Origin of the sequence: Dechloromonas denitrificans, assembly GCF_001551835.1 — a bacterium.
Lineage (GTDB): Bacteria > Pseudomonadota > Gammaproteobacteria > Burkholderiales > Rhodocyclaceae > Azonexus > Azonexus denitrificans.
Genome location: NZ_LODL01000005.1, coordinates 1 through 56,203, shown reverse-complemented (window position 1 = coordinate 56,203; position 56,203 = coordinate 1). Strand labels below are relative to the sequence as shown.

The window sequence follows — 56,203 nt, the reverse complement described above, 5'->3', positions numbered from 1 at the left end:
TCGCCACCGGCGCCCGCATCGTCGGCCAGTTCAAGGCCCCGGAATTTCCCGAGAGCTACCTGTTCCGCAACTCGGCCAGCGACGCCATCCAGTCGGCAATGATTGTTCGTGATGCAACCGAGCGCCGCCATTTCAGCAAGCTGGCGATCTTCCACGACACCACGGCCTATGGCGAACAGGGGCGCGAGCAGTTGCTCGAACAACTGGCCCAGCGCAACCTGAAGCCGGTTGCCATCGAGAGCTTCAAGCTCGGCACCACCGACCTGTCGGCCGCGCTGAAGCGGGCCAAGGAGGCCGGCGCCGAAGCCATCCTGACCTACGCCATCGGCCCCGAACTGGCCAGCATCGCCAACGGACGCGCCAAGCTGGGCTGGAACGTGCCGATGATCGGCAGCTGGCCGCTGTCGCTGCCCAACTTCATCGAGGCGGCCGGCAAGAACGCCGAAGGCGCCCGCATGCCGCAAACCTTTATCGAAGAGGCCAACAATTCGCGGCGCACTGGTTTCATCGTCGCCTACCACCAGGCCAACCAGACCAAGCGCATCCCGTCGGCGGTGTCCGCCGCCCAGGGCTACGACTCGGTGTATCTGCTGATCGGCGCGATGATCCAGGCCGGCGGCACCGATGGCGCCAAAATCCGGCAGGCACTGGAAAACCTCAACAAGCCGGTTTATGGGGTGATCACGACCTACGACCACCCGTTCAGCGCCGGCGACCACGAGGCGCTTTCCGAAAACATGGTGGTGATGGGCGAAGTCAAGAACGGACGCATCGCCTATGCCTATGCCGATGACGAACGGCGCAGCCTGCTGATCCAGAAGAAGCCGAAAAAATAGGCCTCAGGCGGCCAGTTGCCCGCCCTGGATGCGCAAGATACGGCCGCAACGGGCAGCAATTGCCTCGTCATGGGTAACCAGGATCAGCGTCGTGCCCTGCCGGGCATTCAAGTCGAACATCAGTTCGATGATCTGCTGCCCGGTGGCCGCATCGAGATTGCCGGTCGGCTCGTCGGCCAGCACCAGGCGCGGCGACGGCGCAAAGGCGCGGGCCAGCGCCACCCGCTGCTGCTCGCCGCCGGAAAGATGCTTGGGATAGTGCTTCAGCCGATGCGCCAGGCCGACCCGGTTCAGCCAGTCGCTGGCGGCTGCGGTGGACGCCTTGAAACCGGCCAATTCCAGCGGCAGCATGACGTTTTCCAGCGCATTGAGCGAAGGCAGCAACTGGAAAGACTGGAAAACGAAACCGAGCAACTTGCCGCGCTGCTTGGCTCGTTCATCCTCGTCGAGCGCCGCCAGCGCCACGCCGTCGAGGCGGATTTCGCCGGCGGTCGGCACATCGAGCCCAGCCAACAGGCCGAGCAGGGTCGACTTGCCGGAGCCCGAAGCACCGACAATGGCGACTGTTTCACCCGGTTGCACCGAAAAGGAAATATCCTGCAGTATCGTCAGCGGCTCGCCGCCGTTGTCGACCGTCTTGCCCAACCCCACCACTTCAACGACCGGTTTCTCTGCCATGCGGCTTTTCCTCTTGCTGTTTGCCCTGCTTTGCTCAGCCCCGGCGGCCTTCGCCGGCAAAACCATCCTGGTCATCGGCGACTCGCTGTCCGCCGGCTATGGCATTCGTCCCGAACAGGCCTGGCCGGCGCTGCTCGGCAAACGCCTGGCCGAAAAGCGTTTCGATTATAGCGTCGCCAACCTGTCGATCTCCGGCGAAACCACGGCCGGCGGCCGCAGCCGCCTGCTACCGGCCCTGAAACAGCATCAACCGGCCATCGTCATCATCGCCCTCGGCGCCAATGACGGCCTGCGCGGCCTGTCGCTGGCCCAGATGCGAGACAACCTGAAGGCGATGAACGACGCCGCCCGGACGGCCGGCGCGCGGGTCATGCTGGCCGGCATGCGCCTGCCGCCCAATTACGGCCCCTACGCCACCGAATTCCAGCGCAGCTATGCCGAACTGGCGGCGAGCGGGAAAAGCACCCTGCTGCCTTTCCTGCTCGAACCGGTCGCCGCCCAGGCCGCCTACTTTCAGGCCGACAATCTGCATCCGACTGCCGCAGCACAGCCCTTGATTCTCGATCATGTCTGGGCCAGCCTGTTGCCCTTGCTAAAATAGCCGGATGAAACAGAACCGCCCCACCGTCGCCGACCTTGCGGCCTACGATGAAATCATCGACGTCCGTTCCCCCGCCGAATTTGCCGAGGACCACATCCCCGGCGCCATCAACTGCCCGGTGCTCGACGATGCCCAGCGGGCCGAAGTCGGCACGCTGTACAAGCAGGTATCCCCGTTCGAAGCCAAGAAGATCGGCGCCGCGCTGGTCTCCGAGAACATCGCCCGCCACTTGCGCGAGCGTTTTCTCGACCGGCCAAAAACCTGGAAACCGCTGATCTACTGCTGGCGCGGTGGCGATCGCAGCGGCTCGATGACGACGATTTTTCGCGCCATCGGCTGGCCCGCCGGGCAACTGGATGGCGGCTACAAGGCCTGGCGCGGCCACGTCATCGCCGAATTGGCCCGCCTGCCGCAAAACCTCGATTTCCAGGTTGTCTGCGGCCCGACCGGCAGTGCCAAAACCCGTATCCTGCAAGCCATCGGCCAGTTGGGTGGGCAGGTCCTCGATCTCGAAACCCTGGCCTGCCACAAAGGCTCGGTGCTCGGCGTCCTGCCCGGCCAGCCGCAACCAGCCCAAAAGAGCTTTGAAACCAGCCTTCTGCAGGCAATTGCCGCCTTCGACCCGACCCGCCCGGTCTACGTCGAAGCCGAGAGCCGAAAAATTGGCCGCCTGCACCTGCCCGACGCCCTGCTCGAACGCATCCGACTCGGCAATTGCCTGAACATCGAGGCCAGCACCGAAGCCCGCGTCGCCTTCCTGCTCCATGACTACGATTATTTCCTGCACGACCCGACTTTCCTGATCGAACGGCTGGAGCCACTGCGCGGCCTGCAGAGCAAGGAAACGATGAGTCGCTGGCTGAGCCTGATCGAAAGCGGCCACTGGTCCGAACTGGTGCGCGAACTGCTCGACCTGCACTACGACCCGCACTACCGACGCTCGCAGGACCGGAATTACACCGGCATGCAGGACCCTGCCTGCTTCACGACGGATGATCTTTCAGCCGCCGGCATCGAACGGCTGGCCGCGGCCATCACTCAGGGACGCTGCGCGCACACCGCCTGACGCATGGCCGGCTTCGGCGTTGCGGTATAGCCTTCATCGAAGGCGATTTCACGCCAACCGGCCGCCACCACGCGTTCGCGCAACTCGCCGGGCTGGAGCAGGAACTTCGCGCTGGACGGCTTGCCGTAGGCTTCGTTACCGACCATGAAGGTTTCGTAGATCAGCACACCGCCCGGCGCCAGCAAGGCCAACAGATCGGCAAATCGCGGCCGCCACAGGTAGTTGGTGACGACGATGCCGGCAAACTGGCGCCCAACCAATGGCCATTCGTCGCCTTCCAGATCGGCCTGCAATGTTTCGATGCCGGGCAGCCCGTACAGGCCGGCCAGCGCCTCGGCATCGCGGTCGACCGCCAGCACCGGGTGCCCGAGGCTGGCCAGCAGGCGGCTGTGACGCCCGCTGCCGCAAGCCAGATCTAGCACCCTGGCGCCTGGCGCAAAGTAGCCGAGATGGCCGGCCACCCAGGGCGATGGAGGTATGATCCGGGCCATTTCGTTCAGGGAGTCGGTCATGTCGGAAGTCGTCGTTGCGGAAAATGGACAAGGAAGATACCAGCAGGAAGTACTTGCCGGCCAGCATCGGCTGATTGCCGACGAGCCGGCGAGCATCGGCGGCGCCGATGCCGGCCCGGCCCCTTTCGATTTCCTGATGAGCGGTCTCGGCGCCTGCACCTCGATGACGCTGCGCATGTACGCCGAGCGGAAAGGCCTGCCGCTGACCCGGATCAGCGTTGCCCTCAGGCACGACAAGATCGATATCGATGGCGTCGCTCGCGACCGCATTACGCGGGAAATCACGCTCGAGGGCGAGCTCCTGCCGGAACACCGCCGCCGCCTTCTCGAAATTGCCAACCGCTGCCCGGTACACCGCGCCCTTTCTCACTCCATGACGCTCGATTGCGCACTGAGCGAATAGTCAATAACCCCACCTCTGCAATGGCATTCACCATGTCTTTGTGCCAGAATCGTGCGATGCACAATAACAGCCTAACAAGGGGCCTGCCATGCTTGAACAGCACTATCTGACTTCATTATTCGAACCCAAATCGGTGGCTGTGATTGGCGCCTCCGACCGTGAAAACTCGGTCGGCAACGTCATTTTCAAGAACATTCTGAATCAGGGCTACAAGGGCAAGCTGTACGCCATCAACCCCAAGCATGAGACGATCCAGGGCCAGCCGGCCTACAAGTCGATCGAGGAAATCGGCGCCCGGGTCGAGACGGCGATCATCGCCACCCGGCCGCAAACCGTCCCCCATATCATCGAACAATGCGGCCGCAGCGGCGTCCGCAACGCCATCATCATTGCCGCCGGCTTTTCCGAGGCCGGCCACATCGGCGCCGCGCTCGAACGCAAGGTGATCGAGATCGCCCGTTCCTACAACGTGCGCATCCTCCGCCCCAACTGCCTCGGCATCATCCGCCCCGAACTCGGGCTGAACGCCACCTTCACCAAGATCACCGCCAACCCGGGCAACCTGGCCCTGGTCTCGCAGTCTGGCGCCATGTGCTCGGCGGTGCTCGACTGGGCCAAGGCCAATCAGGTCGGCTTTTCCTCGGTCATTTCGCTGGGCATGACGGCCGACATCGATTTCGGCGAAATTCTTGACTACCTGATTTACGACAGCCGCACGCACTACATCCTGATGTACGTCGAAGGCATCCGCAATGCCCGCCGCTTCATGAGCGCCCTGCGGTCGGCCGCCCGTATCAAGCCGATCATCCTGCTCAAGGCCGGTCGCCACGAAGCCGGCTCGGTTGCCGCCGCAGCCCACTCCGGCATGGCCGCCGTCTCCGATACCGTGTTCGATGCAGCCGTCCGCCGGGCCGGCGTCGTCCGCGTCCGTAACGTCGGCCAGTTGTTCTATGCCGCCAAGGCGCTCGCTTCCAAATTCCGCCCGCAGGGCAGCCGTCTCGCCATCATCACCAACGGCGGTGGCCCCGGTGCCATGGCCGCCGACCGCGCTGGCGACCTCGGCATTCCGCTGGCCCAGCTCTCGAACGAGACGATGGCCGCGCTCAACAAGTTCCTGCCGATCGGCTGGTCGCACGGCAATCCAATCGACATTGGCGGCGATGCGACACCGGAGCGCTACCGCGACACCATCCTCGCCGTGACCCATGACGCAAATGTCGACAGCACGCTGGTCATGCTGTCGCCGCAGGCAATGACCGAACCGATGGAAGTCGCCAAGGCGATCATCGAAGTCGCCGACAAGCTGAACCGTTCGCTGATCTGCTGCTGGATGGGCGAAGAACAGGTGGCCGGCGCCCGCAAGCTGCTCGAAGATGCCGGCATTCCGGCCTTCCGTATGCCGGAAACGGCGATCGAGCTGTTCCATCACATCTCCAAGTACTACAGCAACCAGAAGCTGCTGCTGCAGACGCCGGAACCGACCCGCCAGCAACGCCCGGAAACCGAAGGCGCCAAGATGCTGATCGAGGCGCTGCTCGCCGAACGGCGCAAGGTGCTGTCGGAAATGGAATCGAAAGCCATCCTGCGTGCCTTCAAGGTGCCGGTGGCGCAGACCATGGTTGCCCGCACCGCGACCGAAGCGCTGCTGCTGGCCGAGCAGATCGGCTTCCCGATCGCCATGAAGGTCGATTCGCCGGACCTGCCGCACAAGTCGGATGCCGGCGGCGTTCGCCTGAACATCCAGAATGCACCAGCTGTCCGCAACGCCTACCACGACATCATTGATACCGTCCAGAAGCGTCACCCAACCGCCAAGATCAACGGGGTCTCGATCGAACCGTTCCTGTCGCGCCCGAATGGTCGGGAGCTGATGATCGGCGTCTTCCGCGACCCGATTTTCGGGCCGGTCATCACCTTCGGCGCCGGCGGTTTCGACGTCGAGATCTTCAGCGACCGCTCGGTCGCCCTGCCGCCGCTCAACAAGTTCCTGGCCAAGGATCTGATCGATTCGACGCGCGCCTCGAAGATTCTCGACCAGTTCCACAACATGCCGCCGGTCGACCGCGAAGCGATCAAGGAAGTGCTGCTCTGCATCTCCGAAATGGTCTGCGAACTGCCGTGGATCGTCGAACTCGACCTCAACCCGCTGATCGTCGATGAAGAAGGCGCCATCGCCGCCGATGCCCGCATCGTCATCGACCATGCGACCGGCGCCAGCGGCGATCGTTATGCCCACATGGCGATCTACCCCTACCCGGTGCATCTGGTCCAGGAATGGCAGATGAATGACGGCAAGGTCGTCACCATCCGCCCGATCCGCCCGGAAGATGCGGAACTGGAGCAGGAGTTCGTCAAGAATATGTCCGACGAGTCGCGCTACTACCGCTTCATGGACACGCTGCGCGAGCTGACCCAGACCATGCTGGTCCGTTTCACGCAGATCGACTACGACCGCGAAATGGCCCTGGTGGCAACGATCAACGACGAGGAAGGCAAGGAGTCGCAGATCGGTGTTTCGCGCTACGTGGTCAATCCGGATGGCGAATCGGTCGAGTTCGCGCTGGCCGTCGGCGACGGCTGGCAGAAGTGCGGTGTCGGCCGCAAGCTGATGACGGCGCTGATCGACTGTGCCCGCTCCAAGGGCTACCGCGCCGTGGTCGGCGATGTGTTGTCGACCAATACCAAGATGTTCCGCCTGATGACCAGCCTCGGCTTTACCATTCACCCGCATCCGGACGACACCGCCGTCAAACGCGTCGTCAAGCCGCTGACCGGCTAGGCACCCAGGCTTGTAGCTCCTGCCCCGGCGGGAGCGAACGGCAACAAAAAAGCCGGTCGCAAGACCGGCTTTTCATTTGGACGTCCGCCGAGGAATTATTCGCCGAAGAAATTCACGTCGTAGGGGTAAGGCTTCTGCGCCACCTTGGAGGTCGCATTGCGCGTCGAGGTATCGATATCCTGCTTCTTGTCCCACCACAGGGCGCGACCGGCCTTTTGGTCTTCGCCCCAGGCCGGATTCTGTTCCAGCTGCTCGTTCATCCACTTCGTGTGATCAGACACGTAGCTCGTATTTACGTCACCCATTTGGCTGCTTTCCTCAAGCTAATCAAGACAATGCCCGCGATTCTAGCACGTCAGTGGAAGACGATGGGACGAGCGCTACCGGCACAGTAATCTTCGAGGAAGGCGTCGATGGTTTCCTCGTCGCGCTCGGCTTCCGGAATCTCTTCCATCGCGTGCTGGAAATGCCAGGCCGACGGCCCGCGCAGGAAAAGTGTGCTCAGCGCATCCTTGTCGAACAACTCAAGCCCCTGCTCGGCCGGGTAGGCCAGAATCCAGAAATGCTCACTGCTGTAGATGACATTCATCGCACCACCTCCAATCAACGAAGCCTCAAGTCTGTTAACGGCCAATCCGGCCTGGCCTGTAGCCCAAGCTGAAGGAAGGCTGGAAATATCCGGTGGTGGAACAACCAAAATATGACACCCTAGCGCTCGTCGGCTTGCATCATGCCTGCTACCCAGGCAGCCGCCCCCCAGAGATATTCATGAAAAACAACGCCCAAGGTCTTCCTTCTCCCTTCGTAGCGGTCGCCAATTCACCAGCGGCCCGGATCGATCCGCAGATTCCCGACTATCTGCGAAAAGTCTATTGGTGGGCCTATCTGCATCCGAATGCGGTTCGCTTCTTCGAGCGCGAATGGCTGGTCAACCTGATTCTCTGGGGCAATTTCAGTCGCCTGCGTGATGGCGCACTGGCCGAACTCGGCGACCCGATCGAACATCGCCTGCTGCAGGTGGCCTGTGTCTATGGTGATTTCAGCCAGCGCATCGCCGCCCGGCTGGGTGCCGCCGGCACCCTCGATGTCGTCGACGTGGCGCCGATCCAGCTCGCCAACCTACGCCGCAAACTGGCCGACGACCAACGTATCCACCTGCACCGGCAGGATGCCAGCGCCCTGCATTTCGCCGATGCCAGCTTCGACGCCAGCCTGCTTTTTTTTCTGCTCCACGAGCAGCCGGAAGCGGTCCGCCGCGCCACGCTGGCCGAAGCGCTACGGGTGACCCGGCCGGGCGGGAAAGTCGTCATCGTCGATTATCACAAGCCGAAACGCAGCAACCCGCTGCGCTATATGATGAAAGCCGTGCTCGGCCTGCTCGAGCCTTTTGCCGACGACCTCTGGCAGCAGGAAATCGCCAGCTACCTGCCGGCCACATTCAGTTCAGGCAGCGTTAGCAAGCGCACCTGTTTCGGTGATCTTTACCAGCAGGTGGTGATTACCGTCTAAGCCGGCCAGCGCCGGAATTTGCCATTTTCCGGCGGTCGACCGCAGCAATCGAGCAAAAATCAGATCTTGAAGCGCCCGACGATGGCCTGCATCTCGTGTGCCGTCCGGTCCAGCGATTCGGCGGCCTGCGAGGTTTCGTGGGCGATGGCGCTGGCCTCTTCGGACTGCGTCGCAATCTGCTCGATGCGGACGGCAACGTCGGTCGATGCCGCCGACTGTTCGCGCAGGCCGTTATTGACCTCGCGCACGACATCGGCCACCTGCTGCGCCATTTCGCGCAGATGGGCAATCGACTGCCCGGCCTGCTGGGCCAGCACGACGCTGCTGTCGGCCAGTTCGACCCCTTGCGCGACACCGCTCACCACCTGCCCGGTCGATTGCTGGATGGCATTGACCATGCCGGTGATTTCGCCGGTCGACACCGCGGTCCGCTCGGCCAGCTTGCGCACTTCATCGGCCACCACGGCAAAGCCGCGCCCGGCTTCACCGGCCCGTGCCGCCTCGATCGCGGCGTTGAGGGCGAGCAGGTTAGTCTGGTCGGCAATATCGCGAATGACCGCGACGATGCTTGAAATCTTCTCGGACTCCTGCTTCAGTTCGTTGATCTGGCCGGCCGCGTTGCGCACCACATTGGCCACCTTGTTGATCTGGCCGACCAGTTCCTCGATCGCCAGATTGCCCTGATGCGCCTGCTCATCAGAGGCATTGGCCAGCCGCGACGCCTCGTTGGTATTGTCCGAAACGTGGTTGATCGAGACGGTCAGTTCCTCGACATTGGCGGCAATGGCCGAAGCCGCGCTGCTCTGCACCGAAGACGACTGATCGATCAGTTGCACCGCATGGCTCAGCGATTTGGAAGCGGTCAGGATCTGTTCGGCACTGGTCAAGGTTTCGCCCATCGCACTGCGCAGCGACTGCTGCATGTCGCCGACGGCGCCGACCAGTTTGCCCACCTCGTCGGCATTGACCCGCGGCAACTCGCCGCGCAGGTCGCCCTGCGCGATCAGGCGGGCGGCGGCAACCGCGGCATCGAGCTGGCCGCCCATCCGGCGAGCAATCAGGTAGGAAACCAGCAAGGCGAGCACGATGCCAAGCGCCAGGGCACCGAGGCCACCGACCAGGGCGGAATTGACGTGCGCCTCGGCACTGCTCGACGCTGCTTCGGAACCGGTGCGGTTGAGCTTCATCAGTTCATCGGTCTTGTCGCGCATCCGATTGGCCACCGTCACCCACTCCGTCTTGCGCAACTGCTGTGCCTGCTCCTCGTTGCCGGCCTTGGCCTGGGCGATGCCCTTGTCGACGACGGCCCGATAATCAGTCGCTGCCTGGACGACCGATTGATAGATCACCCGCTCCGGCTCGGAAACAATCAGCTTTTCATAGCCTTTCAGGGCTTCACGCACCGACTCGTCCAGCTTGCCCAGGCTGCTTTCGATCTTGGCCTTCTCGTCGGCGCTGCCCGGCAGCATGTATTCCAGGCTGCGCACCCGATAGCGCAGCCGTAGCTGGCTGATCTCACCGACCGCCTGCACCGAGGGCAGCCAGTTTTTGGCAATTTGCTCGGTATCCTTGCCGACCGACCGGATCTGCATGACACAGAACACCACGGCGACGATCAGCACGCCGCCGCTCGCGAGAAAGTTGAGCAGCAGCTTGTAACGCAACGAAAGATTGTCGAACCAGGCCATTTTTTGTCCCTCCTTGAATGTTCTTATATTGGATATTCCGCGCCATCTTGTTGGGTGGCAGGTCTTGCAATGATGCTAAACCCCGGCAGATTGCATTTCAAGTAAAAACAACAAATTCATCAATGAATAAAACCAGGCCGCCCGGCGCTCTGCCGGGCGGCCCTGGCTCAGGCCCCGAGGGTCATCAGCGTCGTGTTGCCGCCCGCAGCGGTGGTATTCACCGTCAATACCCGCTCAACCAGCATGCGGTACAAAGGGTAGCGACCGGTACCCGTCGGCTGCAAAAGCGGGATCAACGCCCCCGGTTCGCAGGCCAGACGCAGACGCAAACGGGCCGCCTCCGCCGGCGGACCGACAAACAGCACGCCGGCCAGGCCGGCAAAGCCGGGCGCCGCCCTGACGGCAATCCCGGCCGCCAGATTCTTCGGCAGCTTGCCGAGCACGGCCCGGCAGAGCGGCGTATCCGGCAATGCCGCCTGATTGCCGGTAGCAAAAACCGCTGCCAACTGACGCAGCACGCCGTCTTCATCGGCAGCCAGGCAAAGCATCAAGCCGCGTGCTGCAAAGCGCAGCGTATTGCGCTCACCGGTCGGACCCGGCAGATCGATGCGGGCGCACCAGGGCGAGAGTTCGGCATATTCGGTACAGAGCTGGGCCAGTTCGCGCCGGCCGGCGACAAAAGCCCATTCGGCCAGTTGCCGGAAGGCGGAGTCGACCGCCAGCGGCGCATCACCCGGCTGGCAACCGATCTCGGCCGGCAGGACGCGCTCGCTGTCGACCAACCGATGCAGGTAGAGCGGCCCGCCCGCTTTCGGCCCGGTGCCGGACAAGCCTTCGCCGCCAAAGGGCTGGACGCCGACCACGGCGCCGACCATGTTGCGATTGACGTAGATGTTGCCGACATGAGCGCTGCTGCTGACCAGCTGCACCGTCTCGTCGATCCGGCTGTGCAGGCCGAGCGTCAGCCCGTAGCCGGTGGCGTTGATGGCGTCGAGCAGGCGCGGCAGTTTGTCGCCGGCGAAGCGCAGGACGTGGATGACCGGGCCGAAGACCTCGCGCTGCAGGTCGGCCAGCGAATCGATCTCGATCAGCGTCGGCGGCACGAAGCTGCCTTCGGCACACGCCGCCGGCAGCGCCAACTGGAAGACTGCCCTGCCCTTGGCCCGCATGCGTTCGATATGGGCGAGCAGGCCGGCCTGCGCCTCGTCGTCGATGACCGGGCCGATGTCGGTGGCCAGTTGCGCCGGGTTGCCAAGCTGCAGTTCCTGCATCGCCGCCTTCAGCATTTCCAGGACGTGATTGGCAATATCGGTTTGCAGGCAGAGCACGCGCAGGGCCGAACAACGCTGGCCGGCGCTGTCGAAACCGGATGCCAGCACGTCGAGCACGACCTGCTCGGGCAACGCCGAGGAATCGACGATCATCGCATTCTGGCCGCCGGTTTCGGCGATCAGCCGGACGCCATCACGGCCGGCGACGCTCTGGTTGATCAGTTGCGCCACCTCGGTCGAGCCGGTGAACACGACACCGCGTACCCGGGCATCGGCGGTCAGCGCAGCGCCTACCGTCTCGCCCGGCCCGGGCAGGAACTGCAGGACCGCACGCGGAATACCGGCGGCGTGCAGGAGTTCGACGGCGAACGCGGCGATCAGCGGCGTTTGCTCGGCCGGCTTGGCGATTACCGGGCTACCGGCAGCAAGAGCGGCGCTGACTTCGCCGATGAAGATGGCGAGCGGGAAATTCCACGGGCTGATGCAGACGACGACGCCCGGCGCCGCGGCGGCCGGTTGAAAATGGCCGTTTGCAAGCTGTTGACCGTAGTAACGGCAGAAATCGACCGCCTCGCGCACCTCCGCCAGCGCGTTGGCCCAGGTTTTGCCGGCTTCGCGGATGCACAGGCTGAGCAGTTCCGGCCGCCGGGCTTCGAGCAGATCTGCCGCCCGCGACAGCGCCGCGGCGCGTTCGGCCGGCGGCGTCTGGTGCCAGGATTCGACGCAGGCCTGGGCACTGGCCAGCGCGCTTTCGATCTGCGCCGGCCCGGCGTCGCGCACTGTCCCGACCTGCTCCAGCCGATTGGCCGGATTGAACACCGGGCGCGGCGGCGCATCGGCATTGGCCGGCGCGTCGGCCGCCAGCACGGGGCCGGCCTGCCAATGGCGATTGGCCAGACTCGCCAATTCATTTTCCAGCGAAGCCAGCGTCGGCTCATCCGCCAGGTCGAGGCCACTCGAATTGAGGCGTCCGCTGCCATACAGTTGGCGCGGCAAGGGGATCGCCGGGTGGCGCCCACCGCCTTCGCGGCGGACCTGGGTCAGCGGCTCTTCGATCAGTTCATCGATCGAGACCGCCGGATCGACAATGCGATTGACGAAAGAGCTGTTTGCCCCGTTTTCCAGCAGGCGGCGCACCAGGTAGGGCAGCAGCGTTTCATGGCTGCCGACCGGCGCGTAGATGCGGCAGGGCTTGCCGAGGTTCTCCGGACCGACGACATTGTCGTAGAGCGGCTCGCCCATGCCATGCAGGCACTGGAATTCGTAGTCGTCGATGCCGGCCGCCTTGGCCATCTGGAAGACCGCCGACAGCGTATGCGCGTTGTGCGTCGCGAACTGCGGGTAGATGGCGTCAGGCGCCGCGAGCAGGCGGCGGGCGCAGACCAGATAGGCGAGGTCGGAATGCGACTTGCGGGTATAGACCGGGTAATCGGCCAGGCCATCGACCTGGGCGCGCTTGATTTCGCTATCCCAATACGCGCCCTTGACCAGGCGTACCATCAGCCGGCGCTGGCTGCGCCGGGCCAGATCGACCAACAGGTCGATGACGAAGGGACAACGCTTCTGGTAGGCCTGGATGACGAAGCCGAGGCCATGCCAGCCGGCCAGGTCGGGGTCGCCGGCCAGCTCTTCGAGCAGGTCGAGCGACAGTTCGAGACGATCCGCCTCCTCGGCATCGATATTGAGGCCGATGTCGTAGTGCCGGGCGAGTTGCAGCAGGCGCTTCAGACGCGGCCCCAGCTCGGCCATCACCCGCTCTCGCTGGCTGCGGGCATAGCGCGGGTGCAGCGCCGACAGCTTGACCGAAATGCCTGGCCCGGCCTTGATGCCGCGCCCGGCACTGGCCTGGCCGATGGCGTGGATGGCCGCTTCGTAGGCCTGGAAATAGCGCTCGGCATCGGCCGCGGTCAGCGCCGCTTCGCCGAGCATGTCGAAGGAGTGCGTATAGCCGCGCGCCTCGTTGTGCTGGCTGCGACTGAGCGCCGCCGCGATATTCTCGCCCATGACGAACTGCTGGCCGAGCAGGCGCATCGCAAAATCGACGCCCTTGCGGATCAACGGCTCGCCGCCCTTGCTCAGCAGCCGGCTCAGTGCATTGCCGAGTGCCCCATGGTTATGGGTGGCGACCAGCTTGCCGGTCAGCATCAGGCCCCAGGTCGCGGCATTGACGAACAGCGACGGGCTGCCGCCGAGGTGCGATTTCCAGTCGCCGTGGCTGATTTTGTCGCGAATCAGGCGGTCGACCGTAGCACTGTCCGGAATCCGCAGCAGGGCTTCGGCCAGGCACATCAGGGCGACCCCTTCCTGGCTGGACAGCGAGAATTCGTGCATCAGGTGATCGACGCCGCTGGCATGGCTGCGCTGCCGGCGCACCGCCTCGACCAGCCCCCGGGCACGCTGCCCGACCGCCGCCGGATCGCCGGGCCAGTCTTCCAGTTCAGCGACCAGCGCCCGCACGCAAGCCGCTTCATCGCGCCGGTAAGCCTGGCGCATTGCATCACGCAACAGGCGGCTCATCGGGCAACTCCCTGGTCGAGGTGGCCAAGGGCGATGGCGGCCGAGTCCTTGACCTCCTCCATCACCGGATAACTGTGCGTTTCGCGAATGCCGGGAATGCCCGACAGCACCGCGCCGAGGAAATTGCGGTAGGCCAGCATGTCCGGCACCCGCACCTTGAGTAGATAGTCGTAGCCGCCGGCCACCATGTGGCACTCCTGGATTTCCGGAATGGCCTGCACCGCGGCGCGAAAGTCCGTGAAGAGCTGCTGCGAGGTGCGCTCGATGCTGATCTGGACAAAGACAGTCAGCCCGAGACCGAGCGCCGCCGGCGCCAGACGGGCCGAGTAACCGGCGATGAAGCCTTCCGCCTCCAGCGACTTGACGCGCTCTAGACAAGGCGTCGGGCTCAGCCCGACCTGTTTGGCCAGCGCCACGTTGGTAGTCCGGCCATCGGCCTGCAAGGCGGCCAGGATATCGAGATCGATTTGATCGAGTTTATGCATGTTGGTCTCCGGGATTTGATCAGGCATCGGCCAGTTCGACGGCGCGTTGATGGGCGGCGCGGACGCTGGCGGCGACGGCGCGCGGCAGGGCATCCGGCTGTTCCAGCACGGCCAGGCCGGCTTCGGTCGTACCTCGCGGGCTGCACACCGCCGCCTTCAGCGTGGCCGCCGGCCGGCCATCCTGCTGCAACAGGCTGGCCGCGCCGATGAAAGTCCGGCTGGCCAGATGCTGCGCCAACTCGGCCGGCAGCCCCTCGGCTTCGCCGGCCTTGGCCAGTTGCTCGACCAGCGCCAGGAAATAGGCCGGGCCGCTGCCGGCAATCGCCGTCGCCGCATCGATCTGGCCCTCGCTGGCGACCCAGGCGCTTTGGCCGACGGCATCGAAAACCGCCGTGCAGGCAGCGACATCGGCCGCGGCGGGGGAGTCGGCATAGAGCGTGGTCATCCCCTGGCCGACGACGACCGGCAAATTGGGCATGGCGCGGACCAGGCGGCGATGGCCGCCAAGCAGTTCGCCCAGACGGCTCAGCCCGACGCCGGCAGCGACCGAGATGACCAGCGCGCCGCGCAGCAAGGGAATGAACTCGGCCAGTGCCGCGCCGAGCACCTGCGGCTTCAAGGCGAGAATGACCAGATCCGGCTGCCAGCCAGCCAGTTCGGCCGGCGTCTGGCGGACGGCGACAGGGCTGCCCGGCGGCAGCAGCAAACGGGCGCGCTCCGGGTCGCGATCGAGGGCGACAACGTCGGCCGTCGGATGGGCAATTGCAAAACCTGCCGCCAGCGCGGCCCCCATGTTGCCGCAGCCAACGACCAGCAGTTTTTGAACCATCTGCACGCTTGCACTCCTTTAGTCAAATCGACGCCACAACAGCGCCGTTGACAGAAGTCTATGCTGCGATTTTTTGAATTACAAGTCTTTTTAACTTAAAAATAACAATACATCAGCCATAAAACCCAAGCCACGAACCCACCTCAGCACAAAAAACTTTTTCCAGAACGTTTTTCAGTGAATTCGACTGAAAACAGGCTTACTGGATAATGAAGCTGGTGAAAAAGACGTCTTTCACCCCGGTCTTTTCAGTCTCGTGCAGCAGATGATTGATCGTGTCGATAATCTCGACCATCAGATCCTTCTTGCCCTTCAGAGTCAGCAAAACATCGGGATTGGCGCTGGACAGCAGCAGGATCAGCGCATGCTGGATCCGGGGCTTGTTGATGGCGACATCGTGATCGACCTCGGGCCCGGCGCTTTCAAAAACCATCTGGACCTGCAGATACTTGCCCCCATTCGACGGATCGCCCAGATTGACGACGAACTTGTAAGGCTCGGGACCGGAGGGGCCGGCATCGCTGGCCAGCGCGGCAGGCATCAGGCAGGCGGACAACAAAAGGCAGGCAAGGGTCTTGAACAGGGAAAAATGGAGTTTCATCGCTAGGTCGTCAGGTTGGCGGAGCGGCCTGCTTTATCCGGCCCCTCGGGAGTCATCGAATCGTCGTACCCGGCGATGATACCCCGGGCCGATGACAGGCGGCTCAGGCCAGCGTCGAGGCCGGTTTCATTTCACCGGCCGGCACGGCAAAGGGCAGCCAGTTTTCCGGCGGCGGCAGCGGGCAGGTGGCGAAGGGCGTGAAGGCGCACGGCGGGTTGTAGGCGCGGTTGAAATCGAGGCTGATTTTGCCGTCGACCGGCGGATTCGCCTTCAGGAAGCGCCCCGCCCCATACGTCTCTCGGCCACTGCTTCGGTCGCGAAAAACGAAGAAGACCTCATGCTCGCCAACCGCCATCGGCAACAAGGTGACCGCTTGCCCGGCCACACTGAACACCGCCTGATGGGCAACTTCGACGCTCTTCAGGTCGCCGCTGGCATTGGGCACTTCCATCTGCAGCGGCGGCGAAATTTCCTGCCAGTCGGCGACGATGCACCAAGCCGGATCGTCGTCGAAATAGCCGAGGCCGGCGAAGGGCTTGCCCGTCGCCCAGTCGCGGTCGCGCACACGAACGGCCAGGCGACCCTCGCGGTCGACGATGAAAAAGGACAGGTTTCCGCAGTCGACCACCGATGGTCGACCGAGGCGGTCGGTTTGCAACTCCCGCGCCTCGCCCGCCGCCGGTTGCCAGAAAATGCGTTCGCCCGCCCAACGCAGGTCGCCCAGATGCAACGGCCCGGCCGGCAGGCAGACCACGCAATCACCACCATTGCCGACCCGGTTGCTCCCCGGCTCCAGCCAAAACAAACCGACCAGGCCCAGCCAGCTATCCGGCCCACTCAGCTCGGCATGGCGCTGGGCCTGCCATTGTTTCAGGTCACCCTGCATTTCTTTGCAATTCATTCGTTATCCAATCGGCCGATAATCCGTTAACTGCTTGAGCGGTTATCCGCCCCGAGCATCTTTTAGAGGAAATGGCATATGAAAAAATTCATTCTTGCCGCGGCGATCGCGGCGGCGCCCCTGCTGGCCAGCGCCAGCGACGTCAATGTCAATCTCGGCAATGTCCGCATCCAGGCGCCGGGCGTCACCATCACCTTCGGCAGCCGCGACAACCGTGGCTATTACTGGGACGGCTACGACTACCGCGATCCAGGCTACTGGAAACAGCATAACGGCCCGCGGGGCGAAAAGTACTATACCGGCCGCGGCAACAACGGCGTGCCGCACCAGGGCGGCGGCCACTGCCCGCCGGGCCAGGCCAAGAAAGGCAACTGCTGATCCGGCTTAACGGCAGCAGTTACAAAAAAGGGCGAGGCCATTCGGCCCCGCCCTTTTGCATTGCCCCGGCCTGGATCAGGCCTTGGCGAAACGCATGATGCCGTTTTCGCAACTGACGCGAATCGTATCCTTGGCGGCGAACTTCCCTTCCAGAATGGCCCGCGCCAGCGGATTCTCGATCTGCTGCTGGATCGCCCGCTTCAGCGGCCGGGCGCCGAAGACCGGGTCGAAGCCGGCCTGCGCCAGTTCGGACAGGGCGCTGTCGTCGACGACGATGGCCATTTCGAGCTGGGCCAGCCGCTTTTCGAGGTAGCCGAGCTGGATCTTGGCGATGCCGGCGATGTGCTTTTCGTCCAGCGCATGGAAGACCACCACTTCGTCGATCCGGTTGATGAACTCCGGCCGGAAATAGGTCTTGACCTCGGCCATCACCGCCATCTTGATCACACCGTAGTCGTCGCCGGCCATCTGCTGGATCATCTGGCTGCCGAGATTCGAGGTCATGACGATCACCGTGTTCTTGAAATCCACGGTGCGCCCCTGGCCGTCGGTCATCCGACCGTCGTCGAGAACCTGCAGCAACACGTTGAAGACATCCGGGTGGGCCTTCTCAACTTCATCAAGCAGGATCACGCTGTACGGTTTGCGACGCACGGCTTCGGTCAGATAGCCACCCTCTTCGTAGCCGACATAACCCGGCGGGGCGCCGATCAGGCGGGCGACCGAGTGCTTCTCCATGAACTCGCTCATGTCGATGCGGATCAGGTGATCCTCGGCGTCGAACATGAACTCGGCCAGCGCCTTGCACAGCTCGGTCTTGCCGACGCCGGTCGGGCCGAGGAAGAGGAAGGAGCCGTACGGCCGGTTCGGATCGGACAGCCCGGCCCGTGAGCGACGGATCGCATCGCCGACCAGGCGTACCGCTTCATCCTGTCCGACGACGCGCTTGTGCAGTCGCTCTTCCATCTTCAGCAGTTTTTCGCGCTCGCCCTGCATCATCTTGCTGACCGGGATGCCGGTCGCCCGGCTGACCACCTCGGCGATTTCCTCGGCACCGACCTGAGTACGCAGCAATTTGTTTTTGGCCTTTGCCGCCCCGTCGACCCCAGGGCCAGCATTTGCTTCTATGGTCGCATCGGCCGCCTTCAACTGGGCTTCCAGCGCCGGCAACTTGCCGTATTGCAGCTCGGCCACCTTGTCGAGCTTGCCTTCGCGTTGCAGGCGGGCGATGTCAGCCCGCAGGTGGTCGATTTCCTCCTTGATCTGGGCCGAACCGAGCACGGCCGACTTCTCGGCCTTCCAGATCTCTTCCAGATCGGAATATTCCTTGGTCAGCTTGGTGATTTCTTCCTCGATCAGGGCCAGGCGCTTCTTCGAGGCTTCGTCCTTCTCACGCTTGACCGCCTCGCGCTCGATCTTCAACTGGATGATGCGGCGGTCGAGCTTGTCCATCACTTCAGGCTTGGAGTCGATTTCCATCTTGATGCGGGCCGCTGCTTCGTCGATCAGGTCGATCGCCTTGTCGGGCAGGAAACGGTCGGTAATGTAGCGATGGCTCAACTCGGCAGCGGCGACAATGGCCGGGTCGGTGATATCGACGCCGTGGTGCAGTTCGTACTTTTCCTGCAGGCCGCGCAGGATGGCGATGGTCGATTCGACGCTCGGCTCCTCGACCAGCACTTTCTGGAAGCGGCGCTCGAGTGCGGCGTCCTTCTCGATGTACTTGCGGTATTCGTTGAGCGTGGTGGCGCCGATGCAGTGCAGTTCGCCGCGCGCCAGCGCCGGCTTCAGCATGTTGCCGGCGTCGATGGCGCCTTCGGCCTTGCCGGCGCCGACCATGGTGTGCAGTTCGTCGATGAACAGGATGATGCGGCCTTCGTCCTGCGCCACTTCCTTCAACACCGCCTTCAGGCGCTCCTCGAACTCGCCGCGATACTTGGCGCCGGCGAGCAGGCCGGCCATATCGAGGACCAGCACCTTCTTGCCCTTCAGGGTTTCCGGCACCTCCTCGTTGACGATGCGCTGGGCGAGGCCTTCGACGATGGCCGTCTTGCCGACGCCCGGCTCGCCGATCAGCACCGGGTTGTTCTTGGTCCGGCGCTGCAGGATCTGGATGGCGCGACGAATCTCGTCGTCGCGGCCGATCACCGGGTCGAGCTTGCCCTGAGCGGCGCGTTCGGTGAGGTCGATGCAGTATTTCTTCAGCGATTCGCGTTGACCTTCGGCTTCCTGCGAATCGACGCCCTGCCCGCCCCGCACGGCCATGATCGCCGCTTCGACCGACTTGCGGCTGAGGCCGTGCTGCTTGGCGATGCGGCCGGTTTCGTTCTTGTCGTCACAGAGGGCGAGCAGGAACATTTCGCTGGCGATGAACTGGTCGCCGCGCTTCTGCGCCTCCTTGTCGGTCAGGTTGAGCAGGTTGCTCAGGTCGCGGCCGACCGAAACGTCGCCGCCGTGCCCTTCCACCTGCGGCAGGCGGGTCAACGCCTGTTCGAGATCGCGCTTCAGGCCCGGCACATTGACGCCGGCCCGCGCCAGCAGCGAGGTCGTGCCGCCATCGTCCTGCTGCAGCAAGGCGAGCAGCAGGTGCTGCGGTTCGATGAACTGCTGGTCGCCGCCGATGGCCAGGCTTTGGGCATCGGCTAAAGCTTCCTGGAATTTGGTCGTAAACTTGTCGAGTCGCATGGCTATCCTCTGGCGGAAATATTTTGATATCCGATAGATGAGGGCAAGGCGGAGGATTTCAACTGGCTTTGATCGCCGCCATGCATTTCATGGCGCCATCAACAAGAGTATCCTTCGGCCCGACTGTGCAAAAATTGAACGATCATTTGACGCATAGATAACTACTAATATCCTGGGAGGGAATCCATGACCGGACAAGGCATGACATTGCGCGGCAAGCTCGCCGCAATGACCATCGGCACCATCGCGGCACTGATCGTGTTGTTTGCGTTCCTGCTGATCAACGGCAAAAGCCAGATGCTCGGCGACCGCCAGGCCAAGGTGCGCAATCTGGTCGAGGTCGCCCACGCCACCGTCGCCCATTTCGAGAAAGCGGCACGGGAAGGCAAGATGTCCGTCGAGGATGCCCAGAAGGCGGCGGCCGCCGCCGTGCGCGACCTGCGTTACGACAAGTCCGAATATTTCTGGATCAACAACCTGAATGACCTGATGGTCATGCACCCGATCAAGCCGGCAATGGAAGGCAACAAACTCGACCAGCTCAAGGACACCAACGGCAAGCTGCTGTTCGCCGAGTTCAACCGGGTGGTCAAGACACAGGGTTCCGGTTTCGTGGACTATGTCTGGCCAAAGCCCGGCTCCGAGTCGAGCGTTCCGAAAATTTCATTCGTCATGGGCTTTCAGCCGTGGGGCTGGGTCATCGGCTCCGGCATCTACATCGATGACGTCGAAGCCAAGTTCCGTAGCAACGCCATCGAGCTGCTGCTCTGGGGTCTCGGCATCGGCGGCTTTGTCGGCATCTCGCTGCTGCTGCTGTCGCGCAACATCATCGGCACGCTGGGCGGCGACCCGACCGTAGCCTCGGCCGTCACCCGCCGCATCGCCGCCGGCGACCTGGCGACGCCGGTCGACACGGCGCCCGGCGACAACGACAGCCTGCTGGCCAACATCCGGACCATGCAGGAAACGCTGCGCAGCATGATCAGCAGCATTCTCGGCAATGCCGAGCAGGTTTCCAGCGCCGCCGACCAACTGCTGCGCGCCTCGGAAGAAGTGGCCGACCGGGCCCGTCAGCAGAGCGATGCCGCCGCCTCGATGGCAGCCTCGGTCGAGGAAATGGCGGTCAGCATCGACCAGGTCAAGGAAAACGCCGCCGAAGCGCACGGCATTTCCCAGGAAGCTGGGAAGATTTCGGAAGAAGGTGCGGCGGTCATTCACAACGCGGCGACCGAAATGCGCAAGATTTCCGAAGCGGTGCAGTCGTCCTCGACCATCGTTGAAGATCTCGGCCGGCAGTCCGACCAGATCACCTCGATCGTCAACACCATCAAGGAAATCGCCGACCAGACCAACCTGCTGGCGCTGAACGCCGCCATCGAAGCGGCACGGGCCGGCGAACAGGGCCGCGGCTTCGCCGTCGTCGCCGACGAAGTGCGCAAGCTGGCCGAACGGACCAGCCTGTCGACCACCGAAATCGGCGGCATGGTCGCCAAGATCCAGAACGGCACACGCAGCGCGGTCAGCAGCATGCAGGCCGGCGTCGTCCAAGTCAGCAATGGCGTCGAACTGGCCAACCAGGCCGGCGACTCGATCAACCGCATTCGCGATGGCGCCGAGCGCGTCACCCATGTGGTCAACGGCATTTCCGACTCGATTTCCGAACAGAGCTCGGCCGGCAACCAGATTGCCCACCAGCTCGAAACCATCGCCCAGATGTCGGAAGAAAGCGCCATCGCCGTCGGCCACACGGCCACCGCGGCACGCCATCTACACTCGCTGTCCGCCTCGCTGCACAAGACAGTGGCGCAGTTCAAGACCTGATACGGTCGTTCAGGCCGCGCTGGCAAACAAGGCCAGCGCGGCACTTTCAACCTGCTCGGCAACAAAGCGGGTCAAGGGGTCCGACCGGTCCCGCCGGTGCATGACCCGGGAAATCGGCAAATCCAGCCCGTCTACCGCCAGTGTCTCGATCGCCAGATCGGCATGGGCGGCAAACAGGCGAGCGACCAGATCAGGCACCACGGCAAGCAGCGGGCTTTGCTTGACGACAAACGGAATCGCCAGCGGCGAGGCAGCCTGCGCCACGACATGCCGCTTCAGGCCGGCCTTGTGCAGCACCTGATCGATCAGCCCAGGCTCATCGCCCGTATAACTGGTATGGATGTGCGGGTAGCGCATCAGGTCGGCCAGCCGGATCGGCGACGGCATGGCCAGCAAAGCCGGGTTATAGACGCAGCAAAATCCCGAGCGATAGAGCAATTGCGCCTCATGCACGTCGCGCACGCTCGGAAAATGCCCGACCGCCAGCCGTATATTGCCCTGATCGAGATGTTCCAGCTGGCGCGAGGCGGGAATCGGCCGCACCGACAAGCTGAGGCCCGGCGCCTTGGCGCGCAGGCGGGCAACCAGACCGGGCAGCAGCAAGGCTTCGAGCGGATCGTTCAGGGCAAGACGGAAATTGCCCTGCACCGTCGCCGGATCGAATTCGGCATCGGCCAGCGCCACCGCCTGCACTTCACCCAGCAACTGGCGAATGCGTGGCGCCAGGGCCAGGGCGCGGGCAGTCGGCTGCATCGCACCGCCCTCGCGATAGAGAATGTCGTCCTTGAACAGTTCGCGCAGGCGGCTCAGCGCATGGCTCATCGCCGGCTGGCCGATGCACAGCCGGGCCGCCGCCCGGCTGACGCCACCCTCGCTGAGCAGGGCATCGAAGGCGACCAGCAGGTTGAGGTCGAGGCGGCGGAAGGCAAGGTAATCAATATCACTCATATCGATAGTCTAGATCAGATCAATCGATTTAATGCATTCACTAACAAGCCTTACACTGGGCACTCTTCCCGCCACCCTTGATGCCGATGCCAAGCCCCCCCGCCCTCAACGCCCGCGCCCTGCTGCGCAGCATTGCCGCGATCACCTGTGTCGAGTTTTTCGAAACCGGCCTGGTCATGTTCGCGGCCAGCGGCATCATGGTTGGGCTCGGCCTCAACCCCGGCGAATTCGCGCTGGCCTACACACTGTACGGGGTGGCCTCGATCTTCATGCTCTACAAGCATCAATGGATGGTCGAGCGGCTGGGCTACCGGACATTCATTCTTGGCTCGCTGGCGATTTTCGCACTCGGCGGCATCCTGTCGGCGACCGCCGGCGGCTTCGGACAGTTCGCTGTCGGCCGACTGCTGCAGGGGGCCAGCGGCGCCACCTTCTTTACCGCCGGCCGCATGGAGATCAACCGGCTGCCGGCTGAATCGCGCTTTCACGGCCTGCTCTGCTTCATCGGCAGCCTGCTCGGCGCCTCGGCCCTGGCCCCGCTCGCCGCCGCGCTACTCCTCGGCTTGTTCGGCTGGCAAGCGATCTTCTGGTGCATGCTGCCCTTGAGCCTGCTCATCGCCTGGCTCGCCGGCCCGCATCTGTCGCGCGCCACCGTGCCCCCGGCCGAACGCAGCGAGGAACACTGGGGCTGGCTGCTCTGGCTGGTACTCGGCATTTTCGGACTGCAATACGCGATCCAGGCCATTCCCGGCGACGGCGCTTCGTCGCATGCCCAGGTCTTCGCCATCGGCCTCGCCTCGATCGTCGCGCTGACCGTCTTCGCCGCACGACAATGGAAGAAGGACAAGCCCTTGATCGACTATCGCGGCCTGCTCCAGTGGCGCTACCTGCTCGGCATCGGTCTTTATTTCTCGGGTTATTTCATGATTGGCGCCAGCGGCTTCCTGCTGCCTATCTTCTTCAAGGAAGGCCTCGGCCTGTCGCTGACGACGACCGCCCTGGTCCTCAGCTTCAGCATGGCCGGCAGTGTCGCCACCGCCCTGCTGCATGCCATGGCGGCGCGCCATCGGCCACGCCTGCGCACCTATATGCTCAGCGGCCTGGCCCTGTTCGCCATCGGCAGCCTCGCCTTCAGCCAGGCCGGCCGACTCGACGACTGGCACCTGCTGCTGCTCCCTGCCCTGCTCTGCGGCATCGGCATTCCGCTCTATCTCGGCCCGATCGCCTTCGGCACCTTCGTCGAACTGCCGGCCCGCGTTTTCTCGCATGGCTATCAGGTCAAGAACATCGTCCGCCAACTGGGCATTTCTTCGAGCGTGGCGCTGTCGACCGCAGGACTGCAGTTTTTCTATGCCCGCCAACTGGCCTTGCAACCGGAAGGCATGCATCCGGGCTGGGCGCAGGCCCTGCATGGTTTGTCCGGCGCCAGTGCCGGTCTGGTCAGCCCGCTGACGCTGGCCGGCAGCGAACTGTTTTTCTGGCTGGCGGTCGGCATGCTGCCGGTGGTGGCGCTAGTCCTCTTGCAACGGACTTTCCGCTAAGGAAGAACTGATTAAATCCGATTAGTCATTCCCGCGCAGGCGGGAATCCAGAAAAATCAACGAACTGGATCCCCGCCTGCGCGGGGATGACGAATATTTCAGCGTTTCCCTAAGCCTGGTGAGCCTCGATCAAGGCGGCCAATGTGGCGACCGAGCGCAGATGCTGGCGGGCCTGTTCGTCGTTGGCCTCAAGCACGATGCCGTATTTTTTCTTCAGCGCCAGCACGAGTTCGAGGGCGTCGATCGAGTCGAGGCCGAGGCCGTCTTCGGCAAAAAGCAGGCTGTCGTTGCCGATGTCGGACGGGGTGATGTCTTCAAGATTCATCGTTTCGATGATGAAGAGCTTGAGTTCCTGGTGCAGATTTTCCATGGTTCAGTTCAGTTTCTTGCGTAGCCGGTAGCCGGAGAAGCCCAGCCGTTCTTCGTTGTCTTCGTGGATCAGGCGCAGCGTGTCGCCGCGACCGCTGCCCAGGCCGTCGGTCACCGCCTCGTCGTCGGACACCGGACGAAAGCCGATGCGCAGCAGCAATTCGGGTATTTCCGGAAAGCGCACCTCGCCGACGAGCAGGCCGTCGTCTTCCTTGAGCACGATGTGGTCGGGCGAGGGGCCGTCGATCTTGCCGATGATCTCGTATTGCCCGATGCGCTGCAGGAAGGATTCCGGGATGCTGGTCGGATTAAGCTTCTCGCCGAAAATCAGCGATTCGCCGCCGATCCGGCCGACCACGATCTGCCGGCCGTCGACCGAGGCAATCGACAGCCGGATGTCGTCGAAAGCGCCGACATGCACCGGGATCAGGCCAAATACCTTGTACTTGATACTGAACAGGCCGTCTTCATGCGGCACCAGGCGAAAATGGTGGCCGACCGCCTCGACATCGATCTGGCCGGACTCGGTGGAGACCTTGCTGAGCCCGACCATGGTGTCGAAATGGCCGTTGAACAGGCGGAGTTCGGCGCTGCTCGGAGCACGCTCGCGGGCCCGGACGACCGGGGCTGGGCTTTGCCGGATGCCGGTCTTGGCTTCGAGCATCAGGCGCAGCGCCTCGCCGGCGATCTTGCTGACGGCAAAGTGGGCGGTCACCGAGTTGGCGAGGACGACGACCCCCAGTTTGTGTTCCGGCAGCATCGCCATCATGCTGTGCGAATCGGGCAGCGAGCCGCCGTGGCTGGCCACCGGGCCGCCGCCGGGTACTTCGATGCCGCTCAGCATCCAGCCGAGGCCGACGTAGGAATTGAAGGTCAGTGGCAAATCGGCGTTCTGCACGCGCAGCATTTCGGCGATCGAGGCGCCGGACAGAATCTGCTGCGGCCCGGACCGGCCGCCGGCAAACTGCATTTTCAGGAATTGGCTGAGGTCCGTCACATTGCTTAGCAGATTGGCGGCCGGCATGTCGCGCAGCGAGAAAACCTCGATTTCCTTGTTCCGGTCGTAGGCCTTGGTGATGGCGCGCGGCGTGAAGCTGCTGTGCGGCATGCCCAGCGGCCGGAAGAACTGGCGCTCCATGTGCTCGTCGAAGGCGGCGCCGCCGACTTTCTGCACGGCGGCGCCGAGCAGCGCCATGCCGACGTTGGAATAGGAGAAGACGTAGTTGGGCGGAAAGGTCAGGTGCTCGTCGCGCAGGCTGTCGACGACGCTTTCGAAGCGGGCCGGGTCGCGCACGAACATGCCGCGCAGAAAATTGGAAGGCAGGCCGGAATGGTGCGTCATCACATTGCGCGGCGTTACCGGGCCGGCCGTCGGGAAGCGCGACTTGATCGAAAACTCGGGCAGGGCGGCGGCCAGCGGCTGATCGATGTCGATCTTGCCCTGATCGGCCAGTTGCATGATGGCGGCGGCGGTGAACAGCTTGGCGATCGAGCCGGCCCGGTAAATGGTTTCCGGTGCCGCCCGGATCCCGTTTTCCAGATCGGCGTAACCAAAGCCTTTTTGCCAGATCACTTGCTGATCATCGACCAGTGCGATGCTGAGGCCAGTGATCTCGTTTTCTGCCATCTCGCGGTCGACCAGCCAGGACAGGTATTTTTCGGTGTACTGGTAACTGCCGCGCGGGTCGCCTTCGGAAACCGGCGCCGGGGTGGCGCAGCCGCCGAGCAGCACCAAGGTGCTGACAACAAGGAGAAGAAGGCGGCGGGGCATGGGAAAAGAGCTTTCGGCGTGGGCGACAGCAGGGCGCCCGATTATAAATCAGATACCTAGCTCGTCCGCCGGGAAAAATAGCTGACAAATTCAGTCGAGTATTCTAAAATCCTCCCTCGTTTGAAAAGGGAGATTAGGCTTCATGTTCCGGCAGTTAGGTGAGGATATTCGTGCGGTTTTTGACCGCGATCCGGCGGCCCGCTCGTTCTGGGAGGTGCTCACCTGTTACCCCGGTATCCATGCCCTGATCATGCATCGCCTGGCGCACTGGCTATGGGGCCATCGCCTGCGCTGGCTGGCTCGCTTTACGGCACACGTCGCCCGTTTCTTCACCGGCATCGAGATTCACCCCGGCGCCACGATCGGCCGCCGTTTCTTCATCGATCACGGCATGGGTGTCGTGATCGGTGAAACGGCGCTGATCGGCGACGACGTGACGCTCTACCACGGCGTCACGCTGGGCGGCACATCGTGGAACAAGGGCAAGCGCCATCCGACGCTGGAGAACGGCGTCGTCATCGGGGCCGGCGCCAAGGTGCTCGGGCCGATCACCATTTCGGCCGGTGCCAAGGTCGGCTCCAATGCCGTGGTCACCAAGCCGATACCGGCCGGGGCGACCGCTGTCGGCAACCCGGCGCGGGTCCTCGATCATTCCGAGCAGAGCAAGCAGCGCGAAGCGCAGGCGGAGAAAATGGGCTTTTCCGCCTATGCCGTTGGTCGCGATCAGGATGACCCGCTGGCCAAGGCCATTCATGGCCTGCTCGACCACGCCGCCGAAACCGACCGCCGGCTGGCCTCGCTGATCCGCGAACTCGACGCGCAAGGCGTCAAATGCGATAACGAGGTGCTGGCCGCCGACCGTTTCGATCCGAAATACCTGAGTAAAATAGTTGACTGATTTTGTCTGGTTTGTATATAGTTGACCGGAACACTGGGTTATTAGCTGGAGATCGAAAAAATGCGTTTGACCACCAAAGGCCGTTTTGCCGTGACCGCCATGATCGACCTTGCCCTGCGCGGCGAGGATGGTCCGGTGGCGCTGGCCAGTATCAGCGAACGTCAGAAGATATCGCTCTCCTACCTTGAGCAGCTGTTTGGCAAACTACGTCGCTACAAGCTGGTCGATAGCGTGCGCGGCCCTGGCGGCGGTTACTGCATCGCCCGCCCGCTCAACCAGGTCACGGTGGCCGACATCATCCGCGCCGTCGATGAGCAACTCGATGCGACGCAATGCGGCGGTCGTGAAAACTGTCATGACGAACATCGCTGCATGACGCACGACCTCTGGTCCACGCTGAACGCCAAGATGTATGACTACCTAGCCTCGGTGTCGCTGGCCGAGTTGGTCAGTCGCCAGAAGGTCAAGACGCTTGGCCAGATGGCCGCCGTCCTTGAAGACAAGCGTCGCCTCGGGCCGCAGCCGCGGACCAAGGCGGCACGCGAAAAAACCGCCGCCATCGTCTGATCCCGATGTTTCAGCCGGCCTACCTCGACCACAACGCCACCACGCCGCTTGACCCGGCCGTGCTGGCCGCCATGCTGCCCTGGCTGGAAAGCCAGTACGGCAATGCGTCGAGCCGGCACGAATACGGCCGCCGGGCCCGCCAGGCGATCGACGAGGCGCGGCAGCAGGTCGCCGCAGCGGTCAATGCGCATCCGACCGAGGTCGTTTTTACCAGCGGTGGCAGCGAAGCCAACAACCTGTTCCTGAAAGGGGCGGCGGCCGCCATGAAACCGGGTGTGCTGGCGGTCAGCGCCGTCGAGCATCCCTGCATCATCAAGCCGGCCGCCCAGTTGGCGCGCCAGGGCTGGGAAGTGCGCAGTCTGGCGGTCGACGCCGCCGGCAGCCTGAATCTGGCGGATTATGCCGAGGCGCTGCTGGCCAGGCCGAAACTGATTTCGGTGATGACGGCCAACAATGAAACCGGCGTCATCCAGGACATCGCCGCCCTGGCCAATGCCGCCAAAGCAGGCGGCGGCTGGTTTCACAGCGATGCGGTGCAGGCGCTGGGCAAGCTGCCGCTCGATTTTCGCGCCCTCAATGCGGCCGGTGTGCATGCGCTGACGCTGTCGGCGCACAAGGCCTATGGCCCCAAGGGCGCGGCGGCGCTGGTGCTCGACAAGCGCGTCGAATTGCAGCCGCTGATTGCCGGCGGTGGCCATGAGCGCGGCCTGCGTTCCGGCACCGAAAATGTGCCGGCAATCGTCGGATTTGGTTGTGCTGCGGAACTTGCGGCGCAACGCGTTGCCGAACTGTCGGCTCGTTTGCGGGCCATGCAGGCGAAGCTGGAGGCAGGGCTGGCAGGACTGGGTGCCCGGATCTTTGCAGTGGAAGCGAAGCGTTTGCCGAATACCAGCTATTTCGCCTTTCCCGATATCGATGGCGAAACACTGGTTGGCAAACTGGATCGTGCCGGTTTTGCCGTGGCCAGCGGTGCCGCCTGTTCCAGCGCCAATCCCGAGCCGTCGCATGTGCTGCGGGCGATGGGCGTGGCGCCGGAAATCGCCCGTGGCGCGGTCCGCATCAGTCTGGGGGCAGGCAATACCGAGACTGAAATCGAACAATTCATCAACGCCTTGCAGGCCACAGTCGGACGCCTGCAGGGACTGACGGCAATTGCCGTTTGAACAACCCGACTTAGCGAGAATGACGATGAAACTCCCCATCTATCTGGATTACTCGGCAACGACACCGGTCGACCCGCGCGTGGCGGAAAAAATGATTCCCTACTTGTGCGAGCATTTTGGCAACCCGGCCTCGCGTTCGCACAGCTTCGGCTGGGTCGCCGATGCCGCGGTTGAGGAAGCGCGCGAGCAGGTCGCCGCGCTGGTCAATGCCGACCCCAAGGAAATCGTCTGGACTTCCGGTGCCACCGAGTCCAACAATCTCGCCATCAAGGGTGCTGCGAATTTCTACGCCGCGACCAAGGGCAAGCACATCATCACGGTGAAGACCGAGCACAAGGCCGTGCTCGACCCGGTGCGCGAACTCGAACGCCAGGGCTTCGAAGCGACCTATCTCGACGTCAAGGAAAACGGCCTGATCGACCTGGAGGTCTTCAAGGCCGCCATTCGGCCGGATACCGTGCTGGTCTCGGTGATGTTCGTCAATAACGAAGTCGGCGTCATTCAGCCGATTGCCGAACTGGGCGAAATCTGCCGCGACAAGGGCATTATTTTCCACGTCGATGCGGCCCAGGCGACTGGCAAGGTTGACATCGACCTGAGCAAGCTCAAGGTTGACCTGATGAGCTTCTGCGCCCACAAGACCTATGGCCCGAAGGGTATCGGCGCCCTCTACGTGCGTCGCAAGCCGCGTATTCGCCTCGAGGCGCAAATGCATGGTGGCGGTCATGAGCGCGGTTTCCGCTCCGGCACGCTGCCGACCCACCAGATCGTCGGTATGGGCGAATGTTTCCGTCTGGCCAAGGAAGAAATGGCCGAAGAGAACAAGCGCATCGGCGCCTTGCGCGACCGCTTGCTGAAGGGGCTGCAGGACATCGAGGCGACCTTCGTCAATGGCGACCTGACGCAGCGCGTGGCGCACAACCTGAACATCAGTTTCGCTTACGTTGAAGGCGAGTCGATGATCATGGCGATCAAGGATCTGGCGGTTTCGTCCGGCTCGGCTTGCACCTCGGCTAGCCTGGAGCCTTCCTATGTGTTGCGGGCCTTGGGGCGCGATGACGAGCTGGCCCACAGTTCCATCCGTTTCAGCATCGGTCGCTTCACGACGGAAGAGGAAGTTGACTATGCAATCAATCTGTTGCACAAGAAAGTTGGCAAGTTGCGCGAACTTTCACCGCTGTGGGAAATGTACAAGGACGGCATCGACCTGAGTACTGTCCAGTGGGCAGCACACTAACAACAACGGTCTAGAGATACCCCTGAATTAACGGAGAATTAACATGAGCTATAGCGTAAAAGTCATTGATCACTATGAGAATCCGCGCAACGTCGGTTCCTTCGGCAAGGAAGACGACGGCGTCGGTACCGGCATGGTCGGCGCGCCGGCCTGCGGCGACGTGATGAAGCTGCAGATCAAGGTCAACAAGGCCGGCGTCATTGAGGATGCCAAGTTCAAGACCTACGGTTGCGGCTCGGCGATTGCCTCGTCGTCGCTGGTCACCGAATGGGTCAAGGGCAAGACGGTGGATCAGGCCCTGTCGATCAAAAACACCGAAATCGCTGAAGAACTGGCTCTGCCGCCGGTTAAAATTCACTGTTCGATTCTGGCCGAGGACGCTATCAAGGCGGCCGTGGCCGATTACAAGAAGAAGCACGGAGAATAAGCATGGCTGTCACCTTGAGCGACAAGGCGGCGAAGCACGTCGCCAATTACCTGACCAAGCGCGGCAAGGGCATCGGCCTGCGCCTCGGCGTACGGACCAGCGGCTGTTCCGGCATGGCCTACAAGCTGGAATTTGTCGACGAGGTGAGTCCCGAGGATCTGGTTTTCGAGAGCAACGGCGTCAAGGTTTTCGTTGATCCGAAGAGCATGCCTTACCTGGAAGGGATGGAGCTCGATTTCGCTCGTGAAGGCCTGAACGAAGGCTTCAAGTTCAATAATCCGAACGTCAAGGATCAGTGCGGTTGCGGCGAATCCTTTAACGTCTGATGGATTTTCGCGCCGACCATTTCACGCTGTTTGGACTGGATCGGGCCTTCCGGCTCGATCTGTCCGATCTTGACTCCCGTTATCGCGACATTCAGGCGCAAGTGCACCCGGATCGCTTCGCCAATGCCGGTGAAGCCGAGCGCCGGCTGTCGATGCAGTGGGCGACGCACGCCAACGAAGCCTACCTGACGCTGAAGAAGCCGCTGGAGCGGGCCAAATACCTGCTGCATCTGGACGGACACGACATCCAGGCGGAAAGCAACACCGCGATGCCGGCCGATTTCCTGATGGAGCAGATGGAATGGCGCGAAGCGGTGATGGATGCGCGCAATGGCGGTGATCATCACGAACTCGAACATTTGCACAATCGCCTGCGTGGCGACATCAACGCCCGCTATCAGGAGCTCGCCGAACTGCTGGACGATGCTGGCAGTTTGACGCTGGCCACCGACTGTGTGCGCCGGCTGATGTTCCTGGAAAAACTTTTGCACGAAATCGACGACGCGCTGGCGTCGCTGGAAGAATAAAAATGGCCCTGTTTCAAATCGCCGAGCCCGGAGAGTCGGCCGCCCCCCATGAGCACAAGCTCGCCATCGGTATCGACCTCGGCACTACCAATTCGCTGGTCGCCACCGTGCGCAGCGGCATTGCGATCTGCCTCAGCGACGAGCATGGCCGTCCGCTGTTGCCGTCCGTTGTGCGCTATCACGCCGACAACAGCACCGAAGTCGGCTATGACGCGCAGACCAAGCAGGCGGTCGACCCGCGCAATACGATCATTTCGGTCAAGCGCTTCATGGGCCGCGGCCTGAAGGACATTGCGCACGTCGAATCGATGCCCTATGACTTCATCGAAGCGCCGGGCATGGTCAAGGTCAACACGATTGCCGGCATCAAGAGTCCGGTCGAAGTTTCGGCCGAGATTCTGAAAAGCCTCAAGGGCAGGGCGGAAGCCGCCCTCGGCGGCGATCTGGTCGGGGCCGTGATCACCGTGCCGGCCTACTTCGACGATGCCCAGCGCCAGGCGACCAAGGATGCAGCGCGCTTGGCCGGCCTCAATGTGCTGCGCCTGCTCAACGAACCCACTGCGGCGGCCATCGCCTACGGGCTGGATAATGCAGCGGAGGGCGTTTATGCCGTCTACGACCTCGGCGGCGGCACCTTCGATATTTCCATCCTGAAACTGACCAAAGGCGTTTTCGAAGTGATGTCCACCGGCGGTGATTCCGCGCTCGGCGGCGATGACTTCGATCACCGCATCCTGTGCTGGGTCATCGAGCAGGCCAAGCCGCAGCCGCTGTCGCCGGAAGATGGGCGCCTGCTGATGATGCGCTGCCGCGAGGCCAAGGAATTCCTGACCAACAACCCGGAAGCGCCGCTTACCGCCCGCCTGTCCACCGGCGAGATGGTCGATCTGAAACTGGATGTGGCGACCTTTGCCGAAATTACCCAGACCCTGATTTCGAAGACCCTGCAACCGGTCAAGAAGGCGCTGCGCGATGCCGGCCTGCGTGCCGAGGACATCAAGGGCGTCGTCATGGTCGGCGGCGCGACGCGCATGCCGCAGATCCAGAAAGCGGTCGGCGATTTCTTCCGCCAGGAACCGCTGACCAATCTCGATCCGGACAAGGTGGTCGCCCTCGGCGCCGCTACCCAGGCCAATCTGCTGGTCGGCAACAAGACCGGCAAGGACGACTGGCTGCTGCTCGACGTCATCCCGCTGTCGCTCGGCCTGGAAACGATGGGCGGCCTGACCGAGAAGGTCATTCCGCGCAATTCGACCATTCCGACCGCTCGCGCCCAGGAATTCACCACTTTCAAGGACGGCCAGACGGCGATGACGATCCACGTCGTCCAGGGCGAGCGCGAACTGGTTTCCGACTGCCGTTCGCTGGCCAGCTTCGAGTTGCGCGGCATTCCGCCGATGGTGGCTGGGGCGGCGCGCATTCGCGTCACCTTCCAGGTCGATGCCGACGGCCTGCTGTCGGTCGCGGCCCGCGAACAGACCACCGGCGTCGAGGCGAGCGTCACCGTCAAGCCGTCCTACGGTCTGACCGACGACGAGATCGCCGGCATGCTGAAGGATTCGATGGAGCACGCCAAGGATGACGCGATCAATCGCGCGCTGAAGGAAGCCATCGTTGAGGCCCAGCGCATGATCGAGGCGACCGAAGCAGCGATGAAGGAAGACCCGCATCTGCTGAACGAGGCGGAAACTGCCAAGATCAAGGAAACGATTGCCAAGCTCGCTGAAACGATGCAGGGCGACAATCGGCGCCTGATCAACATCGCGATGGACGACCTTGGCTACGAGACACAGGCTTTTGCCCATCGCCGCATGGACCAGAGCATCAAGAAAGTGCTGTCCGGCCGCAAGGTCGACGACATCAAAATGGGAGAAGAAGCATGACGCAACTGATCGTCCTGCCGCACGTCGAAAACTGCCCGGACGGCGCCGTCATCGAGGCGGAAGAGGGCAAGTCCATCTGCGAGACCTTGCTCGAAAACGGGGTCGAACTCGATCACGCCTGCGAAATGTCCTGTGCCTGCACGACCTGCCACGTCATCGTCCGTGAAGGCTTCAATTCGCTGACACCGGCCGAAGAGGAAGAGGAAGATCTGCTGGACAAGGCCTGGGGCCTGGAGCCGAATTCCCGCCTGGGCTGCCAGGCGATTGTCGGCAAGACGCCGCTGGTCGTCGAAATTCCGAAATACAGTCTCAACATGGCGAAGGAAGGGCACCGCAAATGAAATGGACCGACATCAACGATATCGCCATTGAGCTGAGCGAGGCGCATCCGGACAAGGATCCGCTGAAACTGAATTTCGTCGATCTGCGCGACTGGGTGATGGCATTGCCCGGTTTCAACGACGACCCCAAGCACTGCGGCGAGAAAATTCTCGAAGCCATCCAGCAAGCCTGGATCGACGAGGTTTCGTGAAAACCCGCGATTTTCCGGGGCGCGGCAGCCAGCTCAACGTCCTGGGCGGGCCGCTGCTGACCTGCAGCGAGCGGCCACTGACCGGATTCTTCCGCGACGGCTGCTGCAACACCTCGGAAGAGGATTTCGGCAGTCATACGGTTTGCGTCGTGTTGACCGCCGACTTCCTTGCGTTTTCCAAAGCGCGCGGCAACGACCTGTCGACGCCGCGCCCGGAATTCGATTTCCCCGGCCTGCAGCCGGGGCAGCGCTGGTGCCTGTGCGCGGCGCGCTGGTTGGAAGCCTGCAAGGCCGGCAAGGCACCGCAGGTTTCGCTAAATTCGACTAATCAGGCGGCACTGGAAATCGTGCCGCTCGACCTGCTCAAGCAGCACGCGGTCGACCTGCATTAATCGCCATTATCCCGGCGCTGATTGACGCGCCGAAGCGGCGCCCCTGATACTGCCGGGGTTGCCTGCCGTTGGCCGGCCTTACCTCTTCCCTTCGAGCAATGACTTTGCTGCGCCGCTTCTTACCTGGCTGGCTGGCCGCTTACCCCAGGCAGAAACTGGGGGCCGATCTGGCGGCCGGCCTGATCGTCACCGTGCTGGTCATTCCGCAAAGCCTGGCCTACGCCTTGCTGGCCGGCCTGCCGCCACAGATGGGGTTGTACGTCAGCATCTTTCCGGTGATCGCCTATGCGCTGCTCGGCAGCAGCATGGTCCAGGCGGTCGGGCCGGTCGCGATCACGGCAATCATGACCTACGCCGTGCTCAGCCCGCTGGCCGCCCCCGGTTCGGCCGAATACATCCTGCTGGCGGCAGTCCTCTCGCTCTTTTCCGGCCTCATGCTGCTCGCCTGCGGTGTACTGCGCCTCGGCTTCCTTTCCCAATTGCTGAGCCGGCCGGTGATCAGCGGCTTCATTTCCGGCTCGGCCGTGCTGATCATCATCAGCCAGATGAAGTACCTGCTCGGTATCGCACCGCAGGGTCGCAGCAGCGCTGAACTGGTTGTTGATCTGCTCGGCAAACTGGCCGACAGTCATGGGCCGACCGTGCTGATCGGCCTGCTCGCGCTGGCCGCGCTGGCTTTCGCCCGCCACGGGCTGGGTGGCCTGCTCGGGCGGCTTGGTCTGGGGGCGCCCCGGGCTGCCTTCATCGGGCGCCTGATGCCGCTGGTTGTCGTGCTGTTCGGCACGCTGGCAGTGGTCTGGCTGGATCTCGACCGGACGCGCGGCGTCGCCGTGGTCGGGGCGGTGGTGGCCGGTATTCCCGGTTTCGAGTTTTTCCTGCCCGGTTACGAGTCGATCAAGCTGCTGATCGTGCCGGCCTTCGTGATGACGCTGATCGGCATGGTGCAGGGCATCACGATGGCGCAGGCACTGGCCATCAAGCGGCGCGAGCGGGTCGATGCCAATGCCGAACTGGTCGGCCTGGGCGCCGCCAATGTGGTGGCTGCCTTCTACGGCGGCATGCCGGTCGGCGGCGGCTTGTCGCGCTCGGCGATCAATGTCGCGGCCGGGGCGCAGACGCCGCTGGCCAGCCTGGTCTCGGCGCTGGCGATGATCGGCGTGCTGGCCGGCGCGGCGCACTGGTTCGAACGCCTGCCGCTGGCCGTGCTGGCCGCCAGCATCATGATGGCCGCCTGGTCGATGATCGATCTCCAGGCGCTGCGCCAAGCCTGGGCCTACGACCGTGCCGATGCCATGGCCTTGCTCGGCACGGCGGGCGGGGTGCTGCTGCTCGGCCTGGAAACCGGCATCGGCCTGGGCATCGTGCTGTCGATGGCGACCTTGCTCTACCGGGTGAGTACGCCGCACATCGCGGTGGTCGGTCGGCTGCCGGGCAGCGAACATTTCCGCAATGTCGAACGCTACGCCGTCGAGACCATTCCCGGCGTACTTTTCGTCCGGATCGATGAACGCCTGTTCTTCGGCAATCTCGGCGCAGTCGAGATGCGGATCAACCAAGAACTCGAGCGGATCGGCGAAGCCCGCGATCTGGTACTGGTGATGAGCGCCGTCAACCTGATGGATACTACGGCGGTCGAGGTCTTTGCCGAACTCAATCAGGACCTTGCCGAGCGGGGCATCCGGCTGCACCTGGCCGAGGTCCGGGGGCCGGTTCAGGACCGGCTGCAGCGCTCGGCGTTGTGGTCATCCCTGAGCGGCCAGGTTTTCCTGTCGGCCAACGCGGCCTTCGAGCAGTTGCGCCAGCCGCCCGCCTAGTCGGTCAGTGCCGCCGGCAGCGGCTTGCCGTGCAGATGCTGGCTCATGCTGCCGACCGAGAGCAGGACCAGCATGGCGCCACCGTTTTGCGGCGTGGTCTTGACCACCGAGGCGAGGACCGAGGCGATGCCGACATAGATGTTGGACAGGTCTTCGATGTCGGCACTCGGTACTTCGAGAATCTCGCCCAGCCTATCGACCAGGATCCCGAAATTGCCCCCGTTTTCATCGCGCACGACCACGATCTGGCGGCCGCTCTCGGCGCCGGCCGGTTCGCTGAGGCCGAGTGCGGCGTGAAGGTTGTAGATGGGGAGCGATTCGTTGCGATAGATCAGGGCGCCGTAAATCTCCTTCGGCGCATTCGCCAGGCGGGCGGCACCGTTGGCTTCGATCGCTTCGACGACATCGCCGACCGGCAGGCCGAGCCAGTGGCCGGCAAGATGGAAGGTGGCGATTTCCCGGCTGGAAATCCCGACGGGGATGACTGAGCGTCGGCTGGCGACTTCGCCGCCGGCATTACCCAGGCCGGCTTCCGGCCGGTATTCACCCAGCGGCACGAAAACAACGGCAGTTACTTCGTTGCGGTAGTCGTCCTCGATGCCTTTATATTCGCGGTAGCCCGATGTGCGACGGGCGCCGGCAGCCATCACCTGGCCGTTCAGGTTGATCAGTCGGGAGCAGCCGGCAGCCGGCGGATTCAGGAGTTCGTCGGGGAGCGCCAGGCTACTGCCGATCCGATAGGCGCTGTTGCTCGACGCGATGATCGTCGATTGCCCATCGACAAAGACGGCAAAGCTGTCGGCAACGGCCTCGCCGTTGGCTTCCCGCGGCAGCGAGTCGTGCAGCATGGCGGCAAACTGTGGCTCGGCATCGAAGACGATGGCGATGCCGCCGGTGACGCGACTGTCGTCCGCCGAGCGCAGTGCCGCCAGATAGACATAGGTCGGTCGCGAGGCATAGAGGCGGGTGCGTGTGAAGCCGGAGACCGTGTAGCACTGGCTGTCGCGCAGTTCGAGGCATGATCCGACCCAGGGTTCGTCGAGCCGATTGCCGACCAGTTCGGCATAGGCTGGGTTGGAAACGGCGCTGACCGTACCCGTCGTGTCGAAGAGCACGATGTTGTCGTAAACGGTGTACAGGCTGTTGATGTAGCGGATCACCGTTTCCAGGCCTGACTGGCGTTCGGCTTCCGGGCCCGTATCCATCAGCCGGCGAATCGTTGCGTCGAGTGCCCACCAGCGGCAGTCGTTGGCGCGCTCGTAGAGATTGCGGTCCATGATGTCGATGGCCAGCGCGGCGAGGAACTGGCTGTCGGCGAGCACGGAGGAGAGTACCGTGGCCTGCAGGTTGCCGATGGAACTGGAGAACACCTCACGCATGCTCATGCCGACGCGGCTGATCTCCCAGAGCAGGATCTTGGAAAAGCTGGCATTGATCGAGGCCGACGAAACGCTCTGCCGCACCGTGCCATTCCATACCGCCCGGCTCAGGTCGCGCTGGATGGCCGCGGCCTGGCGTGGAATGGCCTGCAGCGCTTCCGGAAAGGCGCGGCCGCCCGAAATGGCCGAGGCGACCAGGCTGGGGGCGATACCGTCGAGCTGGTTGTCGGTCTGGGCTTCGAAGGCCTGGGCGACGGGCATCATCACCAGACCGCGCCAGCCGGGCCCCATGTAGGCCTGGTAGCCTTTGGTGTCGCTGGCAAAGGCGAGGTAGCTGCGGCCGGCAAAGCGCAGGCGCTGCAGTTGGTTGGAAGGCAGGTTCAGTTCGGCGCCGAGCGGAATCTGCCAGCGGTCGCTGCTGGCGATGACCTGTCCCTTGCCATCGAGCAGGGCAATCACCCCCGGATCGTCGGCTTGCGACAGTTCGGCAAAGATGCGCTGCATTTCATCGGCAAAGCGGAAGCAAAGGGCCAGCACGCCGAGCGTCTCGCCGCTCGGTGCGGTGATCCGGTAGGCGTAGATCAGCGAGCGTGGCCGCTCGGGGAAAAGGGCGGAATGGGCGTAGGCCTCGACATAGGCGGCCTGGGTGGTAAGCGCTTCACGTACCCAGCTATCGCGGATGCTGGTGTTGCCAGCATCGGGCCCGAGGCGAACCAGGATTTCGCCTTGTGGCGAGAGCAGCACGACATCTTCGTACACCGAATATTTGCGGACGTATTCGCGGAAGCGCTGCTGCAATGCAAAAGGCTCGCCGGGCTGGGCGGCGAAGCTGCGGATCACGTCGTCGGTGCTGAGGAAGCCGATATCGGCCGTCCGTTCGAACAGGTTGCGGATCAGGATGTCGATCGCCACCTGCGACTTCGCCTTCATTTCCTGCTCGCGTTTGGCCAGCGTTCGCTCGGCGAGATTGTTCAGCAATTCGCCGGTCAGGCTGGAGAAGGCTTCGCGGGTCTGGCCGATCTCGGCCGTGGTGCCCGACATCTGGCCGAGCAGGTTGAGGTTGTCCCAAACCGCCTGCAGCGTCTGCAGCATTTCGCGGTATTCCTCGATCAGCGGCATGTGCGGCAACAGCGCCCGCACGTTGTCCTTGACCTCGATGCCCTTGTATTTCGTCATGCCCCGCTCCAGCCGCACAATGTGTCTGGAATACTAGCAAGGCATGTGCCTATGGAAAAAAACCGGAAAGACCCGTCGATAGGGTGTTTCCGGTGTCTTTACAGCACCATTTCAGGCATCGCCGGGCCGGGATGCACCGGCTTGGTGCCAGTGATGCCGAATGCCTGCGGTCGACTGCCGAAAACGGGCGATTTTCAGTCGAACAGATTGAGCAGCGAATCCAGGCCGCCGAAGTTGATCGCGACATCGGCCTTGGCGCGGGTGGCCGGCTTGGCGTGGAAAGCCACCGAGAGGCCGGCCTGGGCCATCATCATCAGGTCGTTGGCACCGTCGCCGCAGGCGATGACCTGTTCCTTCTTGAGGCCCAGTTCGTCGGTCAGCCGGGCCAGGTGATGGGCCTTGGCGCTGGCATCGACGATGTCGCCGACGACCTTGCCGGTCAGCTTGCCGCCGGAAATTTCCAGTTCGTTCGAGGTCGCGAAATCGAAGCCGAGTTCGATGCGCAGGCGCTCGGTGAAATAGGTGAAGCCGCCGGACAGGATGGCGGTGCGCAGGCCGGCGTTTTGCGCCGCCTCCAGCAGTTCGCGGGCGCCGTGCGAGAGCAGCAGGCGCTCGCCGTAAACGCGAGCCAGAACGCGGGCGTCGAGCCCGGCGAGCAGGGCCAGGCGGCGGCGCAGGCTTTCCCGGTAGTCGATTTCGCCGCGCATCGCGGCTTCGGTGACGCTGGAAACCTCTTCCTTCTTGCCAGCGAAGTCAGCTAGTTCGTCGATGCACTCGATGGTGATCAGCGTCGAATCCATGTCGAAGCAGATCAGGCCGAAATCGGAGAGCTTGCGGCCGGCGTCGACGAAGGCCCAGTCCAGCTTCTCGGCTTCGATGAGAGGGATCAGCGCGTCGAACTCGGCGGTGCGGCTGGCCCCGTGCAGGCGAACGACTTGCGGCGGACGCGGCTCGACCTGGCTGGCGCCGGTGGCGGTAACGATGCGTTCGAGCAGGAAGGTGGGCAGCGCGCCGCCCTGGATAATCAGGTTCATGGTGTTTGTTCGTTAGAGGCCGGCCGGGCCGTTGCCAAGTAGTTGTTTTTGACGCGGACGTAATGTTCCGCCGAATAGCGCAGATAGGCAATTTCTTCCGGGCTCAGGGCGCGCACCCTGACGGCTGGCCGACCGACATACAGGTAGCCGCTTTCCAGCGTCTTGCCGGGCGAAACCAGGCTGCCGGCGCCGAGCATGACCTGTTTTTCGATCACCGCATCGTCCATCACGATCGAACCCATGCCGATCAGGCATTCATCACCCACCGTGCAGCCGTGCAGGATCACCGAATGGCCGATGGTGACGTGGTTGCCGATGATCAGCGGCGAACCGTCAGGCTTCGCCGCATTTCTATGCGAGACATGGCCCATCGCGAAGTCCTGGATATTGCTGCAGTCGCCGATGACGATGCGATTGACGTCGCCGCGCAACACGGTATTGCACCAGACCGACGAATCGCGGCCGATCTGCACATCACCGATGATCTGGGCGGAGTCGTGGATGTAGCAGGCTTCGCCGAGGCAGGGAAAGGTGTCGAGGTAGGGAGTGAGGGGCATTTTTTGGGGAGGTGGAGCTAGAAACCGGCAATCTCGATCAACCAACGGACCAGCCATGCTGCCAGGATCAGCCAAAGGAGCAGGATGACCAACGCAGCGCCATAGCTGACCGGTTTGCCGGCGTAATGAGCGGCTTGTTCACGCGACGATTGAATGACTTCCGGCGGGGTCAGGCGGACAACCAGCGCCAGCCCGAGCGGAACAATCAACAAGTCATCAAGGTAACCGATGATCGGAATGAAGTCGGGAATCAGGTCGATCGGACTGAGGGCATAGGCTGCAACGAGCAGGGCCAGCAGCCTGACCGCCCAGGGTGTGCGCGGATCGCGCGCGGCGAAATAGACCGTCAGGGTTTGCTGCTTGATCTGCCTTGCCCAGGTCTTCAAGGATGCCTGAAGAGTCATGGCATTTTCCGGTGGCGTGGCGAAGTGTTTCGCCACGCCACCGATTGCTTACCTGCGATCCGGCAGCACATCGCGCAGCAGCACTGCCGCGTCGCGGATCATCTTTTCGGTGGTTGCCCAGTCGACGCAGCCGTCGGTCACCGAGCAGCCGTATTTCAGCTGGCTGAGGTCGGCCGGGATCGACTGGTTGCCGGCTTCGATATTCGATTCGATCATCACGCCGACCAGCGACTTGTTGCCGAGGCGGACCTGATTGACGACATCGGCCATGACCAGCGGTTGCAGTTCCGGCTTCTTGAAGCTGTTGGCGTGCGAGCAGTCGACGACGATGTTGTGCGGCAGCTTGGCCTTGTCGAGCGCCTGTTCGACCATGGCGATGGAAACAGTGTCGTAGTTCGGCCGGCCGTCGCCGCCGCGCAGCACGATGTGGCCGTAAGCGTTGCCCTTGGTGCGGACGACGGCGACCCGGCCCTGACTGGTCAGGCCGAGGAAGGAGTGCGGCTTGGAGGCGGAGAGGATGGCGTTGATGGCGACGCCGAGGTCGCCGCTGGTGCCGTTCTTGAAGCCGACCGGCGTGGACAGCCCGGAGGACATTTCGCGGTGGGTCTGCGATTCGGTGGTGCGGGCGCCGATGGCGGTCCAGGTGATGAGGTCACCGTAGTATTGCGGCGAGTTCGGGTCGAGCGCCTCGGTGCCGGTCGGCAGGCCGATTTCGGCGACCTGGAGCAGGAATTCGCGGGCCTTGGCCATGCCGACGTCGATGCGGAAGCTGTCGTCCATGAACGGGTCGTTGATGTAACCCTTCCAGCCGACCGTGGTGCGCGGCTTTTCGAAATAGACGCGCATGATGATCTGCAGCGTGTCGCCGACTTCATCGGAGAGCGCCTTCAGGCGGCGGGCGTAATCGAGGCCGGCGACCGGGTCGTGGATCGAGCAGGGGCCGACGACGACGAACAGGCGATGATCCTTGCGGTCGAGGATCTTGCGCAGCAGATTGCGACCGTGCGTGACCGTGCGGGCGGCCTTCTCGGAGATCGGCAGCCGGGCGTGGATTTCTTCCGGCGTCGGCATGTTGTCGAAGGCAGTCACGTTTACGTTTTCAATGTCGTGGGTCGTCATATCAATTGGTCAGCTGGCGAATCATGTCTTTTACTGCGGCGACCTTGTCGTTCAAGGTGGGGCAGTGGCGGAGAAGGGAAATTTTATCCTGTCCAGCTAATTTATAGCTGCGATTCTTTTGAATCAAATTAATGATCTTGATCGGCTCGATCGGCGCCAGTTTGGCGAACTCCGGGCTGAACTGGATGGAAATCTGCTCGCTGGTCGCATCCAGCTTTTGGATGCAATACGGCTTGACCAGCAAGCGCAGCCGGTGCGTTGCCAGCAGGGCTTGCGCCTGCAGCGGCAGTTCGCCGAAGCGGTCGATCAATTCTTCCTGCAGGGCATCGATGTCCTCGCTGCTTTCGCAGTTGGCAAGGCGCTTGTAGAGCGTCAGACGCTCATGGACATCCGGGCAGTAGCCGTCGGGGAGCAAGGCCGGGGTGCGCAGGTTGATTTCGCTGCCGATGCCGAGCGGCTGGGTCAGGTCGGCGGTTTCGATGACCTTGCCCTGTTTCAGATGGGCTACCGCGCGATTGAGCATCTCGGTGTACATGTTGAAGCCGACTTCCTGCATTTCGCCCGACTGGTTGTCGCCGAGCACTTCGCCGGCGCCGCGGATTTCCAGGTCGTGCATGGCGAGGAAGAAGCCGGAGCCGAGTTCTTCCATCGCCTGAATTGCTTCGAGGCGCAGCTTGGCCTGCTTGGTCAGCGCCTTCTCGTCCTGGACCAGCAGGTAGGCGTAGGCCTGGTGATGCGAACGGCCGACCCGGCCGCGCAACTGGTGCAACTGGGCGAGGCCGAACTTTTCGGCACGGTTGATCAGGATGGTGTTGGCGTGCGGGTTGTCGATGCCGGTCTCGATGATGGTCGTACACAGCAGCACGTTGGCGCGCTGGCCGGTGAAGTCGCGCATGACGCGTTCAAGTTCGCGCTCGTTCATCTGGCCGTGGCCGATGACGATGCGCGCTTCCGGCACCAGCTTTTCCAGCTTCTCGCGCATGTTGTCGATGGTGTCGACTTCGTTGTGCAGGAAATACACCTGGCCGCCGCGTTTCAATTCGCGCAGCACCGCTTCGCGGATGATGCCGTCGGAGAAACGGGAAACGAAGGTCTTGATGGCCAGCCGTTTCTGCGGCGCGGTGGCGATCACCGAGAAGTCGCGCAGGCCTTCCATCGACATTGCCAGCGTGCGCGGGATCGGCGTTGCGGTCAGGGTCAGCACGTCGACCTCGGCGCGCATCGCCTTCAGCGTTTCCTTCTGGCGGACGCCGAAGCGGTGTTCCTCGTCGATGACGACCAGACCAAGACGGTTGAACTTGACGTCCTTGCCGATCAGTTTGTGGGTGCCGATGATGATGTCGATCTTGCCTTCGGCCAGTTCCTGCAAGGCTTGCGTCGATTCCTTGGCGGTCTTGAAACGGGAGATTTCGGCAATCTTGACCGGCCAGTCGGCGAAGCGGTCGGCGAAGGTCTGGTAATGCTGTTCGCAGAGCAGGGTGGTCGGGCAGAGCACGGCGACCTGCTTGCCGCCGGCCACCGCGCAGAAGGCGGCGCGCAGCGCGACTTCGGTCTTGCCGAAGCCGACGTCGCCGCAGACCAGGCGATCCATCGGCTTGCCCGAGCGCATGTCCTCGATGACGGCGGCGATCGCCTGCGCCTGGTCGTTGGTTTCCTCGAAGCCGAAACCGTCGGCGAAGGCTTCGTAATCGTTTTCCTGGAAATCGAAGGCGTGACCCTGGCGAGCGGCGCGGGCGGCGTACAGCGCGAGCAGTTCGGCGGCGGTGTCGCGTGCCTGTTCGGCCGCCTTGCGCTTGGCCTTTTCCCATTGGCCGGAACCGAGGGTGTGCAGCGGCGCACTCTCCGGATCGGCGCCGGAGTAGCGCGAGATGACGTGCAGCTGGGCGACCGGGACGAACAGCTTGGCGTCGTTGGCGTAGTGCAGTTCGAGGAATTCCTGCTCGCCGAGACCGAGGTCCATGCGGACCAGGCCCTGGTAGCGGCCGATGCCGTGGCTTTCGTGCACCACCGGGTCGCCGACCTTGAGTTCGGTGAGGTCTTTCAGCCAGTTGTCGAAGGTGGCTTTCTTGGCCGCTTCGCGCCGGGTGCGGCGCGGCGTGCCGGCGAAGAGTTCGGTTTCGGTGATGAAGGCCAACTGGTCGAGCGCGAAGCCGGCCTGCAGCGGGCCGATGCCGAGCGCCAACTGGGCGTCGCCAGCCAGGAAGCCAGCGAGGTCGGCGCTGGCGGCGGGTTTCAGGCCATGCTCGGCGAACATCGCAGCCAGCGTTTCGCGGCGGCCGGCGGTTTCGGCGACGAGCAGGACACGGCCCTTGAAACTGGCCAGGTGATTCTTCAGGGCGCCGAGCGGATCGTCGCTCCGCCGGTCGACGGCGACATTGGGCAGTTTTCCGGTTGCTTCGCCGTTTTTGCCGGCCAGCGCCAGTCGACCGTAGGCCTTGGCCGCGGTGAAGAAGGCTTCGTCGGTCAGGAACAGTTCGTCCGGGGCCAGCAGCGGCCGCGCCTTGTCGCCCTGCAGCAGGTTGTAGCGCGACTTGGTATCGGCCCAGAAGGCGGCGATGGCGGCCGGGGCGTCGCCGTGGGTGACGAAGACGGCATCCTTCGGCAGGTAGTCGAAGATGCTCGCCATTTCGTCGAAGAAGAGCGGCAGGTAATACTCGATGCCGGCGCTGGCGATGCCGGTCGAAATGTCCTTGTAGATGCCCGACTTGGCCGGGTCGCCCTCGAAGCGTTCGCGGAAGGCCTGGCGGAAATGGGTGCGCCCCTTGTCGTCCATCGGGAATTCGCGGGCCGGCAGCAGGCGGACTTCGGCGACCGGATAGACGGTGCGCTGGGTATCGACGTCGAAGGTCTTGATATTTTCGATTTCGTCGTCGAACAGATCCAGCCGGTAGGGCAGTTGCGAGCCCATCGGGAAGAGGTCGATCAGGCCGCCGCGGATCGAGTATTCGCCGGGCGACACGACTTGAGTGACGTGTGCGTAGCCGGCCAGCGTCACCTGGCTGCGGAATTTTTCGGCATCCAGCTTCTGACCCTTCTTGAACTCGAAGGTGTAGGCGGCCATGAACTCCGGCGGCGCCAGCCGGTTGACCGCGGTCGATGCCGGGACCAGCAGGATTTCCACTTCGCCTTGCAGCGCCGCCCACAGCGTCGCCAGACGCTCGGACACCAGATCCTGGTGCGGCGAGAAGTGGTCGTAGGGCAGTGTTTCCCAGTCCGGCAGCAGGCGCACCTTGAGGCCCGGCGCAAACCACGGGATTTCGTCGAGCAGGCGCTGCGCATCGGCGGCGCTGGCGGTGACCACTGCGAGCAGGCGGCCCTTGCTTTGGGCGGCCAGTTCGGCCAGCGCCAGGGCGTCGGCGGAGCCGGCCTGCGGCGGCAGGTCGAGGCGGGCGCCGGGTTTGGGCAGGGCGGGGAGGGAAAGCAGGGATTTGGGAGCGGACACTATGGCGCGGTGCAGCGTGGCGGGGGAGGAATTATAACTTCCCGGCACCGGCCATATTTTTTCATCGCTGGGTCAGACGCTTGGCGATGCCTGCGGTCAACGCCGTGAAAACGGCAAAAACCGCGATCTGCCGCGCTCCCGGTCGCGGCAAGCGGCGCTTAGCGGGCCGGCGTCGTCCACACCTCGCGGCAGGTGCTGATTTCCAGATCGCTCATCACCGGCTTGATCTGGCAGCGGGCCTCCCAGGCCGCCTGGCGCTGCACGCGTTCGAGGGCGATGCGTTCGCGCTCGCGGGCGGCGGCCTCGGCGTCGAGGCGTTTTTGTTGCTCAACGGCGGCCGCGGCGGCCTGCTCGGCTTGCTGGCGTTTCTTTTCCTGGGCGGCCGCTTCGGCCTCGGCGTTGACCTTGGCAAGAGCGGCTTGCTGGGCTTGGCGGGCCGGTGAGTTGTCCTCGCCGGCGGCGGCTGCGGAGCCGGTGCCCGAATCGTTGCCGCTGCGCTCCGAGCGGTGGGGGCGGGCGACGGCGTTGCGGATGATGCCGCCGCCACCCTCGCTGGCATGACTGTCGGCCGGATGGCTGGTCGGGGAGCTGTCGTTTGGGTGCGGCGAGCTGTGGGAGGACGAATGCGATGAAGAGTGCGAGCGGAAGCCCTTGGCATGGGCATCGACGGCAAGGCCAAGGGCCAGCGAGACGAGAACGACAGACAAGCCGAGTGATTTCATGAGTACCCCCTGTATCGGCCTTGGCGGCCTGTTTAATTGAATTTCATGAATTCTACACGGCGGAACTATGGCCTGGCCTTCGCCTCAAACGCCTGATGCTGATCTTTCCGTATTCGGGGCGAATACGCATGCTTCATGAAGTTGCCCCGTTTGCCGCTTTTCCCGCCGGGCGATGTCGAATCGTCTTCGGCATCTGCCTCATGCCCGGAGCTTTCCCCGATTGCACTGCATCAGGGAAGGTCTATATTCATTCAATGGCTGGATTCGTGGAGTTGCCTGGATGCCGAGTACTGAAAGTCCTCCGTTGTCGCGACTGAACGACCTGCTGGCCTGCGAGGGTGTGGCCTGGGGGGCGCTGGCCTTGTCGGTTCTCGTCACGCTGGGTTTCTGGCGTTATTCCGAGGCGGATTTCGCCAAGCGCGCCGACGACCGCTTTCACTACCGGGCCGAGCAGGAAAAACAGGTGCTGCTCGACCGCATGCAGGACTACGAACTGGTGCTGCGCGGCGCGGCCGGCCTTTTTTCGGCCAGTGATGCGGTCAGCCGCGGTGAATGGCGGGCCTATCTCAAACCATTGATGCTCGAAATTTCCCGCCCCGGCATTCTCGGCACCGGTTTCGCCGAGATGGTGCCGGCCGAGCAGCGGGCGGCGCACGAACAGGCCATCCAGCGCGAAGGCTTTGCCGATTACCGGATTACACCGGTCGGCGAGCGGCCGCTTTACAGCAGCATCGTTTATATCGAGCCGTTTACCGGGCGCAACGCGCGCGCCCTGGGCTATGACATGTTTGCCGAGCCGGTCCGCCGCGAAGCGATGGAGCGGGCTCGCGACAGTGGCCTGCCGGCCTTGTCCGGCAAGGTCACGCTGGTGCAGGAAACGGACGAGGTGGCACAGCCCGGTTTTCTGATCTATTTGCCGGTCTACCGCAGCAGTCTGCCGGTTTCCAGCGTCGCCGAGCGGCGGCAGGCGCTGTTCGGCTTCGTGTATAGCCCCTTTCGCGCCCATGACCTGATGAACGAAGTGTTCAAGGACCCGGGCCGGGAAGTCGAAATTGAACTGTTCGATGCGCGTCCGACCCCGGTCAGCCTGCTGTTTTCATCGGAAGACCGGGCGCGGCAGGCGCGGCATGTCACCGAGATGCCGCTCGAAATCGGCGGCCACCTGTGGACAGCACGCTTTCACAGTAGCCTGCGCTTCGAGGAAAACACCGCCAGTGCGCAACCTCAAATGATTCTGCTGGGCGGGCTCGGGCTCGATCTGATGTTTTTTGCCGTGTTGTACACCAATGCGCGCCATCGGCGAAAAATGAGCGAGGCGGCGCTGAAGCTTGAGGAAAGTCGCGACAGCTTCAGGGCGCTGGTCGAAAACGTCCCGGGCACCGTCTTCCGGGTCAGCCTGAAATCGCCATGGTCGGTCACCCATCTCAGCCACGGGATCGAGGCACTGACCGGCGAGCCTTGCGAACGCTACCTCTCCGGTGAACTGTCCTACGTGCTGCTGATTCACCCGGAAGACCGGGCCAGCGTCCGCGAAAGCCTGGCCAAAGCGGTGGCCGAGCGTACCGCCTACAGCATCGAATACCGGATCAACACTGCCGACGGTCAGACCCGCTGGGTCAGCGAGCGGGGCTGCGTCAGCTACGACAAGGCGGGCGAGGCGCAATGGCTGGATGGCGTGATTCTCGATATCACCGACCGCAAGCTGGCCGAAGCGGCGATTCGCGATCTGGCCTTTTATGATCCACTGACGCAATTGCCCAATCGCCGGCTGCTGTTCGACCGTCTCGAGCAACAACTGCTTGCCAGCAGCCGTAGTGGCCGCTTTGGTGCCTTGCTCTTCATCGATATGGATAATTTCAAGGCGATCAACGACTCGCTGGGCCATCAGGTCGGCGACCAGTTGCTGATCGAGGTTGCCCAGCGCCTGCGGGCGGCGGTGCGCGAGAAGGACAGCGTGGCCCGCCTCGGCGGCGACGAATTCGTCATTCTGCTCGAAGACCTCGGCGACGACAGCTGCGAGGCGTCCCGCGCCGCCGGGCAGGTCAGCCAAAAGATCCTGACCCTGCTCAATCAAACCTATCGGCTGAACGGCTACCTCTGTGCCAGTACCCCGAGTATCGGCGTTACCGTTTTCTGCGGTCATGTCGAACGCTGCAACGAACTGATCCGTCAGGCCGATCAGGCCATGTACCGGGCCAAGGCGGGCGGCCGGAACCAGGTCTGCTTTTTTGAAGAGGCGTAGGTAGCACCTGCCTTTTCGGGAGTGATGCCGGTCCGGGGAGTCTGCTATCCTGCCACTGTCCCGCGGCTGATCCAGGCTGCCTTGCTTTTTTCCCGCCGCCAACCTGTTTGCATGAAAATATTCAACCAACCGTGATGCGCCTGGTACTGCATATCCTGTGCCGGATTTGTCTGGTCGCCTGCGGCGTGCTGGGCGGCGTTGCCGAGGCTGGTACCGACCAACCCGCCCCGGTGGTCAGGGTTGGCATCTATGCCAATGCCCCCAAGATATTTGTCGATACCGCCGGCAAGCCGGCCGGCATTCTGGTCGATCTGCTGAACCGCATTGCCGAGCCGGCCGGCTGGCAGCTCGACTACGTGCCCTGCGCCTGGCAGGCCTGCCTCGATGCGCTGCAGGCCGGGCAAATCGACCTGATGCCCGACGTCGCCTATTCGCCGCAACGCGATCAGCTGTTCGATTTTCACGCCACGCCGTCGCTGCATAGCTGGTCGCAGATCTACAGCCGCTCGAACATGCCGATTGCCTCGGCTTTCGATCTGGCCGGCAAGCGAGTGGCCATGCTGAGCGGCAGCGTGCAGGAAAAATTCTTCATCGACATGATGACTGGCTTTGGCCTGCATGTGGAGGTAGTGCCAGCCAGCAGCCTGGAAGAAGCATTCGCGCTGGTTGCCGCCGGCCAGGCCGATGTGGCGGTGGCCAACAACCTGTTCGGCGAATACAACGCCCCGACCTACAGCCTGTCGGCGACGCCCATCGTCTTTCAGCCGGCGCGGCTGTTTTACGTGACGGCGGAAGGGCGCAATCCGGAATTGCTGGCGGCGATCGATCGCCAACTGCAGGCCTGGCAGAGCGATCCGGATTCCGAATACGCCCGGATCCTGAAAAAGTGGCAAGGAACGCGTGAAGTCGTGCTGGTGCCGCCACGGGTCTGGCAGGCGCTCGGCCTGCTCTCGCTGTTTCTGGTGCTGATGTCGGGGGCGGTTTTCTTCCTGCGCTGGCAGGTCAAGGAGAAGGTCCGGCGCCTGGAGGCCGAGCAGGGCAAGGTGATGGCCATGCTCGATGCCATTCCCGACCTGCTGTTCGAACTCGGGCTGGATGGCCGCTATCTCGATTACCACTCGCCGCGGCTCGATCTGCTGGCCAGGTCGCCGGTCGACATGATCGGCAAGAAAGTCAGCGATGTCCTGCCGCCTGCTGCAGCCGAAGTGGTGATGGCAGCAGTACGCAAGGCCGACGCCGATGGCTTTGCCGAAGGCTTTCAGTTCGAACTGTCCTTGCCGCAGGGCACGCGCTGGTTCGAGCTGTCGCTGTCGCGCAAGCCGGGGGCGCCGGGCGAGATGCCGCACTTCGTGGTCCTGTCGCGCGATATCACCGAGCGCAAGGAAGCCGATGCTGCCCTGCGCGCCAGTATCGCCCGCCTGGCCAGGGTTCTGGAAGGGGCTAACCAGGGGTTCTGGGACTGGAACCTGGAGACCAATGTCTTTACCGTCAGCCCGCGTTTCGAAACAATGCTCGGCTACGCGCCCGGTGAGATGGATCTGGCGCCCGAGAACTGGGCGGCCTATGTTCATCCGGATGATCTGGCCGTTGCCCATGCGTCGATTCAACGTCATCTGCACGGCGAAACGACGCACCACGAAGCCGAATTGCGCTGCAGGGAGAAATCCGGCGACTGGCATTGGGTGCTGACCCGGGGCCGCATCGTCGAACGCGATGCCGACGGTCGGGCGCTGATCATGTCGGGGACGCATTCCGACATTGCCGGACGCAAGCGGGCCGAGGCCGAACTGGAGCGCCACCGCAACCACCTGAGCGAACTGGTCGAGCAAAAGACGCAGGAATTGTCGGTCGCCAAGGAGGCAGCCGAAGCGGCAAGTCGCGCCAAGAGCACCTTCGTCGCCAACATGAGCCACGAACTGCGGACGCCGATGAATGCGATCAGCGGCATGGCGGAACTGGCGCTGCGCCGGGCGACCGACGAGCGGCAGAAGGCACAGTTGCTCAAGGTCATCCAGGCCACCCGGCATCTGCTGGCGGTGATCAACGACATTCTCGACATTTCCAAGATCGAAGCCGGCTATCTCAGGCTGGAGAGCATCGGCTTCAAGCTGGGCCAGGTGTTGGAAAATCTGTCATCGCTGGTCGATGCCAAGATTGCCGAAAAAGGCCTGGCCCTGCGCATCGAACTGGCGCCGGAACTGGCCGATCTACCGCTGCAGGGCGATCCCTTGCGGCTGGGCCAGATCCTGCTCAATCTGACCGGCAATGCCATCAAGTTCACCGAGAGTGGCTCGATTTCCCTGCGCCTCGCCTTGCTCGAACGGAATGCGCAGGATGTACTCGTCCGCTGTGAAATTCGCGATACCGGCATCGGCATTTCAGGCGAAGACCAGCAGCGCCTGTTCACCGCCTTCGAACAGGCCGATGGCTCGATGACGCGCAAGTACGGCGGTACCGGCCTCGGCCTCGCGATCAGCAAGCGACTGGTGCTGATGATGGGCGGCGAGATCGGGGTCGATAGCCTGCCGGGCGTCGGTAGCTGCTTCTGGTTCACCGCCCGTCTGGGCCGGGCGGCTGTTGCCGAAACTGCCGCATTCGGTGGAGTGGCCGGTTCGGCGGAGGAGCAGTTGAAAACCCGCTATCCCGGCGCCTGGATCCTGCTTGTCGAGGACGAGCCGATCAATCAGGAAGTCTCGCGCGAATTGCTGAAAGAGGTCGGGGCGCGCGTCGATCTGGCGGCCGATGGCCGGCAGGCGCTCGAACTGGCGCAGCGCAACGATTACGACCTGATCCTGATGGACATGCAGATGCCGAACATGAACGGCATCGAGGCCACCCAGGCCATTCGCCAACTGCCGGAAAGAGCGCGTGTGCCGATTCTGGCGATGACCGCCAATGCCTTCGATGAGGATCGCCAGCGCTGCCTGGCTGCGGGCATGAACGACCATATCGGCAAGCCGGTCGATCCCGACCTGTTGTTCGAACGCCTGCTGAAGTGGTTGGCGCCGCGTTGAAGCCGGCGGTGGACTAGGCTGCGGCGAGCATTCGCCGGCGGCCCAGCCGGTTCAGCCACAGCGAAGCAAGGATGATGGCGCCGCCGAGCGCCAGGCGCGGCAGGTCGGCATTGCGGTTCCAGATCAACACATTGACCAGCAGGCCGGCTGGGACGTGCAATTCGTTCATCACCGCCAGCGTGCCGGCATCGACCCGGGTACTGCCCTTGACCCACCAGAACATGCCGAGGGCGGTGGCGAAAACGCCCATCCAGGCCAGCACGCCCCATTGAATGGCAGTTTGCGGCAGTCGGCTGCTGTCGCCGAAGAGCAGGAAGGATGGCAGGGCCAGCGCCAGCGCACCGAGAAAGAAGTGGCCGAAGAAGCGATAGAGCGGCTGTTCGGTCGGGTAGCGCGCCAGCAACTGGCGGCACAGCACCTGGCCGGCGGCGAAGGTGGCATTGGCCAGTTGCAGTAGCAGGAAACCGATCAGGTAGTCGCCTTCCAGTTTCTGAAAACGGATGATCACGCCACCGCCGACGGCGACCAGCGCGGCGACCAGTGCCCACGGGTTGAAACGGCGAGCCAGCGCGTCGTCGAGCAGGGTGACGTAAATCGGCGTCAGCACCGTGAACAGCAGTACCTCCGGCACGCTCAGCACGCTGAAGCTGCGGTACAGGCAGAGATAGGTGATGCCGAACTGCAGCGCCCCGGCCAGCCAGAGGCCGCCAAGCAGGCGGGCCGGCAGGCCGCGCCATAGCGTCAGCGGCGTAAAGAGCAGGGCGGCGATGGCGACGCGGACGAGGACGGCGAAGTCGCTATCGACCTGACCGGCCAGGTACTGGCCGATCAGGCTGAAGGAAAAGGCCCAGAGGATGGTGACGGTGATCAGGTAAGGCATGGCGCGGTTTCGGAAAAACAGGGGGCGGATGATACGTTGCGCCGACCCGGTGTGAAATCGCATCCGACCTGAACGGGTCAAAACGACCCATAGCTGTCTGATGATAAGTAGGACTGCGAAGTCCGGTGTATGCCCTTTGCCGCCCTTCATCTTTCCGCTGGCTCAATGTCCCGACTTTCAGTTCAGCAGCCATTGGTATTTAGGAGAGCGGACACCGTCCCCTGATCAGCCAATGGCTATTTGTCGCTCTAGAAATCACGAGAAAAACTTAAGTTTTCTTTACCAGAGCGCCGACTATTTTCTGCGTAAATGGCGCAACAAGCATGACTGTTGGAAATGCGATCAACCAGGCGGTAAGCCAGGCTGACATCCAGAGTGCGAGAACGCCGTCAGCTAACCCAGCAGCATGAAGCGTGGCGACCCCGGAGACCAGAAGCGACATCAGTCCGGAAAGAAGGAGGCTGAACAACATCGGCCCATATTTTTTGGGAATCATGAGATTTTCTCCTGATCAAGTCTGCGTTTCGTTTGAAAGGCGGTGCGCTGTCTCGGCAAAATTTCGACCAAACATCCTGGCTGTCTTGATGTCTCCGACAACAAAGGAATCAGCGGCTGCCGAGTGCCCAGCCTGAGCCATTAATCCGGACCACGAGCCCAGACGGTTAGCGGCTTCGTCATAGGGAACGCCACGATGCTGCTCGGGAAGGATGGGATTGCCGACCCACAGCATTCCGTGCTGCATGCAGAAGGTGAACAATGAGATCAACGTCGACTGCTTGTCACCGGCAGGAAGCGATGAAACGGTAAAGCCGGCGGCGAGTTTTCGCTTGAGTTGCTGCGTGCGCCACAGTCCACCAGTCGAATCCATGAAATTCTTGAAGGTCCCTGAGACACCACCCAGGTAAGTTGGTGACCCAAAGAGGAAACCATCGTATTCAAGAAGCTTGTTGGGCATCGACGTCAATTCCTCAGCCTTGACGAGATGAACTTCGGTATCGGGCATGCTCTGCGCCCCTTCGGCAACATGCTGGGCGATATGCTCGGTATGACCATGAGCACTGTGGTAGATGATGGCTAGTTTTTTCATTTCACTGACTCCTGACAAAATTTGGGTTTCTTGGTTAGGAAATAGGCGTTCATCGAGAAATCCACTCGATGACAAAGGCGGACAGGAAAAGGCCAAGGCCAAAAACGCTGTGGTTGATCAGGCTTCTGATGCAGTTCTTGATTGGGGTAGGTGTCTTTGAGGCAGCAACACCAAGGCCCATCGCTGGTTGCATTACCAAGAGCGGAAATGCCACCGTGCAAACGCCCACCAGAAGGGCTATGCCGAGCGAAGGCGCTCTAGCCCAAGCAACACCGGCAATGCTGGTCAGCAGGAAGGCGAAGGCAATTCCCACTGCGTAATGGGTGATCCAGCCCAACGAGGTTTCATTCGCTATTGGCGATGCCTTGCCGATTGATGCATGCGCAATCCGACCATGGAACAAATGCCCGATCCAACGCCCGATGAAGGCGAAGTTCAGAGGCTGAATCCCGATCCGCTTCAGGAACATCAGCCAGATATCCATGACCAAAGTGGCCCCACACCCAATCAGGACGACCCGTACGATTTCTTCAATTAACGTCATGGCGTACTCCTTTGAAAGTTGACGAATGAGACTCTGGAGTGCACTCTAGAAGTTAAAGTCAACTTCAAGTCAAGGGAGGTTTGGATGGATATTTCTGAAGTCAGCAAACAAACCGGGATACCTTCATCGGCCCTGCGCTATTACGAGCAAAAGGGACTCATTACCTCGGTTCGTGAAAAAGGGGAGCGGCGGCGCTACGGCACAAACGTGCTGGATCAACTGGCCTTGATAGCCCTTGGTCAGGCTGCGGGGCTATCTCTCGACGAAATTCGGTCGATGCTATCGCCTTACGGACCACCAAATATCGACAGGCAATTGCTTGCTGCGAAGGCCGATGAAATTGATGGGCTGATCAAACGCCTGAAGGCCATGAGTAGCGGGCTCCGCCATGCGGCAGCTTGTCCGGCCCCCAGCCATGTCGAATGCCCAAGTTTCCAGAAATTATTGAAAGCGGCCGCAACAGGTGCTCTGGAAAAGCGGTGGGGTAACACGAAGATTCATGCTCCGCGTAAGTAAGTCGTTTGGGCGCATGGTTCAGACGCGCAATTGGTGCACAGCCAGCCCTCAAGAGTTCTGGTGCGATCAGCTCATTCGAGATATTGAATCCGGCGGTCGACCGGTCAAAAACGGCAAAAACCGGGGTGAAAAAAAGCCGGCGCTGGGGGCGGCCGGCTTGGCGGGTGTTGCCTGGGCTCAACTTGCTGCGATTTCATCCTTCGGCAGCGCCAGGTTGAGGAGCACGGCAAGCACGCCGCACAGGCTGATGCCCTGCAGAGAGAAACTGCCAATCTGCACGGCCAGGCCGCCGATACCGGTAACGAGCGTGACCGAGACGATGCACAGGTTGCGGGCGCTGGACAGGTTTACCCGGGCGTCCATCAGCGTCTTCAGGCCGATGCCGGCGATCGAGCCGAAGAGCAGCACCATGATGCCGCCCATCACCGGCAGCGGGATGGTCTGCAGCAGGGCGCCGAACTTGCCGACGAAGGCCATCAGGATGGCGAAGCCGGCGGCCCAGGTCATCACCACCGGGTTGTAGTTGTGGGTCAGCATGACGGCGCCAGTGACTTCGCCGTAGGTGGTGACCGGCGGGCCGCCGAACAGGCCGACGACATTGACCGCCAGCCCGTCGCCGAGCAGCGTGCGGTGCAGGCCGGGGCTTTCGGTGTAATCCTTGCCGCTGACCGAGCCGATGGCGAGGATGCCGCCGACGTGTTCGACGATGGGCGCAATGGCGACCGGAATCATGAACAGGATGGCGGCCAGGTTGAATTCTGGCGTGCCGAATTGCGGCAGGGCGAGCCAGGCGGCATTGCTGACCTTGCTGAAATCGACGATGCCGACCGCCAGCGAAACGACATAACCGACGGCGACGCCGACCAGGATCGGTACCAGCTTCAACAGGCCGCGGGCGCGGATGGCGGTCAGCATCGTCGCCAGCAGCGAAATGGCGGCGATGGTGATCGCCGTGTCGTAAGGCACGACCTGCGCCGTACCGGCCTTGCCGGTCGCCATGCCGACCGCGACCTGGGCCAGGCCGAGGCCGATGACCATGACCACCGGGCCGATGACGACCGGTGGCAGCAGATGATGGATGAAGCCGACGCCACGCCATTTGACCAGGCCGGCCGCGACGTAATAGAAGAAGCTGGCCGAGGCCAGTGCGCCGAGCGTCGCCGGCATGCCCCAGGTCTGCACCGAGTAGATGACCGGGGCGATGAAGGCGAAGCTGGAGCCGAGATAGATCGGCACCTGGCGTTTGGTGCAGAGCTGGAAAATCAGCGTGCCGACGCCGGCACCGAGTAGGGCCAGGCTGGGGTTGAGGCCGGTCAGCAGCGGTACCAGCACGGTCGCCCCGAAGGCAACGAAGAGAATTTGCGCCCCGGACAGGGCGGTGCGCCAGACCGGCTCGTGGCCGGCGCTCATGCTTCCTTGGTCCCGAAAATCTTGTCGCCGGCATCGCCGAGGCCGGGAATGATGTAGCCGACTTCGTTGAGGTGGCTGTCGATGGCGGCGGTGTACAGCTGCACATCGGGGTGGGCGGCTTTGAGCGCCTTGATGCCTTCCGGCGCGGCGACCAGGACCAGCGCCTTGATGTGCTTGCAGCCGTTGCGCTTGAGCATGTCGATGGTGGCGATCAGCGAGCCGCCGGTGGCCAGCATCGGGTCGATGATCATTGCCAGGCGTTCGTCGAGCTGGCCGACGAAGCGTTCGAAATAGGATTCCGGCATCAGGGTGTCGTGGTTGCGGGCGATGCCGACGACGCTGACCTTGGCATTCGGGATCAGGTCGAGCACACCGTCCAGCATGCCGAGCCCGGCGCGCAGGATCGGCACGACGGTGACTTTCTTGCCCTTGATCTGGTCGATCTCGACCGGCCCGGCCCAGCCGTCGATGGTGACTTTTTCCAGCTCGAAGTCGCGGCAGGCCTCGTAGGTCAGCAGGCGGGCGATTTCGGCGGTCAGTTCGCGAAACTTCTTGGTGCTGATGTCGCCTTCGCGCATCAGGCCTATTTTATGTTTGACCAGGGGGTGGCGGACTTCGATCACCGGCATGGCAATTCCTCGGGAATGGGCAGGAGGCGAAGATTAATCGATTGCCGCCCGGCCGCCCATACGGGAAATCACATACCGGGGCTCAAAAATGGG

At 63.0% G+C, this 56,203-nt stretch carries 51 protein-coding genes (1 of these 51 cut by a window edge); 24 read left to right on the top strand and 27 right to left on the bottom strand.

From position 1 onward, the window contains the following. On the top strand, positions 1-836 hold the 3' portion of the coding sequence (locus tag AT959_RS01120; RefSeq protein ID WP_066879683.1) for an ABC transporter substrate-binding protein. It extends 367 nt beyond the left edge of the window; the window shows 836 of its 1,203 coding nt (coding positions 368-1,203); its start codon lies off the left edge, out of view; it ends in the stop codon at positions 834-836. A 3-nt stretch (positions 837-839) separates the two neighbouring features. Here the strand turns inward: AT959_RS01120 and AT959_RS01115 are convergent, their stop codons facing one another. Next, entirely contained in the window at positions 840-1,514 is a 675-nt protein-coding gene (locus AT959_RS01115) for an ABC transporter ATP-binding protein (RefSeq protein ID WP_066879681.1), read from the bottom strand. On the opposite strand from AT959_RS01115, the gene AT959_RS01110 reads away from it, so the two are divergent. Together AT959_RS01110 and mnmH are read left to right on the top strand one after the other, a co-directional pair. After that, positions 1,513-2,115 (top strand): arylesterase, encoded by a 603-nt coding sequence (locus AT959_RS01110; protein ID WP_066879678.1) that lies wholly within the window; start codon positions 1,513-1,515, stop codon positions 2,113-2,115. The genes AT959_RS01115 and AT959_RS01110 overlap by 2 nt on opposite strands. Positions 2,116-2,119: 4 nt before the next feature. Beyond that, positions 2,120-3,181, top strand: a complete 1,062-nt coding sequence (gene mnmH / locus AT959_RS01105; protein WP_066879676.1) for a tRNA 2-selenouridine(34) synthase MnmH — start codon at positions 2,120-2,122, stop codon at positions 3,179-3,181. Here mnmH and AT959_RS01100 read toward each other — a convergent pair. Next, positions 3,154-3,693 carry a class I SAM-dependent methyltransferase gene (locus AT959_RS01100; protein WP_240481656.1) on the bottom strand — a complete coding sequence of 180 codons (540 nt, stop codon included), beginning with the start codon at positions 3,691-3,693 and terminating at the stop codon, positions 3,154-3,156. The two genes, mnmH and AT959_RS01100, sit on opposite strands and share 28 nt — an antisense overlap. Between AT959_RS01100 and AT959_RS01095 the strand changes: the two genes are divergently transcribed. Continuing rightward, positions 3,692-4,096 carry an OsmC family protein gene (locus AT959_RS01095; protein WP_066879673.1) on the top strand — a complete coding sequence of 135 codons (405 nt, stop codon included), beginning with the start codon at positions 3,692-3,694 and terminating at the stop codon, positions 4,094-4,096. The genes AT959_RS01100 and AT959_RS01095 overlap by 2 nt on opposite strands. 88 nt (positions 4,097-4,184) lie before the next feature. Continuing rightward, complete coding sequence (locus AT959_RS01090) at positions 4,185-6,875, top strand: bifunctional acetate--CoA ligase family protein/GNAT family N-acetyltransferase (RefSeq protein WP_066879670.1); 2,691 nt, start codon at positions 4,185-4,187, stop codon at positions 6,873-6,875. Between the two features lie 95 nt (positions 6,876-6,970). On the opposite strand, the gene AT959_RS01085 is transcribed toward AT959_RS01090, so the two are convergent. Both AT959_RS01085 and AT959_RS01080 read right to left on the bottom strand, forming a co-directional pair. After that, positions 6,971-7,180, bottom strand: coding sequence for a DUF3460 family protein (locus AT959_RS01085; RefSeq protein ID WP_066879666.1), 210 nt, complete (start codon positions 7,178-7,180; stop codon positions 6,971-6,973). Between the two features lie 50 nt (positions 7,181-7,230). Beyond that, positions 7,231-7,464, bottom strand: coding sequence for a DUF3567 family protein (locus AT959_RS01080; RefSeq protein ID WP_066879663.1), 234 nt, complete (start codon positions 7,462-7,464; stop codon positions 7,231-7,233). Positions 7,465-7,643: 179 nt separating this feature from the next. Here AT959_RS01080 and rquA point away from each other — a divergent pair, with 179 nt between their 5' ends. Then, a complete protein-coding gene (gene rquA, locus AT959_RS01075; RefSeq protein WP_066879660.1) occupies positions 7,644-8,384 on the top strand; it encodes a rhodoquinone biosynthesis methyltransferase RquA in 741 nt (246 codons plus the stop codon). A 59-nt stretch (positions 8,385-8,443) separates the two neighbouring features. Here rquA and AT959_RS01070 read toward each other — a convergent pair whose 3' ends face one another. The 6 genes from AT959_RS01070 to AT959_RS01045 form a co-directional block, all read right to left on the bottom strand. Next, positions 8,444-10,072: a methyl-accepting chemotaxis protein gene (locus AT959_RS01070; protein ID WP_066879658.1), complete on the bottom strand. Its 1,629-nt coding sequence runs from the start codon at positions 10,070-10,072 to the stop codon at positions 8,444-8,446. Between the two features lie 167 nt (positions 10,073-10,239). Further along, positions 10,240-13,860 (bottom strand): bifunctional proline dehydrogenase/L-glutamate gamma-semialdehyde dehydrogenase PutA, encoded by a 3,621-nt coding sequence (putA, locus tag AT959_RS01065; RefSeq protein ID WP_083518132.1) that lies wholly within the window; start codon positions 13,858-13,860, stop codon positions 10,240-10,242. Next, positions 13,857-14,345 (bottom strand): Lrp/AsnC ligand binding domain-containing protein, encoded by a 489-nt coding sequence (locus tag AT959_RS01060; RefSeq protein ID WP_066879656.1) that lies wholly within the window; start codon positions 14,343-14,345, stop codon positions 13,857-13,859. Before AT959_RS01060 ends, putA begins: the two co-directional genes overlap by 4 nt. 19 nt (positions 14,346-14,364) lie before the next feature. Beyond that, positions 14,365-15,174, bottom strand: coding sequence for a pyrroline-5-carboxylate reductase (proC, locus tag AT959_RS01055; RefSeq protein ID WP_066879653.1), 810 nt, complete (start codon positions 15,172-15,174; stop codon positions 14,365-14,367). 199 nt (positions 15,175-15,373) lie between these two features. Next, positions 15,374-15,775, bottom strand: a complete 402-nt coding sequence (locus tag AT959_RS01050; RefSeq protein ID WP_066879650.1) for a flagellar basal body-associated FliL family protein — start codon at positions 15,773-15,775, stop codon at positions 15,374-15,376. Between the two features lie 103 nt (positions 15,776-15,878). Then, the gene (locus AT959_RS01045) at positions 15,879-16,676 is read right to left on the bottom strand and encodes a DUF1684 domain-containing protein (protein WP_066879647.1); all 798 of its coding nucleotides are present in this window, start codon (positions 16,674-16,676) and stop codon (positions 15,879-15,881) included. 78 nt (positions 16,677-16,754) lie between these two features. Here AT959_RS01045 and AT959_RS01040 point away from each other — a divergent pair, with 78 nt between their 5' ends. Then, a complete protein-coding gene (locus tag AT959_RS01040) occupies positions 16,755-17,054 on the top strand; it encodes a DUF2502 domain-containing protein (protein ID WP_066879644.1) in 300 nt (99 codons plus the stop codon). A gap of 75 nt (positions 17,055-17,129) precedes the next feature. Here the strand turns inward: AT959_RS01040 and clpB are convergent, their stop codons facing one another. Then, a complete protein-coding gene (gene clpB / locus AT959_RS01035; RefSeq protein WP_066879641.1) occupies positions 17,130-19,739 on the bottom strand; it encodes an ATP-dependent chaperone ClpB in 2,610 nt (869 codons plus the stop codon). Between the two features lie 186 nt (positions 19,740-19,925). Between clpB and AT959_RS01030 the strand changes: the two genes are divergently transcribed. Then, positions 19,926-21,560, top strand: a complete 1,635-nt coding sequence (locus AT959_RS01030; RefSeq protein ID WP_066879638.1) for a methyl-accepting chemotaxis protein — start codon at positions 19,926-19,928, stop codon at positions 21,558-21,560. 9 nt (positions 21,561-21,569) lie between these two features. Here the strand turns inward: AT959_RS01030 and AT959_RS01025 are convergent, their stop codons facing one another. Next, positions 21,570-22,508, bottom strand: a complete 939-nt coding sequence (locus tag AT959_RS01025) for a LysR family transcriptional regulator (protein ID WP_066879632.1) — start codon at positions 22,506-22,508, stop codon at positions 21,570-21,572. Between the two features lie 86 nt (positions 22,509-22,594). On the opposite strand from AT959_RS01025, the gene AT959_RS01020 reads away from it, so the two are divergent. Further along, positions 22,595-24,049: an MFS transporter gene (locus tag AT959_RS01020; RefSeq protein WP_157651166.1), complete on the top strand. Its 1,455-nt coding sequence runs from the start codon at positions 22,595-22,597 to the stop codon at positions 24,047-24,049. A 109-nt stretch (positions 24,050-24,158) separates the two neighbouring features. Here the strand turns inward: AT959_RS01020 and AT959_RS01015 are convergent, their stop codons facing one another. Further along, a complete protein-coding gene (locus AT959_RS01015; protein WP_066879626.1) occupies positions 24,159-24,419 on the bottom strand; it encodes a phosphopantetheine-binding protein in 261 nt (86 codons plus the stop codon). A 3-nt stretch (positions 24,420-24,422) separates the two neighbouring features. Further along, positions 24,423-26,189: a serine hydrolase domain-containing protein gene (locus AT959_RS01010; protein ID WP_066879623.1), complete on the bottom strand. Its 1,767-nt coding sequence runs from the start codon at positions 26,187-26,189 to the stop codon at positions 24,423-24,425. 142 nt (positions 26,190-26,331) lie between these two features. Between AT959_RS01010 and cysE the strand changes: the two genes are divergently transcribed. The 12 genes from cysE (at position 26,332) to AT959_RS00950 (ending at position 35,955) form a co-directional block, all read left to right on the top strand. Then, positions 26,332-27,087: a serine O-acetyltransferase gene (gene cysE, locus AT959_RS01005; protein ID WP_066879620.1), complete on the top strand. Its 756-nt coding sequence runs from the start codon at positions 26,332-26,334 to the stop codon at positions 27,085-27,087. A 60-nt stretch (positions 27,088-27,147) separates the two neighbouring features. Beyond that, positions 27,148-27,654, top strand: coding sequence for a Fe-S cluster assembly transcriptional regulator IscR (gene iscR / locus AT959_RS01000; RefSeq protein ID WP_066879617.1), 507 nt, complete (start codon positions 27,148-27,150; stop codon positions 27,652-27,654). A 5-nt stretch (positions 27,655-27,659) separates the two neighbouring features. Beyond that, positions 27,660-28,817, top strand: coding sequence for a cysteine desulfurase family protein (locus AT959_RS00995; protein ID WP_066879614.1), 1,158 nt, complete (start codon positions 27,660-27,662; stop codon positions 28,815-28,817). 25 nt (positions 28,818-28,842) lie between these two features. After that, the gene (locus tag AT959_RS00990; RefSeq protein ID WP_066879611.1) at positions 28,843-30,054 is read left to right on the top strand and encodes an IscS subfamily cysteine desulfurase; all 1,212 of its coding nucleotides are present in this window, start codon (positions 28,843-28,845) and stop codon (positions 30,052-30,054) included. 43 nt (positions 30,055-30,097) lie between these two features. After that, complete coding sequence (iscU, locus tag AT959_RS00985; protein WP_066879609.1) at positions 30,098-30,481, top strand: Fe-S cluster assembly scaffold IscU; 384 nt, start codon at positions 30,098-30,100, stop codon at positions 30,479-30,481. A 2-nt stretch (positions 30,482-30,483) separates the two neighbouring features. Next, a complete protein-coding gene (iscA, locus tag AT959_RS00980; protein WP_066879605.1) occupies positions 30,484-30,807 on the top strand; it encodes an iron-sulfur cluster assembly protein IscA in 324 nt (107 codons plus the stop codon). Then, positions 30,807-31,334, top strand: a complete 528-nt coding sequence (gene hscB, locus AT959_RS00975; RefSeq protein ID WP_066879602.1) for a Fe-S protein assembly co-chaperone HscB — start codon at positions 30,807-30,809, stop codon at positions 31,332-31,334. Before iscA ends, hscB begins: the two co-directional genes overlap by 1 nt. Before the next feature lie 2 nt (positions 31,335-31,336). Continuing rightward, positions 31,337-33,217 (top strand): Fe-S protein assembly chaperone HscA, encoded by a 1,881-nt coding sequence (hscA, locus tag AT959_RS00970; protein WP_066879599.1) that lies wholly within the window; start codon positions 31,337-31,339, stop codon positions 33,215-33,217. Continuing rightward, entirely contained in the window at positions 33,214-33,558 is a 345-nt protein-coding gene (gene fdx / locus AT959_RS00965; RefSeq protein ID WP_066879596.1) for an ISC system 2Fe-2S type ferredoxin, read from the top strand. The genes hscA and fdx overlap by 4 nt, the downstream gene beginning before the upstream one ends. Beyond that, positions 33,555-33,749, top strand: a complete 195-nt coding sequence (gene iscX, locus AT959_RS00960; protein ID WP_066879593.1) for a Fe-S cluster assembly protein IscX — start codon at positions 33,555-33,557, stop codon at positions 33,747-33,749. The genes fdx and iscX overlap by 4 nt, the downstream gene beginning before the upstream one ends. After that, complete coding sequence (locus tag AT959_RS00955) at positions 33,746-34,141, top strand: DUF2237 family protein (RefSeq protein ID WP_066879591.1); 396 nt, start codon at positions 33,746-33,748, stop codon at positions 34,139-34,141. Before iscX ends, AT959_RS00955 begins: the two co-directional genes overlap by 4 nt. Positions 34,142-34,239: 98 nt before the next feature. Continuing rightward, complete coding sequence (locus AT959_RS00950; protein ID WP_066879588.1) at positions 34,240-35,955, top strand: SulP family inorganic anion transporter; 1,716 nt, start codon at positions 34,240-34,242, stop codon at positions 35,953-35,955. Here the strand turns inward: AT959_RS00950 and AT959_RS00945 are convergent. From AT959_RS00945 to AT959_RS00915, 7 genes are all read right to left on the bottom strand, one after another. After that, positions 35,952-38,510, bottom strand: coding sequence for a chemotaxis protein CheW (locus AT959_RS00945; protein ID WP_066879585.1), 2,559 nt, complete (start codon positions 38,508-38,510; stop codon positions 35,952-35,954). The two genes, AT959_RS00950 and AT959_RS00945, sit on opposite strands and share 4 nt — an antisense overlap. A gap of 194 nt (positions 38,511-38,704) precedes the next feature. Continuing rightward, entirely contained in the window at positions 38,705-39,544 is an 840-nt protein-coding gene (serB, locus tag AT959_RS00940; RefSeq protein ID WP_066879582.1) for a phosphoserine phosphatase SerB, read from the bottom strand. Next, complete coding sequence (locus AT959_RS00935) at positions 39,541-40,101, bottom strand: gamma carbonic anhydrase family protein (RefSeq protein ID WP_066879579.1); 561 nt, start codon at positions 40,099-40,101, stop codon at positions 39,541-39,543. Before AT959_RS00935 ends, serB begins: the two co-directional genes overlap by 4 nt. 17 nt (positions 40,102-40,118) lie before the next feature. Further along, on the bottom strand, positions 40,119-40,505 hold the full coding sequence (locus AT959_RS00930; protein ID WP_066879576.1) for a YkvA family protein: 387 nt from the start codon (positions 40,503-40,505) through the stop codon (positions 40,119-40,121). Between the two features lie 48 nt (positions 40,506-40,553). After that, a complete protein-coding gene (locus AT959_RS00925; RefSeq protein ID WP_066879573.1) occupies positions 40,554-41,624 on the bottom strand; it encodes a 3-deoxy-7-phosphoheptulonate synthase in 1,071 nt (356 codons plus the stop codon). Between the two features lies 1 nt (position 41,625). Then, complete coding sequence (mfd, locus tag AT959_RS00920) at positions 41,626-45,066, bottom strand: transcription-repair coupling factor (protein ID WP_066879570.1); 3,441 nt, start codon at positions 45,064-45,066, stop codon at positions 41,626-41,628. A gap of 158 nt (positions 45,067-45,224) precedes the next feature. Then, a complete protein-coding gene (locus AT959_RS00915) occupies positions 45,225-45,788 on the bottom strand; it encodes a hypothetical protein (protein WP_066879567.1) in 564 nt (187 codons plus the stop codon). A 280-nt stretch (positions 45,789-46,068) separates the two neighbouring features. Here AT959_RS00915 and AT959_RS00910 point away from each other — a divergent pair, with 280 nt between their 5' ends. Together AT959_RS00910 and AT959_RS00905 are read left to right on the top strand one after the other, a co-directional pair. After that, positions 46,069-48,030 (top strand): GGDEF domain-containing protein, encoded by a 1,962-nt coding sequence (locus tag AT959_RS00910; protein ID WP_066879564.1) that lies wholly within the window; start codon positions 46,069-46,071, stop codon positions 48,028-48,030. Positions 48,031-48,164: 134 nt separating this feature from the next. Beyond that, positions 48,165-51,044, top strand: a complete 2,880-nt coding sequence (locus AT959_RS00905; protein ID WP_066879561.1) for a response regulator — start codon at positions 48,165-48,167, stop codon at positions 51,042-51,044. A gap of 13 nt (positions 51,045-51,057) precedes the next feature. Here the strand turns inward: AT959_RS00905 and AT959_RS00900 are convergent, their stop codons facing one another. The 4 genes from AT959_RS00900 to AT959_RS00885 form a co-directional block, all read right to left on the bottom strand. Further along, entirely contained in the window at positions 51,058-51,924 is an 867-nt protein-coding gene (locus AT959_RS00900) for an EamA family transporter (protein WP_066879558.1), read from the bottom strand. Positions 51,925-52,192: 268 nt separating this feature from the next. Further along, positions 52,193-52,420, bottom strand: coding sequence for a DUF2798 domain-containing protein (locus AT959_RS00895; protein WP_066879555.1), 228 nt, complete (start codon positions 52,418-52,420; stop codon positions 52,193-52,195). A 15-nt stretch (positions 52,421-52,435) separates the two neighbouring features. Next, positions 52,436-53,011, bottom strand: coding sequence for a flavodoxin family protein (locus tag AT959_RS00890; RefSeq protein ID WP_066879552.1), 576 nt, complete (start codon positions 53,009-53,011; stop codon positions 52,436-52,438). A gap of 49 nt (positions 53,012-53,060) precedes the next feature. Next, the gene (locus tag AT959_RS00885) at positions 53,061-53,555 is read right to left on the bottom strand and encodes a DUF2938 domain-containing protein (protein WP_066879549.1); all 495 of its coding nucleotides are present in this window, start codon (positions 53,553-53,555) and stop codon (positions 53,061-53,063) included. 84 nt (positions 53,556-53,639) lie between these two features. Here AT959_RS00885 and AT959_RS00880 point away from each other — a divergent pair, with 84 nt between their 5' ends. After that, positions 53,640-54,071, top strand: a complete 432-nt coding sequence (locus AT959_RS00880) for a helix-turn-helix domain-containing protein (protein WP_066879546.1) — start codon at positions 53,640-53,642, stop codon at positions 54,069-54,071. A 177-nt stretch (positions 54,072-54,248) separates the two neighbouring features. Here AT959_RS00880 and AT959_RS00875 read toward each other — a convergent pair whose 3' ends face one another. Both AT959_RS00875 and upp read right to left on the bottom strand, forming a co-directional pair. Further along, positions 54,249-55,481 carry a uracil-xanthine permease family protein gene (locus tag AT959_RS00875; protein WP_066879543.1) on the bottom strand — a complete coding sequence of 411 codons (1,233 nt, stop codon included), beginning with the start codon at positions 55,479-55,481 and terminating at the stop codon, positions 54,249-54,251. Then, complete coding sequence (gene upp / locus AT959_RS00870) at positions 55,478-56,110, bottom strand: uracil phosphoribosyltransferase (RefSeq protein ID WP_066879540.1); 633 nt, start codon at positions 56,108-56,110, stop codon at positions 55,478-55,480. Before upp ends, AT959_RS00875 begins: the two co-directional genes overlap by 4 nt. Positions 56,111-56,203: the final 93 nt, after the last annotated feature.

What these genes read in the sequence shown, in the direction of transcription:
- AT959_RS01110 (WP_066879678.1), top strand. Translation starts at nt 1,513, where the DNA reads ATGCGGCTTTTCCTCTTGCTGTTTGCCCTGCTTTGCTCAGCCCCGGCG.
- AT959_RS01115 (WP_066879681.1), bottom strand. Translation starts at nt 1,514, where the DNA reads ATGGCAGAGAAACCGGTCGTTGAAGTGGTGGGGTTGGGCAAGACGGTC.
- mnmH (WP_066879676.1), top strand. Translation starts at nt 2,120, where the DNA reads ATGAAACAGAACCGCCCCACCGTCGCCGACCTTGCGGCCTACGATGAA.
- AT959_RS01095 (WP_066879673.1), top strand. Translation starts at nt 3,692, where the DNA reads ATGTCGGAAGTCGTCGTTGCGGAAAATGGACAAGGAAGATACCAGCAG.
- AT959_RS01100 (WP_240481656.1), bottom strand. Translation starts at nt 3,693, where the DNA reads ATGACCGACTCCCTGAACGAAATGGCCCGGATCATACCTCCATCGCCC.
- AT959_RS01090 (WP_066879670.1), top strand. Translation starts at nt 4,185, where the DNA reads ATGCTTGAACAGCACTATCTGACTTCATTATTCGAACCCAAATCGGTG.
- AT959_RS01085 (WP_066879666.1), bottom strand. Translation starts at nt 7,180, where the DNA reads ATGGGTGACGTAAATACGAGCTACGTGTCTGATCACACGAAGTGGATG.
- AT959_RS01080 (WP_066879663.1), bottom strand. Translation starts at nt 7,464, where the DNA reads ATGAATGTCATCTACAGCAGTGAGCATTTCTGGATTCTGGCCTACCCG.
- rquA (WP_066879660.1), top strand. Translation starts at nt 7,644, where the DNA reads ATGAAAAACAACGCCCAAGGTCTTCCTTCTCCCTTCGTAGCGGTCGCC.
- AT959_RS01070 (WP_066879658.1), bottom strand. Translation starts at nt 10,072, where the DNA reads ATGGCCTGGTTCGACAATCTTTCGTTGCGTTACAAGCTGCTGCTCAAC.
- putA (WP_083518132.1), bottom strand. Translation starts at nt 13,860, where the DNA reads ATGAGCCGCCTGTTGCGTGATGCAATGCGCCAGGCTTACCGGCGCGAT.
- AT959_RS01060 (WP_066879656.1), bottom strand. Translation starts at nt 14,345, where the DNA reads ATGCATAAACTCGATCAAATCGATCTCGATATCCTGGCCGCCTTGCAG.
- proC (WP_066879653.1), bottom strand. Translation starts at nt 15,174, where the DNA reads ATGGTTCAAAAACTGCTGGTCGTTGGCTGCGGCAACATGGGGGCCGCG.
- AT959_RS01050 (WP_066879650.1), bottom strand. Translation starts at nt 15,775, where the DNA reads ATGAAACTCCATTTTTCCCTGTTCAAGACCCTTGCCTGCCTTTTGTTG.
- AT959_RS01045 (WP_066879647.1), bottom strand. Translation starts at nt 16,676, where the DNA reads ATGAATTGCAAAGAAATGCAGGGTGACCTGAAACAATGGCAGGCCCAG.
- AT959_RS01040 (WP_066879644.1), top strand. Translation starts at nt 16,755, where the DNA reads ATGAAAAAATTCATTCTTGCCGCGGCGATCGCGGCGGCGCCCCTGCTG.
- clpB (WP_066879641.1), bottom strand. Translation starts at nt 19,739, where the DNA reads ATGCGACTCGACAAGTTTACGACCAAATTCCAGGAAGCTTTAGCCGAT.
- AT959_RS01030 (WP_066879638.1), top strand. Translation starts at nt 19,926, where the DNA reads ATGACCGGACAAGGCATGACATTGCGCGGCAAGCTCGCCGCAATGACC.
- AT959_RS01025 (WP_066879632.1), bottom strand. Translation starts at nt 22,508, where the DNA reads ATGAGTGATATTGATTACCTTGCCTTCCGCCGCCTCGACCTCAACCTG.
- AT959_RS01020 (WP_157651166.1), top strand. Translation starts at nt 22,595, where the DNA reads ATGCCAAGCCCCCCCGCCCTCAACGCCCGCGCCCTGCTGCGCAGCATT.
- AT959_RS01015 (WP_066879626.1), bottom strand. Translation starts at nt 24,419, where the DNA reads ATGGAAAATCTGCACCAGGAACTCAAGCTCTTCATCATCGAAACGATG.
- AT959_RS01010 (WP_066879623.1), bottom strand. Translation starts at nt 26,189, where the DNA reads ATGCCCCGCCGCCTTCTTCTCCTTGTTGTCAGCACCTTGGTGCTGCTC.
- cysE (WP_066879620.1), top strand. Translation starts at nt 26,332, where the DNA reads ATGTTCCGGCAGTTAGGTGAGGATATTCGTGCGGTTTTTGACCGCGAT.
- iscR (WP_066879617.1), top strand. Translation starts at nt 27,148, where the DNA reads ATGCGTTTGACCACCAAAGGCCGTTTTGCCGTGACCGCCATGATCGAC.
- AT959_RS00995 (WP_066879614.1), top strand. Translation starts at nt 27,660, where the DNA reads ATGTTTCAGCCGGCCTACCTCGACCACAACGCCACCACGCCGCTTGAC.
- AT959_RS00990 (WP_066879611.1), top strand. Translation starts at nt 28,843, where the DNA reads ATGAAACTCCCCATCTATCTGGATTACTCGGCAACGACACCGGTCGAC.
- iscU (WP_066879609.1), top strand. Translation starts at nt 30,098, where the DNA reads ATGAGCTATAGCGTAAAAGTCATTGATCACTATGAGAATCCGCGCAAC.
- iscA (WP_066879605.1), top strand. Translation starts at nt 30,484, where the DNA reads ATGGCTGTCACCTTGAGCGACAAGGCGGCGAAGCACGTCGCCAATTAC.
- hscB (WP_066879602.1), top strand. Translation starts at nt 30,807, where the DNA reads ATGGATTTTCGCGCCGACCATTTCACGCTGTTTGGACTGGATCGGGCC.
- hscA (WP_066879599.1), top strand. Translation starts at nt 31,337, where the DNA reads ATGGCCCTGTTTCAAATCGCCGAGCCCGGAGAGTCGGCCGCCCCCCAT.
- fdx (WP_066879596.1), top strand. Translation starts at nt 33,214, where the DNA reads ATGACGCAACTGATCGTCCTGCCGCACGTCGAAAACTGCCCGGACGGC.
- iscX (WP_066879593.1), top strand. Translation starts at nt 33,555, where the DNA reads ATGAAATGGACCGACATCAACGATATCGCCATTGAGCTGAGCGAGGCG.
- AT959_RS00950 (WP_066879588.1), top strand. Translation starts at nt 34,240, where the DNA reads ATGACTTTGCTGCGCCGCTTCTTACCTGGCTGGCTGGCCGCTTACCCC.
- AT959_RS00945 (WP_066879585.1), bottom strand. Translation starts at nt 38,510, where the DNA reads ATGACGAAATACAAGGGCATCGAGGTCAAGGACAACGTGCGGGCGCTG.
- serB (WP_066879582.1), bottom strand. Translation starts at nt 39,544, where the DNA reads ATGAACCTGATTATCCAGGGCGGCGCGCTGCCCACCTTCCTGCTCGAA.
- AT959_RS00935 (WP_066879579.1), bottom strand. Translation starts at nt 40,101, where the DNA reads ATGCCCCTCACTCCCTACCTCGACACCTTTCCCTGCCTCGGCGAAGCC.
- AT959_RS00930 (WP_066879576.1), bottom strand. Translation starts at nt 40,505, where the DNA reads ATGACTCTTCAGGCATCCTTGAAGACCTGGGCAAGGCAGATCAAGCAG.
- AT959_RS00925 (WP_066879573.1), bottom strand. Translation starts at nt 41,624, where the DNA reads ATGACGACCCACGACATTGAAAACGTAAACGTGACTGCCTTCGACAAC.
- AT959_RS00915 (WP_066879567.1), bottom strand. Translation starts at nt 45,788, where the DNA reads ATGAAATCACTCGGCTTGTCTGTCGTTCTCGTCTCGCTGGCCCTTGGC.
- AT959_RS00910 (WP_066879564.1), top strand. Translation starts at nt 46,069, where the DNA reads ATGCCGAGTACTGAAAGTCCTCCGTTGTCGCGACTGAACGACCTGCTG.
- AT959_RS00905 (WP_066879561.1), top strand. Translation starts at nt 48,165, where the DNA reads ATGCGCCTGGTACTGCATATCCTGTGCCGGATTTGTCTGGTCGCCTGC.
- AT959_RS00900 (WP_066879558.1), bottom strand. Translation starts at nt 51,924, where the DNA reads ATGCCTTACCTGATCACCGTCACCATCCTCTGGGCCTTTTCCTTCAGC.
- AT959_RS00895 (WP_066879555.1), bottom strand. Translation starts at nt 52,420, where the DNA reads ATGATTCCCAAAAAATATGGGCCGATGTTGTTCAGCCTCCTTCTTTCC.
- AT959_RS00890 (WP_066879552.1), bottom strand. Translation starts at nt 53,011, where the DNA reads ATGAAAAAACTAGCCATCATCTACCACAGTGCTCATGGTCATACCGAG.
- AT959_RS00885 (WP_066879549.1), bottom strand. Translation starts at nt 53,555, where the DNA reads ATGACGTTAATTGAAGAAATCGTACGGGTCGTCCTGATTGGGTGTGGG.
- AT959_RS00880 (WP_066879546.1), top strand. Translation starts at nt 53,640, where the DNA reads ATGGATATTTCTGAAGTCAGCAAACAAACCGGGATACCTTCATCGGCC.
- AT959_RS00875 (WP_066879543.1), bottom strand. Translation starts at nt 55,481, where the DNA reads ATGAGCGCCGGCCACGAGCCGGTCTGGCGCACCGCCCTGTCCGGGGCG.
- upp (WP_066879540.1), bottom strand. Translation starts at nt 56,110, where the DNA reads ATGCCGGTGATCGAAGTCCGCCACCCCCTGGTCAAACATAAAATAGGC.